Genomic DNA, 55,848 nt, shown 5'->3' on the forward strand with positions numbered 1-55,848 from the left:
CGCCAGCGCCGATAGTGAAATAACTGCCGTGGGGGTGCTGCTCCAGCATGAAGGCGAAATCTTCACTGCCCATAAACGGCTTCACCTCGCCCACCTGCTCTGCGCCAAACAGCGCTGTGGCCACCTCCCGCACCATGGCGTTGGCCGCCGGATCGTTACGTAATACCGGGCTGCCGTTGACGTGGGTCAGCGTAGCCGTGGCGTTAAAGCTCTCCGCCTGAGCCACGGCAATATCATGGATCCGCTGCAGCACGGTCTCGCGTACCTGCTCATTGAGGGTGCGCACCGTGAGCTTCATCAACACATGATCGTTAATGATATTGGGCGCATGTCCGGCCTGGATGCTGCCGACGGTCACGACCGCTGGCTCAAACGGGGTGATATTGCGCGAGACGATGGACTGCAGCGCGAGGGTAATATGGCAGGCCACCAGCGTGGCATCCACCGTATGCTCCGGTACCGCGCCGTGGCCGCCAACGCCCTTCACTTCAATATGCAGCGTATCGGAGGAGGCCATCATCGCCCCGTCGCGCAGACCAATTTTACCCAGCGGCTGACCCGGCATATTGTGCAGGCCAAAGATGGCGTCGCAGGGAAACTGGTCAAACAGACCGTCCTCGACCATCACCCGCCCGCCGTACAGCAACTCTTCCGCGGGCTGGAAAATCAGCTGCAGCGTCCCGTTAAACTGGCGGGTGCGCGCCAGATATTCAGCCGCGTAGAGCAGCGTGGTGGTGTGCCCGTCATGGCCGCAGCCGTGAAAGCGCCCGTCAACCTGGCTTGCCCACGGCTTCCCGCTCCGCTCCTGCATCGGCAGGGCATCCATATCCGCCCGCAGGCCGAGGCGTTTTTCCCCGTGGCCGACGCGCAGCGTACCCACCACCCCGGTGCCCGCCAGGCCGCGATGAACCTCGTATCCCCATTCGCCAAGCAGTCGGGCGACCTCGCTGCTGGTCTGATGCTCTTCAAAGCCGATCTCCGGCTGCTGGTGGAACCGGCGACGTAAGGCAATAAATTGCGCCTCGTTGACCTGCAAGGCTTCAAGCAACGGATGTGTCATTTTTGTTATTCCTGTGTTGTGTTTGCACGACACTTTCGAGTTTATGCGGGTGAAACAGCTTTCAGGCGCGCTTTTTTGTTTTATATTGACGAGAAATGAATGAGTGTTTTTCATACATATCGGTTATGACAAAAAACAACCGGTTGCTTTTTGTCTACAGAGGAGAACCATGTGGAGCAGCATTCAGGCGACTTTAGCGTCACCGTGCGCGATGTGCGTCAGCTAAGCCAGCCGGAGAGCGATCTGCTGACGCTGCTGTGGGTGCTGGAGGGGAGCGTAAATCTGGCGGAGGCGGAAGGCGCGCCGCAGCAGCTTGCCGTCGACGCGCTGGCGATCGTTAACCGCAACCGTCGCTGGAGCCTGCGCAGCGCCGGGGGCAACGCGGTGATGATCCTCACCCTCTCCGCCAGCTGGCTGGCCCGCCTCGACAACGCCTTTTTTGCCGTCGACTACCAGATATCGCCGCGCACCCGCGATGTCGATGACGGCCTGCGCCGCCTGATGCGCCAGCTGCTGGTGAGCGGCCTGGTCAATCATCCCGGCCATTACCGGCTGGAGGCCAACCGTTGGCTGAGTGAGATAGCGCTGCTGCTGGCCACGCGCTTCAGCCAGCCCATTGCCTTCACGCCACGGCGCGATGCTGAAAAATGGAGCCGGAGGATAGCCAGCGTAGTGGCGCGGATCGACGCCAACTATCAGCGCCGTCTCTCTTTACAGGAGGTGGCGGCCGCCGAGTTTGTCTCCGAGGCCTGGCTGTCACGCCTGTTTCACAAGGAGGTTGGCGTCAGTTTTGTTCAGTACCTCACCGCGCTGCGCCTGCGCCACGCTGCCGATCAGCTGTTAACCACCCGCAAACCCGTTCAGCAAATTGCCCGCGAGCAGGGGTTCGCCAGCACGCGGATGATGAGCGATCTGTTTAAGCGCCACCATGGGGTGACGCCGCGCCAGTATCGCGAGCGGTCCCCCCGGGAGCCGGGCCGACCGCGCCCGCCGCAGGGCGATCGCTGGCAGCCGGTGGCCGTGGACCGGCTCTACGCCCGCCTTAATGAGCCGGAACAACGCGACCGGGAGAGTCAGCCGCTGTTGATCAATCCGCCGCAAACCCGGGAGATCAACCTGCACCAGCGACCGGCGCGCGCCGCGGTGCTGCGCCATACCCGGATGGTGGTGACCGTGCGCGAGCTGGACGATCTGCTGCGGGAGGACGTGCGCCGCGAACTGGAGCAGTTGCAACGCGCCCTGCCGGTGTATGCCATTGATATCAACGATGCCTTTCTCAGCAGCCGCCTGTTCGGCACCGGCTGGGACGATCCGCAGATGGCTGGCTACGCTTGCTGGTACAACCTGCAGCAGATCTTCAGCTGGCTGGCGGCGATGGGCTGGCAGGTGATCCTGCATACCGGGGTCACCACCCGCAGCGATCTGCTGCAGCGCTTCCTGCAACTCGCCGCCAACCATTTTCCACCGACGACGCTCAGCAGCTGGCGCTTTGTCTGGCACTGGTCGCCGCAGGCCAGCGAAGCGGCCCGCCAGGCCGCCTGGCGGCAGCAGCGCGAGGTTCTTCACCGTCTGCTGCCGCAGCCGCAGTTGGGGATCTGGCACCGCTTTGCCGCCAGCGCGCCCGGGGACGATCCGCTGTTCCACTCGCCGCTGCTGGCGGAAGCCGATTTTCTCGCCTGCCAGGCGGATGCCAACGAACGGCTGGATCTGGCTCAGGCGGACAGCAGCAGTCTGGCCTCCAGCGAGCACTATCCGGCACATAAGCTGCGACAGATCCACAGCGCCCTGCGTCAACGGCAGCTTAACCTGCCGCTATGGCTGCTCTCGTGGAATACGCTGACCGGCGATACGCGGGACACCAACGGGCGCTTTTTTCGCGGCGCGCTGTTGATGGATAATCTGCTGGGGGTCGCGGACCAGGTCTGGCTGGCGGGCTTCTGGTTAAACTCCGGCCTCCAGGGCGAAGCCCGCGCCAACGGCAAGCTGGATACCTCCAGCCTGGCGCTGCACTATCTGCACGGGCTGCCACGCCCGGTTTACTGGGTGCTGTGGCTCTGGCGACGGCTGCGCGGCGAGATCCTGTTTCACGACAAAAACCTGCTGCTGCTCCATCACCAGGGGCACTACCAGCTGCTGCTGCGCAATACGGTGGTCTACAACCCCTGGCTCTCCAGCGAAGCGGCTTTTATTCAACGCTTCAGCCAGCCGTACAATGTGCGGCTGCAGGGGCTCAAGGGCCGCTGGCGCATCAAACAGCACCTCTTCGATCAGCACCACGGCGCGCTGTTCCCGCTGGTGGACGCCTTTCGCAGCCGCAGCGGCCCCGACGCCGAAGATTATCAGTGGCTGATGCATCAGGCCCGTCCGGCGCTCAGCGTGGAGGAAGCCCGACTCGACGGCCACTGGCTGCGGGTCGACTCGCTGGAGAGCAACGCCCTGGCCCTGTACGAATTTACCCCTCAGTACTCCCCCGATGAGGATCCCGACGCCTGAAGCAAACCGTGAATTTTGCGCTGGCTCTCCGTCGTCGCCGGGTTGAAAACCAGTAGCGACAGATCGGGGCGGCCCTCCACGGCAAAAGAGGTGAACTCCAGATCGAGCGGGCCCATCTGCGGGTGGTGAATGCGCTTATAGCCCTCACCGTGGCCGGCGACGTCGTGGCTTTGCCAGAAACGGGCGAACTCGACGCTCTGCTGGCTGAGCTCCGCGATCAGCTGGTCAGTTTCCGTCGTGGCGCCCATCCGCGTGACGTCGGCGCGAAAGGCATTAACGATAAGCTGCCCCACCGTCTGCCAGTCCTCCAGGGTGCAGCGGGCCTCAGGCCGGGTAAACAGGCGGCGCAGCACGTTGCGCTCCGCCAGCGGCAGCTGGCCGTAGTCGGTCAGCACCCTGGCCGCCGCCGCGTTCCAGGCGATCACGTCCCAGCTGGCGGTACGGATAATCGCCGGAATGGCGAAGGCATCGAGCACCCGCTGCAGCCGCGGCGTCATATCATCTGTGATCGTCAAACGGGTCTGCGGCGGATGGCCGAAGGCGAGTATAAACAGATGTTCGCGCTCCGGGGTGGTCAGCCGCAGACCGCGGGCGATCCGCTCCAGCACCTCGCGGGAAGGCGCCCCGCCGCGCCCCTGTTCAAGCCAGGTATACCAGGTCGGGCTGATGCTGGCGAGCTGGGCGACCTCTTCACGGCGCAGGCCCGGCGTGCGCCGGCGTCCCGCCGGGAAGCCAAACGTTACCGGGTCGAGACGCTGGCGCCTGGCGCGGAGAAAATCACCTAAAGCATGATTGTCAGAAGTGTTCATCATCTGCCTGTAAGTCTGCCTGTTAGAATTTATACCCCGATAATGTCTCTACTTTTATAGTATGACATCGCGGGTAGGATACGCCTGATAACCCGTTCAGGAGGTTCATAATGCGTATATTTCTTACCGGCGCGAGCGGATTTATCGGCTCGCGTATTCTTCCGGCGCTGCAGGCGTCGGGCCATCAGGTTATCGGCCTCGCGCGCAGCGACGCCACGGCGCAGGCCCTGGAAGCGGCAGGCGTCGAGGTGCGCCGCGGCACGCTGGACGCCCCCGATTCGCTGCTGGCGGGCGTCGAGAGCGCCGACGCGGTGATCCATACCGCTTTCGACCACGACTTCAGCCGCTTTGCCGCCAACTGCGAGAAAGACCGCCAGGCGATCCTCACCATGGGCCAGGCGCTGCGGGGCAGCGCGCGGCCGCTGGTCATCACCTCCGGCACGCTGATGGGCGACGACGGGAGCGGCGCCCCGGCCCGCGAGTCGTGCTTTAACGCCGCGCACCCCAGCCCGCGGATCGCCTCAGAACTTGCCGGCCAGCAGCTGCTGGAGGCGGGAGTGGACGTCCGGGTCGTTCGCCTGCCGCAGGTGCATGACACCGTGCGCCAGGGGCTGCTGACCAGCTATATCGAACGCGCGGTCGCCAGCGGCGCGGTGGCCTTGCGCGGCGAGGGGAACCACCGCTGGTCCGCCGCCCATGTCGATGACGTCGCGCGCCTGTACGCCAGCGCCCTGCTGCAGGGCGCTGCGGGCGAGCGCTACCATGCGGTGGCTGAAGAGGGGATCGCGTTACGGGAGATTGCCGCAATTATCGCCCGGGGCTTAAATCTGCCGCTGACCCAGCTGGATGAGGCGCAGGCTGACGCCTGGTTCGGCTGGTTTGCCCCCTTTACCGCCCTTGACCTGCGCGCCAGCTCGGCATGGACTCGCGAGCGATTGCAGTGGCAGCCGGTCGGCCCGGGGCTACTGGAAGACTTGCGGAATATGGATTATCAAAAAGTGACATTGTCACGATAAACAAGAACGTTCCCCCCTGTATGACATCCGACGGGTAGGGTTACCCGCCCGTCGGACCCTCTGCTTTCTCCCCGCTATACTGAATTTATCCCCGGCGTTAGCGTCGCTTCCACCGTCCGGTCAACCGCGGCCAAACAGAGCTGACTGGCGATATCGGCGATAAAAAGTTACCATGTTTCATTATACAGACTCGGTTCCGCGACTATTTTAATCAATTGACTGAATACTATACGCACCCGGTAACCGCATTATCCCTCAGGCTTGTTGAAGGCGGTGGTGAATGTCTATGAATCTTAATAAGATAGAGTTCAACTCTATAATCAAACAGAAAATATGCGCCTGAAATTGTCATCTCTCCTGGCAGCGGTTTCCCTGCTGTGTGGGCAGGCTTTTGCCGCCCCTGCGCTCCCCGACCGCGCCGATATTCGCGACAGCGGTTTCGTCTATTGCGTCAGCGGCCAGGTTAATACCTTTAATCCGCAGAAAGTGAGCAGCGGCCTGATCGTCGATACGCTGGCCGCGCAGATCTACGATCGCCTGCTTGACGTCGACCCTTATACCTATCGGCTGGTCCCCGAGCTGGCGGAGAGCTGGGAAGTCCTCGATAACGGCGCCACCTACCGCTTTCACCTGCGCCGCCACGTCCCGTTTCAACACACGGCATGGTTCTCCCCGACGCGGGATTTCAACGCCGATGACGTGATTTTCACCTTTGGCCGCATTTTTAACCGCGATCACCCCTGGCACAACGTCAACGGCAGCAGCTTCCCCTACTTCGACAGCCTGCAGTTTGCTGACAGCGTGGAGAGCGTCCGCAAGCTCGATAATCAGACCGTGGAGTTTCGCCTCAAGCGGCCGGATGCATCATTCCTCTGGCATCTGGCCACCCACTATGCGTCGATTACCTCCGCCGAATATGCCGCCCGCTTAACGCAGGACGATCGTCAGGAACAGCTCGATCGCCAGCCGGTGGGTACCGGCCCGTTCCAGCTGTCTGAGTACCGCTCCGGGCAGTATGTTCGCCTGCAGCGCCACCCCGGCTACTGGCGCGGAAAACCGTTGATGCCGCAGGTGGTGGTCGACCTCGGCTCCGGTGGAACCGGCCGCCTGTCGAAACTGCTGACCGGCGAATGCGACGTGCTGGCCTGGCCGGCCGCCAGCCAGTTGACGATCCTGCGTGACGACCCGCGCCTGCGCCTGACGCTGCGTCCGGGGATGAACATTGCCTGGCTGGCCTTCAACACCGCCAAGCCGCCGCTGGACAACCCGGAGGTGCGCCACGCGCTGGCGCTGGCCATTAACAACCAGCGCCTGATGCAGTCTATCTACTATGGCACCGCGGAGACGGCGGCGTCGATGCTGCCGCGCGCCTCGTGGGCCTACGATAACGACGCTAAGATTACCGAATATAATCCCCAGGAGGCCCGCACCCGCCTGAAGGCCCTGGGGCTGGAAAATCTGACCCTCAAACTGTGGGTTCCCACCAGCTCGCAGGCGTGGAACCCCAGCCCGTTGAAAACAGCAGAGCTGATCCAGGCGGATATGGCGCAGATTGGCGTCAAGGTGATCATCTTGCCGGTGGAGGGGCGCTTCCAGGAGGCGCGGCTGATGGACATGAACCATGACCTGACGCTCTCCGGCTGGGCGACGGACAGTAACGATCCGGACAGCTTCTTCCGGCCGCTGCTGAGCTGCGCGGCGATCGCCTCGCAAACCAACTTCGCCCACTGGTGTAACCGGGAATTCGATGACGTGCTGCAAAAAGCGCTGCTCTCGCAGCAGCTCTCCTCACGGATGGACGCTTACAAAGAGGCCCAGCGCATCCTCGCTCGTGAACTGCCGGTCCTGCCGCTGGCCTCATCGCTGCGGTTGCAGGCCTATCGCTATGATATGAAAGGCCTGGTGCTTAGCCCCTTCGGTAACGCTTCGTTCGCTGGCGTATCGCGGGAGAAAACCGAAGAGGTGAAAAAACCATGATTATTTTTACCCTGCGCCGTCTGCTGCTGTTGCTGGTCACCCTCTTTTTTCTGACCTTTGTCGGCTTCAGCCTGAGCTACTTCACTCCCCATGCCCCGCTGCAGGGCGCGACCCTGTGGAATGCATGGCTGTTCTGGTTTGAAGGGGTGTTGCACTGGGATTTTGGCGTCTCCAGCATTAACGGCCAGCTGATTTCCGAGCAGCTGCGCGAGGTGTTCCCGGCGACCATGGAGCTGTGCATCCTCGCCTTCGGCTTTGCCCTGCTGATTGGCATTCCGGTGGGGATGATCGCCGGCGTGATGCGCAACAAATGGCCCGATACCCTGATCAGCGCCGTCGCGCTGGTCGGTTTCTCGATCCCGGTCTTCTGGCTGGCGCTGCTCCTGACCCTCTTCTTCTCCCTGACCCTCGGCTGGCTTCCGGTCTCCGGCCGCTTCGACCTGCTGTATGAGGTGAAAAACGTCACCGGTTTCGCGCTGATTGACGCCTGGCTTTCGGACTCGCCGTGGCGCCATGAGATGATCGTCAGCGCCGCCCGGCATATGGTGCTGCCGGTGCTGACCCTGGCGGTAGCCCCCACTACCGAAGTGATCCGCCTGATGCGCATTAGCACCAGCGAGGTGTATGACACCAACTACGTCAAGGCGGCCGCCACCCGCGGCGTCTCGCGACGCAAAATTTTACTGCGCCACGTGCTGCACAACGCCCTGCCGCCGGTGATCCCGCGCCTCGGCCTGCAGTTTTCCACCATGCTCACCCTGGCGATGATCACGGAGATGGTATTCAGCTGGCCAGGGCTGGGCCGGTGGCTTATCAACGCCATTCGTCAGCAGGACTACGCGGCGATCTCTGCCGGAGTGATGGTGATTGGCGCGCTGGTGATTATTGTCAACGTGATTTCCGATATTCTCGGTGCCATGGCTAACCCACTGAAACATAAGGAATGGTATGCCCTACGATAGCAGCTACGAAATAAATATTTTTATCAATTAAAACAATGATTTAAATTTTAAAATTGTGCGATCCTCCTGATTTTAATACACAGTTTTGTACACATTGTTTTTGACATCATCTCTGACAGTCATCAGTTAGATGGCTGTCGGAGTACCCTTCCTACAGTACCCTTCCTACGTTTCCTCCACACCTTCTATACTTTCAGTCTGAAGACTGAAGGTATCCATGTGCGGACGCTTTGCTCAATCACAAACCCGTGAAGAATATCTGGCATACCTAGCGGATGAAGCCGAGCGCGACATCGCATACGACCCTGATCCGATTGGACGTTACAACATGGCGCCCGGTACCAAAGTTCTGTTGCTGAGCGAACGCAATGAAGAACTCCACCTCGATCCGGTGCACTGGGGTTACGCGCCAGGGTGGTGGGATAAACCGCCATTGATTAATGCCCGGGTTGAGACCGCAGCCAGCAGCAGGATGTTTAAGCTTCTCTGGCAGCACGGCCGGGCGATCTGTTTTGCGGATGGCTGGTTTGAGTGGAAGCGTGAAGGTGGCAAGAAACAGCCCTATTTCATCCATAGAAAAGACGGCAACCCCATTTTTTTGGCGGCGATCGGCAGCGTACCTTTTGAACGCGGCGATGAAGCTGAAGGATTTTTGATAGTGACCGCTGCGGCCGATCAGGGCCTCGTCGATATTCACGACCGCCGGCCGTTAGTGTTAGTGCCGGAAGCAGCGCGCGAATAGATGAGGCAGGATGTCCCCGGCTGCAGGCAGTTGAGACTACCGAAGACGGAGTACTGCCCGCTGAGTATTTCTTCTTGAACACGGTCTCGCGTGCCATGAGTGACGTGAAAAAACAAGGGCCAGAACTAATTGAGGCTATTGAGCGGCTATAAATTCATAACGTCCGCAATGTGTCAGGAGCGGACGTTGTTAAGTTCATGCAGTATGGATTAACGAAGAACAGAAGTTATATTTTGTCCTGATTGACACGGGATGACAGCTCCTGATGGCTCTCTTTTCGCTCGCTGTAACGATCAGCAAGATAGCCGGTTTGTCCCTTAAGCAGCAGCGTGATTTTAAACAGCTCCTCGGCTACATCGACGATGCGGTCATACCATGACGAAGGTTTCATTCGTCCGTTTTCGTCAAACTCCTGCCACGCTTTGGCTACGGAGGACTGGTTGGGGATCGTAAACATCCGCATCCAGCGGCCCAGGATACGCATCTGGTTCACTGCATTGAAGGACTGTGAACCGCCGCAGACCTGCATTACCGCAAGTGTTTTGCCCTGCGAAGGACGAACCGCGCCTTCACTTAATGGTATCCAGTCAATTTGCGCCTTCATAACTGCGCTCATAGCCCCGTGCCGTTCCGGAGAACTCCACACCATCCCGTCACACCATCTGACCAGACCACGCAGCTCGGTGACTTTAGGATGCGTGTCCGGCGCATCATCCGGCAGGGGTAGACCGGATGGATTAAACAGTTTTACCTCCGCGCCCATCGCCGTCAGCAGGCGACCAGCTTCTTCCGCAGCAAAGCGACTGTAGGAGCGCTCTCTTACTGAGCCATACAGGATAAGAATCCGTGGTGGCTCTTGCAGGTTCAGGCGTTCAGCGATGTGTTGATCAAAGAATTCAATATTCAGGGCAGGAAATTGTTCCATTTTTCTCCTCCGGAGAGAGCAGATGGTTTCAAATTTAACACATATGATTTATCATATATATACTCTAAAGGGAACGGAGTGAAAAATGCTACAACCTGTTCAGCTTTTCAAAATCCTGTCGGATGAAACTCGGCTCGCCATCGTCATGATTCTCCGGGAGTCAGGAGAACTGTGCGTTTGTGATATCTGCGCAGCCATTTCCGAATCACAGCCCAAAGTCTCGCGACATATGGCTATCCTTCGTGAGGCTGGGCTGGTTCTGGACCGTCGTGAAGGCAAATGGATCCACTATCGTCTGTCACCCCACATACCGGCATGGGCAGCTGAGACAATCACGACGTCCTGGCAGTGTATGCGGGAGGATTTGCGTAAATGGCTGGATAAATCAGCCTGCACCTCCTGCTGAGAAAAGAAAACAAATTCACATAATCATATATAACGGGGTCTGAGATGTTTTTGGCGGGGAGTATATTTTTACTGACGTTGATACTGGTGATCTGGCAACCCGGAGGCCTGAGTATTGGCTGGAGTGCGAGTATCGGGGCTGTGCTGGCGCTGATAACCGGAGTCATCCATATCGCTGATATTCCCGTTGTCTGGAATATCGTCTGGAACGCGACAGCGGCATTTATTGCGGTCATCATCATCAGCCTGCTGCTCGATGAGTCCGGCTTCTTTGAATGGGCCGCACTGCACGTCTCCCGCTGGGGTAACGGACGTGGCCGCCTTTTGTTTAGCTGGATAGTCTTGCTTGGGGCTGCTGTTGCTGCACTGTTTGCCAATGACGGAGCCGCACTGATCCTTACGCCGATTGTAATTGCGATGCTGCTCGCACTGGGATTCAGTCAGGGCACGACACTAGCCTTTGTCATGGCCGCAGGATTTATTGCAGATACGGCCAGCCTGCCGCTCATTGTTTCTAACCTGGTGAATATCGTCTCGGCGGACTTTTTCGGTCTGGGCTTTACGCAGTATGCCTCCGTGATGATCCCCGTAGATGTGGCCGCAATTACGGCCACGCTGGTCATGCTGCATCTCTTCTTCCGCAGGGATATTCCGGTGACGTATGACGTTTCGCTGCTGAAGAGGCCTGCCAGTGCGATAAAGGATCCGGCAACGTTCAGGGCGGGCTGGATTGTCCTGTTTTTGCTACTTGTCGGTTTCTTTGTTCTGGAACCTCTTGGGATCCCGATAAGTGCGATAGCTGCTACTGGCGCAGCAGTACTGTTCATAGTGGCGAAAAGAGGTCACGCCATCAACACAGGAAAAGTCCTGCGCGATGCACCATGGCAGATAGTTATTTTTTCACTGGGCATGTACCTGGTGGTCTATGGCCTGCGCAATGCAGGGCTCACGGAGTCTCTATCTGACGTGCTAAACCTGCTTGCAGAAAAGGGGTTATGGGCAGCAACGTTCGGCACCGGCTTCCTGACCGCGTTCCTGTCGTCGGTAATGAATAACATGCCGACAGTGCTGATTGGTGCGCTGTCGATTGACGGAAGTACGGCGACTGGCGTCGTCAAAGAGGCAATGATTTATGCCAACGTGATTGGCTGCGATTTAGGCCCGAAAATCACTCCGATTGGCAGTCTGGCAACCCTGCTGTGGTTACATGTGCTGGCACAGAAAAACATGACCATCACCTGGGGATATTACTTCCGCACCGGCATAATCATGACCCTGCCCGTGCTTTTCGTCACTCTGGCCGTGCTGGCGTGGCGACTCTCTGTCACCTTGTAGCGAGATATTGATATGAGCAATATTACCATCTATCACAACCCGGCCTGTGGCACCTCACGTAACACGCTGGAGATGATCCGTAACAGCGGTAACGAACCAACCATTATTTATTATCTCGATACGCCCCCGACTCGTGATGAGCTTAGCAAACTAATTTCTGATATGGGTATTTCAGTACGTGCATTGCTGCGTAAGAACGTCGAACCTTATGAGCAACTGGGGCTTGATGAAGACAAATTTTCTGATGAGCAGTTGGTTGATTTTATGCTTCAACATCCGATCCTGATTAATCGACCGGTGGTCGTGACGCCGCTTGGCACACGTCTTTGTCGTCCCTCAGAAATTGTGCTGGACATTCTGCCTGAAGGCCAGAAAAGCGCTTTTACCAAAGAAGATGGCGAAAAGGTCATTGATGATACGGGGAAACGGGTTAAGTAATCTTTACGAGTAATATTAACGGGCGTCTGTTAACTTCATACCGGCGTCCGCTTCTCGCTCTACGCGGACTGTAGCAGCAGAACAACCAATAAATGCTAAGGCTGAGTCACATGACTTTGAGCAGGTCACAGTACCCCATAGTCGGAACCAGAGCCCAAGCTGGAACCTTTATACCTCAAACAGCTTGCTAGTTAAGAAGGTCAAGATTGCAGTAAATTATTTCTTACCTTGATAATTGTCTTCTGCAAGAGTTGCACCTCTTCAAGTGTCAGTCCTAGTGAATAAAACACTTTCATGCACCGATGGCTTGCTTTGTGCAATTCTCTGCCCTCATCCGTAAGAAAGATGTGAACCTTACGCTCATCTTCGACTGAGCGCTGTCTGATCACGATTCCTTTTTTCTCAAGAATTTTTAACATTGGCGTGAGGGTGCTTGACGCTAAGAATAATCTCTCGCCTAACTGATTAACGGTTAGTCCATCTTCTTCCGCCAATGCCAACAATGTAATCCATTGAGAATATGTTAACCCCAGCTCTGACAGATAAGGCTGGTAAGCCTTACCGAAGGCAAGGTTAGCAGTGTAAGTGGCAAAGCAGAGAAAATCCTCAAGCTTCGGAAAATCCCCTTGTTCAAACAGGCTTGCGTTTTCGTTCATAACTGATCCCATATACTTTAAGCCAAGTATATCGCATACGATTTTTTCTGAAAAGCACATTGACAAGGCTCAATCTTTGGATATCATTACAGCGCGATTAAATCGTACACAAACAAATTTAGAAGGGCAATGACTATGAAGATTTTTTATAAAACAAGTGCAACGTCAGTCGGTGGTCGTGATGGCAGAGTAGACTTAGATGACGGTTCGTTTGGCCTCGATTTAGTCAGCTTCACTAATGACAGTGGTAAAACTGGCGCCAATCCGGAGCAATTGTTTGCTATGGGTTATGCAGCCTGTTTTGATAACGCTCTGATTCATATCGCACAGCAACAAAAACTCGAGGGTATTTCGACCAAAACGTCTTGTGCTGTTGGGATTGGACAAAATGCGAATGGCGGTTTTTCCCTGGATATTGATTTAGATGTTGAAGTACGTGGACTGGACAAGACAGCAGCAATTGAACTTGTAAAGAAAGGTCACGAGGTTTGTCCATATTCAAACGCAACCAGAGGAAATATTGATGTTCGTCTTCATGTTAGTATAGTGGATAAATTTGATATTTAACATGCTCATAGATGCCTATGTGAAAATATCATGGGCATCATTTTCATGGCAATAACTATAAATCATAAACAGAATCATTTTTTCCCTCTCTCTCTACAGGAAATTACAATCCCCCCTCACAATCATACTGAACTCAACAACCTACCCCCCCTCATCCCCTAAGAAAGATAAAATATACATTTTAGCAAACTTAAAAATTAGTGCTATAATCATATTGCTCCCATAATAAAAAACTCAAGGAGGATAAAATGAAGCAAAAAAGACATAGCGGCAGAATACACTCTCTTTATGACTCGCTCGTTCACCGAGATTTCCACCTGGAAGATATTCTTATCAGGATAATTAATGAAGGAATTAAAGCATTTGATTTAGAGATAGGGATTATAAGCAGGATAGAAAACAGCAAATATACAATAATTGGCTCTAGCGGTCATAAAGATATTCATCCAGGAATGATATTCAATCTCGAAAATACTTATTGCCAAGCTGTAGTGGCAGAGAAAAAAATCATAAGCGTGAATAATGCAGGACATCACCCATTACTAAAAAAACATCCTGTTTATTTATCCATGTCACTCGAATCATATATTGCAGCCCCAATATTTGTGAGAAATAACATTTGGGGAACTATTAATTTCTCATCAAAAAATGTCAAATTAGAAAATTTTAACAGTGAAGATCATGAATTCATAGGTCTAATGGCTGAAGGAATAGCATCACTTTTAGAAATAGATATTTTAACAAAAGAAAAAGAGAGTATAATTCAATCTTTAGTAGAATCAAATCAGATACTTGAAAAGATATTTAACAATTCCACAATTGGTACGGCTATCGTTTCAGAAGAAGGCCGATGGATAAAAGTCAATCAAGCCCTTACTAATATGCTTGGATATACAAAGGAATATTTACTGTCAACAAACTTCCAAATGATAACATATAAAGACGATCTTGACCTTGATCTCAAGCTTTTAGAATCCTTAAAAAATGGTGAAATACCACATTACGAACTCGAAAAAAGATACATCAAATCCAATCATGAGTGTATTTGGTGTCTTTTGAGCGTGTCAATGATGAAAAATGAAGTTAACAATTCCATATATTATATATCTCAAATCCAAAACATTGACGATCGTAAAAAAATGGAATTAGATGTTATACAAAAACAAAAGGAACTCAAAAGAGCAAATGAAGAGTTAGAAAAAATGGCAACTTTTGATTCATTAACTGGTATTTACAACCGAAGAAAGTTCATGATTTTCTTCAGCGAAGTAAAAATGAAGGCAGAATGTAACCTTGAACCTTTCTCTCTAGCCATTATCGATATTGATTATTTTAAATCATATAATGACGACTTTGGCCATCAGGAGGGTGATAAAGCGTTAAAGTATGTAGCACTCAATTTAACCGATACATTGAATAAAAAAGGAATTGTTGCGCGATTCGGTGGTGAAGAGTTCATTGCTCTTATCCCAGGCACAACTGACAGCGAATGCTTAACGGCATGCGAAAAATTAAGAAAATCCATCGAAGATATTTCAACCCTTCAAAGAAAAATCACTGTCAGCATTGGCGCTGTAACTATATTTCCGAAGTCAGATTGTAACATTTCATTTGACGACATATTCAAAATTACAGACTCGAAACTATACGAAGCCAAGAGATCAGGTAGAAACCGTTTAAAACACGCTCACTTAGAGCATTGAATCTTAACTTTAATATGCCACAACTGTGAACATTTGCGGCATCAATTTTAAGGATAAGAAGGTCGATAATTTTTATATTGGTGATCATCCATAACACATTTATAGTGTCAAATCGCATAGAAATCAGATTAATATCGCATTTAATTTCAATTTGATGCTGGTAAATACTTATAGATCGTCTTCACATCCACACCTATCACATCGGCTACCTGTTGCCTGGTAGCACCGTTCTCCAGCATCCTGCGGCATCTCTCCACAACCTCAGTGGTCATTACCCGGCGGCGGCCGCCGACTCTCCCCTGCTCCCTCGCAGCGGCTAAACCGGCGCGGGTACGCTCGACGATCAGCTCGCGCTCCATTTCCGCCAGGGCGCTCATGACGTGGAAGAAAAAACGTCCCGCAGGCGTCGAGGTGTCGATGCTGTCAGTAAGACTGCGGAAATTCACCCCACGCGCCTGCAGCTCAGACACGAGCGTAATCAAATCACGCACGCTGCGGCCAAGCCTGTCCAGCTTCCACACCACCAGCACATCACCCGGTCGCAGCCGCCGTAAGGCGCGCTTTAAACCTGGCCGCCGGGCATTCTTCCCGCTGGCCATATCCTCGAAAACCAGCTCACATTCTGCGCGGATCAGCGCGTTTTTCTGTAAATCGAGGTTTTGATCCCCTGTTGATACCCTCGCATAGCCAATCAGCATGTTATAACCCGTTGAAATAGCTGATTGTAAAAATCTCCGCGCTTTCGCTCAAACCCTCGTTTGGGCGAAGCCTCGTTTTGGAGCAAAAAAATGGCCGAACTTAACCCGCCACTGGGCACGACGACGCCTGAAATTTTCCTGGATAACGTTAAGCGCGCTGACGAGCTGGTTAACGGTCCGGCCGGAACGGTTAACGACCGCGCAGGTGAACCGCTCGATACCTGGCGCCAGATGATGGCTAAGAATGACGAAGTTCGGCAAAACATCATCCCGCTCAGTAAGCAGTATCAGACGCTGGCAGCGGCGCAGGCGGATATAGCGAATATTCCTGTGGGGTCGACCACGTATTACCGCAGCCCGGACGACAGCGCGCTCGCAATCGAGGTGATGAACGTTGGCGGGACTCTGACCGCAACCGGGCGAAAAATGCCTTCGTATGACCTGGTTGCGGCCATCAGCCAGGCGGTAACGGCGGAGGTCATGGCCCGAACAGGTCTGATATTCAGCAGCGATGACCAGACCATGCTCTCTTTATGCGATGAATGGGGATATGAAGCCGGGCGGATCACTGAGAATAGTTTCGAAACGAGAAAACTCAGACTGATCCAGTCAGAGACAGGGCCGCTACTGACGCTGGTTGATGATTTCGGTTATGCGGTGAATCTGTTTTCCGAAAGAGGCGCACTGGTTGCCGGAAATAATGAGTTGTCAGATTCAGAGTCGCTTATTTCCTTCCCTGATGAATTCGGGAACGAGCTGATTCTGGTTGATAAGCAGGGGCGGCTGTATGCCGGGGATAACATCATATTTGACGCGCCGGACTGGGCACGCTGTACCGTTGACCCCTTCGGGTATGTTATCGAAGGCGTGAAATTAAATGGTGATGTGGTCAGCAAGAATGGAGGCGGCGGTAGCGTCGAACCTGTGCCCTCTGTACTGGAGAGCAGCGCAGCAGCGCACTGGCTGTTTGGCTATGAGTCCACGTCGTATACAAGCCGTGTGGGGTATAAAACGCTGACACCGCAGGCCGCGCCGGAATTCAATAACAATTACATTTCGATCTCTGCCTGGGGCGGTGCACTAATGACCGATATCCCCGATGCCGGGGAATACACTGTCTGCGCGGTGGTCAGGGTACCTGAACAGGCTCCGTTAACCGACTGCGTGGTGATTTACGGCACACAGAACGGGTATTCACTTCGGGATGACGACGACACCTACACCGGCAATCAGCTGTCGATGTTTTCCGACAGGGATGATCGGCGATGGCTGCGTGTGAAAAATTCCGGTTACCGGGGAACGTCCCGGCATTATCCGACACTACAACCGCCTGTCGGCCAGTGGCTGTTCATTTCACATGTAGTGAAACTTGAGGGCAGCGGGCTGCGTTACCAGGCAATCAGCGTGGGTGGCGAAGAATATCAGATGCTGCGCGAGGCCGATGCAGATCGCCTGATTCTTTCCGGCCGCAACATCGCCATTGGCAACGGGTGGTGTGATAACGCCATGTTCAAAACCAAAAATCTCGACATCGCTGAATTCATCTACTTCGACCATTCGCTTTCTGCGCAACAGGTCCAGGCCGTTTATCACAATTCCCGCCAGCGTATGGCTGAGCGCGCACTTAACTTACAGTAAAGGAGTCTCCCTATGGGCACAGCAATTATGGCCGCTGGCACCGATGCATCAGCGTACGCAAATAATTATCTTCCGCCGGTCACTGGCCCGCTAGCCTGGGCCAATCTGGAAAGCGATCTGCTGCCGGCTGGTCGGCGCCTTAAAAACTTCGGTAGCCTCGGAGGTACCTTTGCGCTGTCCGGTATTGCTCAGCTGGTAGCAAAAGGTGTCGCAGCGGCAGCGGGTACGGAAAGCCGTCTGACCCTGGGCACCTTTACGCCGGATGCTTACACCTTCATCGTGCTGATCGACGTGGGCCCGGAAGCAGGGATACTGCGTCACCGCAATATTCGTATCAGCACGAATGCCAGCAAAAAGCTCCAGCGCGTCATGGATGCCGGTACCAGCGTTTCGGATATCACTGCGCCTGCAACGGGCGCGTTCGCCGTATTCCTGTATGGTGACAGCACCGGGCATGCATTTGGTATTGTGACGGCTTCAGGCATTCAGAAATCCACCTCCACGGCTGTGAACAGCGGGACGACTGCCACCTGGATGGGAGGGACCAATCAGGCAGGCCTGGCAGCAGCATGGGCAGGCTATGGCTCGGCTTTCTATGACCGCAAGCTCAGTGACAGTGAAATAGAACGGGTGGCAGAACGCCTTATTAAACGGGCGCGTTATCTGGGAGTAACGGTGAATGGCTGATTTGTCGATTTCGGTTATTTCAGACCAGGCATCTGAGAGCAATCAGGCGGGGTGGTGGCATCCCCTTGACAGCTTTCAGGGCGTGGAATGCTACGGGCTGTGTAAAGAGTACGGCACCGCAGGTTATCATCAGGTCGAAATCGTTCGCCGTGATGCCGATGGTACCCTCACGCGGGGAATGTGTAAGAACGTGGACGGGACAGTCGCTGAATTTAACAATGACGTGGGCCATAATCAGCCATCTGTGGTTGTGGACGGTGCGGGATATATCCACGTGTTTACGTCGATGCACGTTAATCTGCTGCGGTACTTTCGCAGCGCGCGGCCTGGCGACGTGTCGCAAATGGTGGATGCTAGCCTGGGCTTTCCGGATGTGGACTGGGTCTGGACGTACCCGATCACCGGCAGAGGTCCCGATGGTGATGTGTATTGCCTGATGCGGGTCGCCAGCCGGAGCACCACCGGGGAAAATAAACGCGGGGGTATCCTTTACCGCTTTGACATCGGCGCGCTGCGATGGACCCGTTATGCGCATGTGGCTGAAACAGCCAACCGCGCTATTTACCCGGATGATATAGCCATTAACGAGGATGGCGTCCATCTTCTGTTTCAGTGGTCGGCCTACCCGTCGTCTGCCGTCCGCCATGTCGGAGAATATGGCGTCATTGGTACTGATGGACTGATGAGAACAATAAATAACACGCCCCTGCCAATGCCGGTAACGCAGGGACAGCTGGCGTATAAGCCATTGCAGCCGGGTGAAAACCCGGCGATAAGTGACGGGCTGAAAATGGGGATTCAGTCTGCGAAATTTGCGTTTGATGGCGAGGGGTTGTCGCATATCACTTACCGTTTCAGAACCGTGGATGATCCTTCCGGGACCTGGTTCAGTAAGTTCGGGGTCTACATTGCGACATGGGCGGGGTCGGCATGGAGCGAACAGCAGATCGCGTATGTCCCGCCGGAGAGGGGGAACACTTCTGCAGCACTGGCGGCAACCGTTCAGGGGGGCAAGCGGAGGGTGTATTTTTCGGTGGAATACACGTCTTCCGGGAATACTGTCGCTGTCATTGTCCTGGCGGAAAATGCAGGTTCTGGATGGATCTACTCGGTACTCGGCAACAGCGCTCCCACACTTCTGCGCCTGGGGTCTGCGCCGGGCAATGGCGGTGATGTGCTTTACGTCTCAGCACCATTTGAGGCTAAGGTATATCGCTATTTTGTGCCAGAAGATTATTCCCCGGCTCAGCAATTCACGAGTTTTGATGTGCTGCTGTCGACTCTGGTGTAATTAAAAAATCCCCCGGAGGCACGCCGGGGGGAAAGGTGATAAATGACATTATTGCTGTGTGCGTCTTTGCGCACTGCATATCTTGTAAGAAAATTCCTGGTATTTCCAGTTTTTTCTAATTTTTAAGAATAAGATCATGCAGTTATGCCACGCTTTGAGTAATAAGCCTTTAACGCAGCATATACCTGATTGATCTCAGTTGTTGAGAGCATACGGCTATAAATCGCGGCCGCGTACAAATTACCCTGTGAGCTCTCTGCGGCGTTGTAATGCGATCCCAGGAGGATGTTACCTGACTTTCCATAAACGCCATTTGCTGGCAGAGGTGCCTGGGCATTTTTATTATTCGTCAGATCATAAAGGCTGGACGTTTTTGCTGTCTGACTGAATGCCGATGCTATGGCGCGGAGCCTGATATTATCAACACCCGACGATACCCCATACGACAGGTTCTGTCGGGTGATGAAACCATCAGTGGAATAACTCAGCGACAGCGTTGGGTTTCGCGTGGTGGAGCTCTGACGCATAAAGGATTGTGACGTGAAGCTCCCTCCATTTGTAATCGGCGAACCTGTAGTGGACCAAGTCGGGAAATTACCATCCGCGCCGGTTGGTTCTGCCACCGTAATAATGGTCATTTCATCAGTCAGTTTTATCCCGGTATTGATGAAATTCAGCAGGTTGGTCAGCAGGAAGCTTTGCCCGTTGGTGTTAAAGAGCGGACTCCCGTTCTTTGCAGGAGTCGGCTTGTTGGGGATCAGGTTGCGTGTCAGCGAGTCTTCGCTGTTAAAAAAATTGAAGTACTCCACGCCTGCAGTTACCGGAGGTAAATATCCGGTAGCCACCGCAGAAAAATCGACATCTTTCTGAATTGCCAGGCTCATTTATTCATCCTTAGTGAAGGTCATGGAAAAGGCAATAGACCAGTTTTCCATCGGATAGGGTTTGCCGATCAGCTCCGGAATGTTCTCTTCCGGCCACTGGGTGAACTGCGGGTCATATTCGTACACTTCATCCGGTACGTATTTATCAGAATCGGTTACCATGCCCTGCCCATACTGGGGGCGTGTTGCATAGGCCACCCTGACTTTCCCCTGCGGCTCTGTATCGCATGTCAGGCGAATAACCGTGTCGGCTGCAACAGCAACGCTGGTGATATTCAGTTCTGTCCCTATGCCGGACGGATCGGCATCAATCATATGCCAGGCGCGAAATCCGCAGTTAGTGACGGGGGTTCTGGTTCCGTTCCTGAATGGGCTGGTAAATTTTAATGGTGGATGATCGACGTAGTAACTCAAAAGAAAATCTGAACCTGCACAGATAATGCCCGTGGGAGCGAGTGGCTGGAATGGGCGCCGCTGATTCAGTACACGATCTTTTGCTTTGGCAAAATAACAACCCAGCCAGCGACTGCCGTTCGTCATCAGATGGCCACCTTTATCCGGCAACTGATAGTCCGGCCCAATGAGGAAACAGTTTGGTGTTTCCTGACAAAACTCCCATTGCGCCATTCCCACCCAAAGCTCGACAGCGTTCACTGGCTGCGTGGCCGGATTAGGACTGTAGGTGTATCCCGTCTGAGAAATAAACCAGGCCGGATTGTCTTTCTGGCCGGTGATCCCACGAATAGTATTATTGACTTTGTTGTAGAGTTGCCCCAGTTGCGATTTATATGTGGCTTTAGGCGTTCCGTCATCATAGTCGCGTTGCCCCTGAACGAAATCGACTCCGGTAACCGAATAGGTTTTCCCTTCGCTGTCAGCCAGGGCCTTTGCCTTCGTTACGCATTCAACGACACGATTAAAATATTTGGTATCGTCCATCAGGCTGGCAATTGACTGGCCGGACACGCCGACCGTGGAGGCGACAAACAGTCGACCAGGGTCAGCACTCAGACAGTGCGCCTCAAGGAAGTGTCGTCTGAATCCGTTCACCGCGCCAACGATCGGACTCTCCCCTTCATTAACCGCGCTTCGAGCCAGCGCGAGTTGCTCCGCATCGGACAGAATGGCGCTGCCAGAGACTGACTGTACAACTGCCCGCAGAGGTTGCCACGCATTTACGCCCAGGGGAACAAACGCATTGTTCGTCGTGCTCGCCGGACGAACAGACTGCCCCAGCATTAGCGAATCATATTTAGGCGTTTTGCTGACAACCGGCCAGCTCATATACCCCATACCAAGGCTCTGACACTCCATCAAAAAATGGTTATACGCCTCAGTCGGAAATTTCAGCCGTGTCAGTACGCGCCGCGAAACTTCCGCCGCGTAAGCTTTATTTTTCAAATCCAGAATGCTGACTTCGTCAACAGGTGAAGAACCGCCGCCGGAATCTCCCAACAGATAGCGTCCGAAATTATCCAGCACATCGATATAGAATCCCTCGGGGTCCTGAAACCGTAATCCGACATCATCGGTAAACAGGATTTTGATATTTCCCGCCAGAATATTGTCTGTCCCGAGGTAAGCAGCCCTGGATCCAAATCCCCCCTGATCATCCACTCCCCATGAAATCCAGCCAGCAGAGTCTTTCAGTGCCAGCCAGAACCCTGGTACATCTCCGGTAACAATCGAATCCAGCAACTGGCGCGAAAGTGCGTCCACGGCATCCTGAGAAGGCATCCGACGTCCGGTAGCCGTCAGAACCCCATTTATGTTTTTGTACTCATCCGCAAGGGCAGCGCTGTCCGTACCTCTAACCCATGTCACGGAGCCATCTGGTATCTTTCCTGCAGCTACTGCAGCCTGAGCATCAGAGAGGGTATTAAATGGGAGCCCGATAGCGGTAATGCTGTTCTGTGCATCAGTGACAGCAGCAAGCATCATCGTCACGATCTGGCGCCAGGTGTCCAGCGGTTGCCCGGCACGGTCGGGAACGGTGGCCGCTGGCCCGTTAACGAGTTCGTCCAGGCGAGTGGCGTTATCGAGCAGCACCGCGGGCGACGTGCTCCCAAGAGGCGGATCAAAGGCCATGTTTTTTGCTCCAAAACGGTGTTCGCTCAAACGAGGGTTTGAGCGAAAAGAGTTAATTAGGGGTTGTTATGAGGTATTAAGCGACGTCGCCGGGGTATGTGGCGTCGTCGTACTGGTAGAAAATTTCTTTATATTCAGGTGCAGTAATCTGACAGTTGCTGTCACCTGATGGGGCAACCTCCTGGACTATCCCATGCCGCGCACCCTTTTCACTGTCGCAGAACAATAACTTCGGCAGGTCAATATCTGGGTCGTCCATAATCCAGTCGTCGGGATGCAGGTCGTCGTTGTACGGTACCGTCAGCGTGAAATCATCTACCCGTTGCGGCGCGAGCATTCGCGATGATGGGCGACCGTCCTGAAACTGTATCCAGCAGCGAGGATTCGCGTAGCTCCAGTCCAGTGGCTCCGTGACGTGCAGCGTGATTTCCTGGAAGTCGTAAATCATCGCGTCAATCAGGCAACTTTGGGTTTTCCCGGTTGGAATGTCGTCGGACAAAATGATGTGATCACCGAAGTCATGACACCATCCCAGCATTGAAGTCGTAGCCGTATACGTTCGGCGTTGGTGGAGATATTTCATTAACCGACGCATCCCGATACGCCAGGCGCGATCTGCAGTCATGGCAACATCAATGGTATATGCCTCCGTTTTGCGCGGAAAAGGATTTTCCGGCGTACGGCACTGTACGGTTTCCTCCGCCCAGGTCACAGGGTTGATATATTTCACATCCACGCCATCAAAATCATCCTCAGACGGGACCCTGAATGACGTCTGCATTTCCTCGACGGTATCCTGGGGAGTAATGATTCCGGTCCAGCTTTTGACGCCCTCTCTCCCGACAGAAAGCAACCCGTCAGACAGCAGAAAATACCCCATGCCAGCCTCTGCAATTTTGTCGAAAATATCCTTTGCTGACGTGCTGTCACTGCTTGCCTGGTGATCAAAATATTCGCCCCTTGGCGTCCAGTAGGTCGCCTCCAGCGTACTGAGCGCCGCAATGTCGATCTGGTCGTCGCGATATCCCAGACTGCGGGCAAGATGCAGGAACGCACCGCTGATTGTCCTGTCACCACCGCCATCATAATTCCGCGTGGCGACAACACTCACACGCTTGTCTGACTGCGCCGCCAGCTGGCCGCCGGTTTCAACCGTGATCCCTATTGTTGATATCCCAGCGTAGGAGGTCGGACGGGAAAGCAAACGACCTCTGAGCGCCTGCCAGAACATGCTGTCTCTCGCGTTGTTGCTCCCCTGCTCGTTACGGCGGCGGCATCGAACCTCCACCAGCCCGGGAGAGGACAGTTCAAAACGCTCTGTAAAACCGAGGCCATTAATGTTTTTAAGCGCGTAAACCCCTGGCTTACTCGTCCACCCTGCTCCGGAACCATAAACGCGATACTGGATTTCATACTCGACATGGCGGACCCGCTTATTCCCGTTGTTCTGGAACCCGCAAATTCCGTTTGGGAAAGCAAAGTTGACCTCGAAGGCGTCCACAACTTCATTTTGCGGGCAGGCCAGAAAGGGGCCGAGCCAGGTTTCATTATCGTTAATACCAGACGCGGAAAAATCCACGACGGTACGGGTCATAAAGCCTGACCAGGTGCTGTCAACGACACCGTTAACCACACGCTGTACGGTCGCAGAGGGGCCATCAGTAGACGCTATCTGGTATTCGTTGCCACGGTGCGCCAGGGAAATCCGCTGAGAACCTTCCGGCAGTCCTGAAAAGGCGGTGCCAGAATCGTAAGCCAGCGTGACGCTGGCTGTTACCGCAGGGCTTCCGCCGCTGGAGGCTGTACCAGCTGTAAATACCGGGCTGTCGCCAAATACTGACGCAGGCAGGAATGATGATGTTATGGAACCGCCACGCCAGGGGCTGGAGATCTCGACGATACGTATCACGCCGCCATCATCCTGAGCAATGAGCCCCGAACCATTCAACCCGCCGTTAATCGCTGCGAGCAAGCCAGACATTGTGCCGTAGTTGGCGACCAGAGATATGGTATAGGTGATACCCTGCCAGGTCAGAGCAAAGGTCTGGCTGGTTGTCGTAAAGTCATACGTTGACGGCGACGCACTGGCGCGTAATACCGCAGTCGCTCCCCCTGCTCCCGGAACGGCGTCCTGGTGAGGGGTATACGTGGCGATCTGCAGATCATAGTCAGTACCGTTAAACGTTAGGGTGACAGGCATTCCGCTGAATGGCGCAATCTCTGACACGACGTCGCCTGTCAGCACGTTAAAGCCGCCCTCGATAGACACCTGATAATTCACTGGCGCTTTCAGGGTGACAATTGCACCGGCGATCCAGCCAGGAGGAAGTTTGTTCTCATCCTCATCTTCATCATTATCATCATCGACATCAAGGCCAGAAAACGAGACAGAGGCACCGCTGACGGTCATGGCATCAGCAACGATATCACTGGCTTCAGGGGCAGTCTGAGCCATATCGAGGCCGCTGCCGCTCGACGTTCCCCCAACTTCCGTTGAGTTGAACCATATCTCACTGCGACGATCCCCGGCCACATTATCGCCGGGCCCATAGCTGGTATATGAAAAGCCCTCGCCTAAGGTCAGCGCCGGAGTTTCTCCTACCCGAAAATCTCCACCGGTATAGGAGAAACGCCCATATCCAAGGCAGACAAACATTTCGACCGTCATTCTGGTTGGATCAGCGGGGTCGAATCGCGTTACCGGCTGCACCAGGTAATCCGGGTAAATCCGGTTTCGACCGAAAGCCTCCCTTACGGGATCGCCAAGCTTCGCTGTGTTGGCTTTAGCCGGATTCAGATCCAGCGATGAAGCGTTACTGGATGAAAAGCCGCCCAGCTCTGGTTTAGGGGCAAAGAATAATGCATAGGCCGTAGACGCAATGGATACGGCCACCGAAACCCACGCGGCAATTTCAAGACCCGTGCCATAAGGAATGGGATATATCCGCACGTCACTGTCTGGCCGCAACAAACATAACGGCCATTCCTCCGGGGGGACTGCCTGGCCGTTCAGCTCGATCACGACAGGATGAGTTTTATCCTGTGAATAGCTCGGGACATTTCTGCTCATCCACTTATGCAGCGTCAGCACACCATGCTCGTGCGTTTCAAGGGGTTCACCCGGTAGCCGGGACGGGTAAAACTTTATCGTCATTGCCAGAACTCCACGCGGTTAAAGCGACGGATAAATCGCGACAGTGGCAGAAACGTAACCCCCGAGCCTGGATTACATTCCGCGACCTGCAGCTGGTTATCGAGTATCACAACGATCCCGACATGGGAAACTGTTGAGCCCGAATAGCAAGCCACTCCGGCACCTTCACAGGGGTCACAACGTTTCAGCGAAAGCATCAGCTTTCTCGCTTCCCGATCGAGGCCCCCGCCGTCTTTGGTCACACCTGCAAAATCCGGCCATTCTGGTAGCCCCAGGTCGCGACGTATCTCATTTACAATGCCGAAGCAGTCGAGCTGCGGATATACGCGCCCGCCCTTCTGCCATTTAACAGAACGGTATTTATCAGGTGTAAACATATTTGCCTCAGATTAGTAACGTAAGCCCGGGTGCTCGGCGAGGTTGTAACGTTTACGGGGCCAGGCCGTTTTGAGGACATTCATATAGCCTGCCGTGACCTGAACCGCTGTTGGGGTCCAGGAGCCGGATTTGATATCGAGCGTATACGGTGATGATGCCGGAGCAGACAGATCGGATGAAATGTACCGCCGGAATGTCAGCGTGGCTGATTTCATTTCATCCAGGATTTTATCGATCGCCTCAGAAACCCGTCCGTCAATATTGCTGATAGCAAACTTTAAATCCTGTGTCCCGTCGGCGTTCCTGGCTGGTAAGGCGATATCTATCGCGCTGGCTTCAAACGTCGCCGGCTGACCATTTTCCAGCGTCACTGAAACGTCATCCCAGCCACTGATTAGCCAGTAGTTATCATCGCCTGCTGATATCTGCAGCGTATCGTGAATAACCTCCGATCCGCTGCTGGCATATAGTCGCTCAAGAATTGTCATGCTTCGGCCACTCTCTGTTTAGCGCAATATCCAGTAACGACTGGCCCGCAAGCCATTCCGGATAATTCCCCCAGCCAGAAGGCGGTAACGGGCGTTCCCATAATTCCAGCGTTGCGCTGTACTGCCAGTATTTTGGCGCGACCAGCGTCGGCCCTTCGTAAATATCCACGAACCTGGCTTTATAGGGCTTTACCCCGACTGGAGTCTGGAGTTTCAGATAGAACCAGGACTGGCCATCTTTAAGCGCATCCCTGAAAAACGCCTCAAACACCTGCGCCAGAGCATCAGTTTTAAAAATCCATTTAACTGATGCCTGGGTGGGTGTTGAGGTATATCGCCTTCGTTGTTGAGCACGACCGGACTTCATCTCCGTTCTCAGTAAAGGTGATATGGGCTTAAACCCGTACCCGTCCATAAGCGGCATGGGCAGGTATTCATCCGGGTAGAAAATATCTGCCATGAATATTCCCTCCGGGCAGGTCTATCTTGGTTTTTTAGATTGGAGATTTGAATAAATAGCCCGACCGAATTTCTTCTGGGGGTTATTTACTTCGGCGGTTAAGGTGTTAACTATCCGCTGTTCCAGAGCGTCATTCCTTCGCTCAATAGCCTGCATCGTTATGTCATCCGGTTTACCGGTGAACGTACTTCTGGCATCTACGCTGACAGCAATTCGTGGCTGTGCCTGGATCTGGTTAGCAGCGTTCTGTACCGCCGGCGATTCCCGCCCAACAGCTTTGACCCCCAGCGAACCATCAGCGCCACGGGTAAGGGGCATGATGGCTTCCGGCCCGGCCTCGCCGAATACACCTGCCCCTTTCGCAAACGCAAAATATTGGGGAGTGCTGTAAACACCATTGCTGTAGGCAGAAAGTGACGGAGAATCGTAAACGCCTCCGAGAGCGTTGAATGAAAAATTAGCTCCCGCGCTTTGAATAGCGGTACCACTACTTGCCGCACCGCTGGCACCGCCAAAAAGACTACCGAACAACCCACCCGCTCCGCCGCCAAATGACGCCATAATTGCTTTGGTGATTAACGCCTGTGTTGCCATCTGGATCAGCGTCTTAATCACCGTTTCGCCCAGGGAAGAGAAAATATTAGACATCCCATCTTTAAAAGAAGCAGCGCCTGTCAGGACGTTTGTCAGGTTGTTGGAGATAGAGTTTGTGGTGGCATCCAGAATCTCGCTGGTTGCAGTGGCAGCCATTGAACTCAGATCAGAAGCCTGATCGGCATAGTTCATCAGGGAATCGCTGATTCCCGCGCGCCAGTCTGACTGCTGTTCATCGGTTTTTTTGTAATACTCCTCCTGAATATCCAGGCGTTCGGCAAGCGCCGTTTTAAGCGCTTCCGTTTGCTTTTTATACAGGTCTTCGGAAATCTGCCCACGACTGAAATCACGCTGTAAGTCACGCTGCTGCCTGAGAAAATCAGCGCGAATATCCGCCATTTGCTTCATTCGGTCACGGGCTTTATCCCCCTGTCCCGCACCGAGGAAATCGATATTCCCCCTTTCCCGGGCGGCAGCATTACTGTCGGCCAGACCTTCGCGGAATGTTTTTAACTGTTCAGCGATATTTTTCTGATCAATAAGCGCCGCATTGTGCAGCAACGTTTCCTTTTTGGATTTTTCAAGCGAAGATAATTCCCCCTGAGTAACCTGATATTTCATCTTTGCCAGCTCAGTGTTTTGGCTGGAAAGAGCAATTTGCTCCCGTTGCTGTTTAATCAGCCGGGTATAGGTATCTTCGGTTTTCTCCGCCTCGGTTTTCCCATGCCTTCCTTTTGGCTTGGGTTTATTTTCCTGGTTGTTTCTCCATTCATTCAGGCCGTTATTAATCAACTCCTGCCGTCCGGTCTGAAACTGTGGGTCGTTAGTTAACCCCAGGTCATCCGCAGCATAACCCAGTCGTGCGCGCTCCTTGTCCTCACCTTTGAGTTTTGAAAGCGCCAGATCACGACGGCTTTTTTCAAGTGCAGCCGTTTGCTGGGTTGTCAGGTCTACCTGTGGTAAGCGTACTGGTGCGTTTACCAGCCCCTGCCGGGCCATGAGAAGATTATTTCCGAGACCCAGCAAACGGTTAAATTCAGTATGCTCACCGTTCATCATTAATAACGATTGATATGCTGAATTCTGTTCTGCAGCCTGCTGCCGGATTAATGCTATTCGCCTGTTCTCTATCCCTTCCAGTACCGACTGGATCGACTCAGACTTAGCCTGCATCTGAGCTAACCTCTCCTGTTCAACGGCCAGAGCGGAAGTCGCTTCTTCCAGACCACGGGTGACCGTTTCGACCGAAGTCAGGTGGTTTATCATGAAACCGCCACTGGTTGTTGGTCCGGGGTTAGACAGGACATACTGATAGCCCGCGATCTCTTCCTTCAGGCTTTTTACTTTAGATGCCTGGGCATCAACAAGACGGTTTTGCTCCTCCAGCGCCTGACGGGTTTTGGTCTCATTATCAGAAACTTCGGGCAGGGACATTGATTTTGTCTTTTCACGGACAGCATCAATGGTGTTTGCATATTCCTGAGCGGATAATCTGGCCTGCTCCTGATTCTGGTACATCGTGTACCAGGCACCGGCACCAAGCAAAACCAGCCCAGGAATACCGCCAACGAGGCCTAATGCTCCCCCCATGAGCCGGGAACCTACAGCAGTAACCGAGTTCAGTGCAGTCTGAGCGGATACTCTGGCCTGAATATTACGGTTAAGTGACTCCTGCGCCAGTGAGAGCCGTTTTTCTGCGGCGGCCTGCGCGTCTGTACCCCGCGCCGCTGTCAGTGCCTGCTGGGCACGATAAACTGCAGCACGCGCACGAGCTGTCGAAACCTGCGTCCCTCTGACCTGGGCTTCAGCTAAAGCTACTTCACTTTTTGCGGCGTTAATAATCCCAGCCGTTGCAGAGCTGGCACCAAGAGCCATATTTCCCAAATATCGGGCAGCACCAACGGCAACAAGCGCTCCGGCAGCAGTGGCGACCTGATCAATATTGTTGGCTACGCCATCAAGTAATCCGGTCAGGGTATTTGTCGCGCCACTCGCTTCATTAGCTCCACCGACCCATTGCATAAAAGCGTTTTCAACTTTTGTTGCCGACGATGAAACAGTCTGCGGCAATTCACCATATTCATTCCGTAGCTTACCAAGCTGGCTGATGAGGGCTGGCACTACTTTATCAATGGTTAACTGCCCCTGATCCGCCATAGATTTAAGGTCTTTACGCGCAACCCCCATCCCTGCCGCAAGCGCCCGTATAACCCTGTCGCCGCTCTCGTTGACGGCATTGAATTCTTCGCCTCTCAGCACGCCCTGGGCCAGAGCCTGGCTAAACTGAGTGATGACCGAACTGGACTCCTGAGCATTCGCGCCAGAAAGTTTTAAACCAGTAGAAATAGCCTCAGTAATATCCAGCACCTGGCTGGAGCTGTAACCATATTCCCGCATTGAGGCTGCTGAACGGGAAAATAAATTAGCGTTGTCAGAAAAAGATGTACCCGTTTTCTGACTGATATCCATCAGCTGTTTTTGAGAGCTGGTAAAATCATCAGTTGATTGAGATGCCTGTTTTAGGCGGGCGTTTACTGAATTCCATTCATCAGCCAGGGATATTAAATGCCCCGTAGCAAAAGCACCAGCAAATGCCCCGGTTAATCCCAGTGCGGTAGCCTTTGCTGACTCCATCTGGTCAGTTAGCTCAGCAACAGAACGGCGAGTTTCCCGAACTGAAGCCGCAGCCTGCCTGCCGCCATTCTGCATTGTCTTATAATAATCAGCCCCCATACGTGACGCGCGGGCTATCTCGGTCTGGAATGACTGAGAGTTAGCAGAAACTTTAATGATAAGTTCACGCAGGGTTGCCATTTCATTTCCTCAGAAACAAAAAAACCCACATTGTGGGGCTTTTTTACGATTTCAATATTATTAAATTAAACCAGCTTTTTTCCTTGCTTCATCCAGATAATCTTTTTCTGGTTCCTCTTTTTTATGAGCAAGTGCATTCAGAAGATCAATTTGAGCACTTTGCTTTTCCGAGATTTCTTTAAGCATAGCGATCTGATCATTAGCTCTTACGCTTCCTCTGTTCAGGAAATACCAGATAACAAGATCAATAAGGCGAGCAAAAACAAATAATAATATCCAGCCAGTAGTAGTCATTTAAAGCACTCCGTGTGTCAAAAAAAAACAACATAACACCTGTTATGAGTGGCATCCACACGAATTATTACTGGCTATGCTGACGCAGCCAGCAGCGCCGCTTCCAGCCCTGCAAAGGGATCGCCGCCGTCGTTTACCTCAATCTCTTCTGTGCTCCACTGAAGCTGAGCATCTTCAATGGTGACTTTAACGCCTTGCGCTCCGTAAACCGCAGATACCAGCTGAGCATTGAGGATATCGCCGCGAATATCGCCGATTGGGCTGATACGGTCGTATTCAGCCCACATCCTGAATTCGCCGACCGTCATGGTTTGTCGCAGTTCGCCCAGCGTGCGGCCCATCCGGAGCGCCAGCGCCATCAGGAACTGCATGCCAGGCATTTTTACTTTGCTTTAGCATCATCCGCGTCACGAATAAGATCAAGTGCCTGCTTCAACAGCCGGGAATGCACTGGGCCATAGATCGTTTCAACCTGTTCGGTGTCATCGACAGTAAAGACGGGCTGCAGGTCGGTATCCAGCAAAATATCGATGAAAAGCGTGACGTCGGCCCGCATCGTGCGGAAGGCTCGTTCTGAAGGGGTCAGTTCTGGCGCCTCTGGTGCTTCCTGCCCTTCCGGTGCTTTGGGTTGTTCCGGGCTGGCGATCCCCTGCCAGCGAATCCAGGCTTCTGCTGATGGCTCACGAATGATGACTTTGGCGTTATCCCACTCCGGAACGGAGACTTCTTTTTTACGAAAGCCCGCCATCGGTGCCAGTGCCAGTGCTTTAAGACTCGGTTTTGACATTAAGTTTATCGCCGGTCTCCCGGCGCTCCGTTAATTGATGGTGACGGTGCAATCAGAAGAAGTGATCACAGTGCCATCGGCATCAGTAACCACGCAGGAATAAACCCCGGCATCACCGGATACAGCGCTGGCTTTCGTAAACGTTGCGCTGGTCTGGCCGCTGACCGTCGAGGTGCCCTTTTTCCAGGCGTAGGTATAAGGTGCCGTACCGCCCTGGACGACCACGCCCATAGTCAGAGCGCTTCCTGCCGCGACCGTTTGGGACGCCGGAAGGTCAGTAGCAAACGACAGAACTCCTGGGGCGTCAATATTGGTGGGTTTACCTTTCAGACGCAGCGAGAACGTTGCAGCAACAACACCGTTGGTTTGAGAATCCCAGGTGTGCTGACGTACCTCAGCGCGCATCAGGAATCCATTACCAGACGGGAAAATAACCTTAAATCCATAAACCCCGTCGTTATCGTATGCTGCACGAAGTGCATCCTGCGCCGGGTTGCGGTAGAAGTTACCGGAAAGTGACATTTCAGACGGGGCAGGAAGGCCGTTGATATTTTCCGTTTCATCCGAACACAGCGCTGTCACGTCAATATCGTTTTTCTGACCAGCGGTAAAGCTGGCCTGTTTGATAGTGCAACTCAGGTTTAACCAGGTTGCCGTATCCAGCTCTGCCGCGGTGACCGGCACAGAGGTAATCATTACTACCGTTTTTTGGGCACGTTCAAATAGTGCTGACATCGCAGCCTCCATAAATGAAAAAACCGCCAGCGGCGGTAGGATTGGATTGGTTTTTGTCAGGCAATAACCGTTATTTCGAGGGTTGCCCGATGAAGATGGGTTGTCGTGTCGTAGCCAGGAATTTTGGTCACCTCGACAGGGGAAAGAACCTGCAGGCGTGCCAGGGCATCCAGGCGTAACGCCCGGGCTTCATCATTCGTTTCAGCCCATACATCAACCTGAATGCGCAGTGTCGACTCTGCCTGGCCGCAGAAAACATCCCCGGCAACATCAGTCGGTATCGAGAAAATGACATAGGGGGTGGAAACTGCAGGAAGTCCGTCGCTGCCTAGCGGCACTACATACGGATAAACCCGCCCGTCTGCCAGCGGCGACAGCAGGCCATAGAGATCATCTTCTGTCATTTAGCCAGCACCTCATCGATAGCCTGATTCATCCGCTGCATCGCCACCTGCGCAGCCTCTTCCATGCGGGTATCAAAGGCAGGACGAACAAACGGATGTGCTGGCGCCGTAGATGTTCCCAGCTCCACAAAGCGCCAGTAAAACGCATTCCGCTTGTTGCTGGCCTTCATGGTGTTGTCGCTGTTCCCCGTTCGTGGGTTAACGCCACGAATATGCACCCCCGATGAAATTTCACCGCGACGGTGGCTTTTCTGGGTGACAACAACAACGTTTTTCTTCAGTTTGCCGGTTTTCTCCGGAGCGCGATCAATCACCTCCTGGCGGAGCAATTCGGCGCCAGCACGGGTCGAATCCCGGAGAACTTTATTATTTTCGGCCTTGCTGAGCGTTTGCAGATCGCGTGTGATATCCTGCAGCCCGGAAAAATCCAGATTCACATCAATCATTTTTCTGTCCCCTGTTTGCAGAGAATTTCCAGCCGGGTACCTTTGCTATCTGGCACCGGAGGCCCGGTGACATTCAATGTCACCCCTTTGTAGGGGCCATTCAGGACAAGAAGCCGCGATGATGCCGAAATATCTTTGCGATATCGAACCCAGACACGAATGGTAGCATCCGCCCTTTCTGCTCCTGCTGTCAGGCTCTCTCGCCCACTGATTCCCTTAACCTCTGCCCAGATAGTGGCGCCGTCAGACCACTCTTCTGTTGGCTGACCACTCGGTGTTCGTGTAGTAATAAAATTACGGATGGTGATCCGATGCCGCATTGGTCCAATTTTCATCATCCCCTCCGGCTAAACACCCATTTGAATTCGCCAGGGATTCAGCAACCAGCGTGCGGGCCCTGGAATATCAGTACTCAGATCATCCCCGCGGTTTTCATACAACCAGCCCACGATAAGAAGAACCGCGCTCTGAATGGAGGGCGTGATGATAAGCGGACGATCGCCAGCGCTTTCATTCTCAACAGCACTATCCAGAGCAGCCTGGTCGGCGAAAAAGCGTCGGTTGAGAAACTGCATGGCAGCATCCTCCGCAGCGGCAAGATACCCCTCCACCATCGTTTTATCGATTTCATCATCCAGCCTGAGATGTTCCATGGCTGTTTCAGTGTTGATTACCGTCATAACCATTACCCTTTGGTTTCGGGGGCGCGGTTCATTTTGTTATCAGGGACTTCACCAACTATGGTCACCAGCCCGTTACCTTTGAGCTCGGCAGCACGTAAGCGAGAGACATGAAACGGATCATCAGCTGGCGTCCTGAAAATGTCGCCATCCATAAAACGCCGGACAGGCTGAACCTGAATAGTCCCGGACTCTGTGGTTTCTGGCGCCGCATTTATACCGTCGGATACAGACGGTTCAGCCACATTTTTTCTGGCCATCACTATCTCCTCAGAAAGAGAGGGCCGCTAAGCGGCCCTGAATTGTCAGCCGCCAGAAGCGGTTACAGTACCGGTGACAAATGCTTCCGGGCGATAAACCGCTAACGCCAGACGCTCTTCCGCACGAATGGTGACCATGTTTTTAATAAAGTCATCTTCGTTCTCAGTGGAGAGCAGCACTTCGATATCCATGCGGTCGAAGATTTGCGCAGCCATGTTGAAGGCACCAGTCAGGAAGTTGTTCTGCGCCATGGCCTGTGTTTCAACAACAGGGAGACCCCAGATACGAGGAACACCACCATTGACAGGCTGCGCGATGATATAGCGACCTTCGTTATCTTTGGTCAGCTCGATGCCTGCCCAGTCAATCGGGTTCAGGACAAAACCAGACGCCGGATATTCCGCAAGAACGGCCTGCAGAACAGCCAGGCGAAGACGGTCGATCGGCGTTGCATTGGACAGGGTTAAGGCTGGTGCAAATTCTGTTGCCTGCGGCAGAATACCGAGGATATTCGCACCGGTGCCATCGCCGCTCAGCAGTTGCTGCTCTTCTTTGAAACGAAGGCCATACTGAGCGCGGCCATTGATATAGCTGGCCAGACCGGGCGCATCGTCCAGGATCTGACGGGACGCTTTAAAGTAATGCGCTATAGTACGAACCGGCGCACTTTTCAGATCAAACCGAATGTCAGATTTTGGTTTCAGGGCACCTTCCGCCACAGCTGCAGCATTATTGGTAAACCCCGTTTCCTGAACGAATTCAATACCGTTAGATGCGGTAGTGCCGGGGATAAGCAGATTACGGATGGTCAGAGTACGTTCCGGCGGGGCGATAATGCCCTGAACACGATCGGAGACCACCAGGCTGTTGGTTGGGCTCACGCCTGTGCCCGTAGTGGCCGGCACGTTCATAATATCTTTCTGTTCCAGTTTGACGCGGATGCTCTTACGGGCCGAACTGTCCATACCTTTGAACTCTTCACTTTCGACCACCAGCTCACCGAGCGATTTTCGCTGTACAGGTGCATCGTTCGGGCGGCGTGCGCCTTTTTGCTCCAGCTCAGTGAGACGTTCTTTCAGCTCGTTCATCTGATTAAGGCTTTCGTCCGTTCGTTGTTTCAGTTCCAGCGAAACGGTTTCTCCTGCCTCCATTTTTTTCTTCACGTCTTCGCCAAAGTTTTTGACCTGATCAATCACCATGGTGAGCTGAGTAGAGATTTCGCCAATACTTTGTGGCTGATCATCAGCCGATTTTTTCTGGTACATATAAATCCCTTAGAGAATTTTTGGGAGAGAAAACTGGCTCAGTTGCTGGCGCATCGCCGCAATAGCCGCTTTGGTTTCGCCGTCTTCGCCCCCGGACTCACTCCGGTCAAGCAGATAGGACAGTCCGCGGGAGGCGACCGCAGCGGACTGACTTTTCGAGAAACCTGCCTCTCGCAGGAACTTCTCAAATTCAGGTAAGGAAGGAAGATCACCGTGTGACAATTTCGACTTAATGACGTCGATGCGGGCATCGTCGTTGGCTGGTACGGTAACGATGGAGATTTCAACCAGGTCGAGCTTCGTTAATGTGCGGATCCGGGTTTTCTCATCGTAATTCGATTCCCGAACGTAATAGCCAATGGAAAGGCCCGTAATGGCACGGGTTTTCATGCCTCTCCATGCAGTTTTGGCGTAGGCGGCGTCGTCCAGCCACAAAGCGCCTTCACCAAAAAGCCCATGCTTATCTTCTTTCAGGGTTGAGATATCCCAGTTCCCGATGGGTTCACCGGTGCGATGCTGCCAGAGAACAGGGAACGTCCTCCCCTTAGCCCGCGTTTCCTCGATGCTTTCGAGGAATGCGCCCGGCGCCACGACTTCGTTGTAGCTATCCACCACATCGAAGACAGAACCGTATCCAGAAAAAAGGCCGTCATCGTTGACAGCCTTAATATCGAAGTCGAATGCCTTTACTTTCATGGCTGCGTTTTTCCGGTACATTCCGGCGTCTCCTCTGATTTAATGCCAAGCCATTCCCGCAGTGCGTTTTTGGCTGATTCACTGTCGCCGGACTTGCCAAGCTGATCTATCGGCAGCAGGTTGGATTGAACGGTTAGTTGGTCAGCGCCAGGTTTTGGCTGAAGGTTTTCTTTTTGCCGTGCTTCATTGCGGGTCATCAGACCGTTCTGGGTCATCGTTGAGTAAAAAGCTGCACGGGCGGCGCTGTCAGCACGTAAGAGACCTTCGATGGAAAACTCTGCGAAGTACTTATTTCTTTCTCCCGGAGCCAGGAGACTTTTACGAATCGCCTGCTCAATACGGGTCAGCCATGGACGAAGTGAAAACGTTAAAAAGCCAATCAGCATCTGTTCGACGCCACTTCCCCACATCGTCTGCCCCTGGGCGGTATGTCCAATCAACCCCGGCCATACTCTGAACCACCGACAAATCTCTTCGATATTGAAGGCTCTGGACTGCAGCATCTGGGCGTCTTCCGGGTTGAGGTCAACAGGCTGAAACTTCATTCCCGCTTCAAGAACCATCATTTTCCCGGTATTCATGGATCCAGAAAATTGTTCAACCATGCTTTCACGTACTTCATTGCGCTGCTCTTTTTTCAGGATCTGATCCATTGAGAGAACGCCGCTGGGCCGCATACCGTTTTTAAAAACTTTGGCGCTGGCTTCATCTGTTGCCATTGCCAGACCAAGTGTCTGTCGGGCATAACTGACTGGTGACAGGCCCATGACACCATTGGTGCTGAACGCACGGATGTGCATGATGTCCCGTTCATCAATGTTTCGGGATGTACCTGAAGGCCAGTCACGGTAGGTATAAATTGGATCTCCGCTCTTGCTTAAATCAACCTTCATCCTTTCTGGCCTGAGAGGCACCAGCGAGGTAATGCGCTTTCCGGTTCGATCGATTTCTGCATAAGCATTCCCCCACAAAAGCAGGCTGGCCATGATCATTTCCCAGAACTCCACTGCAGTCATATCAGCATTGGGTTGATTATGGAGGAGCTCATAAAGCGGGTGATCATTTGCATTCTGGCGACCGTCAGCCGTTTTTTCGTAAAAACCAACAGGCAACGTCGCGATGGTTTCGGATAACAGCCTTACACATGACCACACTGCCGATAACTGCAGGGCTTTATCAACCGTAACGGATTTCCCTGCTGCGGACTGCCCACCAGCATAAGCAGCCCAGAATTCACCGTCGGTAAGGGAGATGGGTACGCCGAGCCACCGGCGAACGGCGCTTTTTATCCGGCCTGGCTTCTTCTCTTTATTCATGGTGACTCACACAATGATGGGATTACTGAAAAAGTCGTCGATATCGCCAGAATCATCCTCATAGCCTTCGGAGGCACCGATTGCCATAGCGCCCGCTACAATGCCGTCGATACGCCCGGTACTTTTTTTCTTGGCAAAAATTCGGTTTTCTTTCTGATCAGCCTCCGTCACTGCTGAAGCCGCATTCCAGCGAAGACAAGGGTTCGTCCTGATGATAATGACGCTGTCATCAAGCAACTCTTCAAACAATTCGATGGAGTGAGGCATCCACAGCCCGGAATCTTTCGCTTTGTAATACCCTTGCCCATGAGGGATTAAGGGAACAGAAACAGATGCTTCCTCAAGCTCCGGCTCAAGATATTTAATGCGATACTGGTCGAAGGCGATGGCCTTGATATCGAACTTCTCCGTCAGATCGGCAATACGCTGGGCAACAAAGCCGTATTTCACCGCTTTGCCTGGCGTAGTGTGGATGTGACCATCGCGCTCCCAGGCGTCATAAGGCACCCGGTCCGTTTTAGCCCGTTCGAGCAAGGTATCTTTGGGTGTCCAGAACTCCACCAGCAACTTGCGTTGTTTTGGAAAAAACAGCGCCAGGGCAGTCAAATCACGGGATCCGGACAAGTCCAGGCCACCGTAGCATTCCTCACCCTCCAGCTCATCTGGATCAAAGTTTTCCTCACATCCCATCCAGACATCACTGCTCATCCACGGGTTAGCCGCGTCAACCCACTGACAGAAGTTGAGACGCCTGACAATACTCTCTTTCGAAGGCATCCCCCGGGCCTGAGTCACCTGCTCACGAAGATAGCTTTCTTCAAACGTGTGACCCAACGAGGGGTTAGCCTTTTTCCAGCAGGACTCATCCTTGAAAGGATCGTCACCTTCATCCAGTGAACAAATAAAGGCGAAAAAACTGTCATCTTCTATCGAACCGGCAGATACCTTTCTACCGTATTCGTGATAGTCATAGCAGACGCTGGTTTTATCGTGTCCACTGTTGGTAATCATAAAAATGAGTGCCTGCCGGCGACCTTTAGTGCCGGCGCGCATCATTTCAACAACCTGATTGCTTTTATGCTCGTGAACTTCATCAATAAGAGCGCAATGTGGTCGTGGACCCGACTGTCCGTCGTCTGAACTAATTGGGCGAAAGAATGAACCAGCCTGAAGAAAAGCCAGGTTCCACTCTTTTCCGGCGCCGCCAGATTTCTGTATGCGTGCGGAAAGAGCCGGAGACTGATCGACCATCGCCACCGCATCACGAAAGAGGACCATTGCCTGGTCTTTTTTCGTTGCAGCAGCATAAACTTCAGCACGAGGTTCTTTATCTGCAGTAAGACAGTAAAGACCTATCCCGGCAGAAAGGGGGGATTTGCCAGATCCTTTTCCTGATTCCACGTAAACCATTCGGAACCGGCGAAAACCTCTGGCATTTTTCCAGCCAAAAATCGAACCGACGATGAAACACTGCCATGGAAGCAGAACAAAAGGCGCACCTTCAAAATCGCCCCCGTTAAGCTTGAGGACTTTCGCAAAATAATCAATGGAGCGCTGTGCTGCCTCAACATCCCAATGGAGCCCTCGTGCATGGCAAGATTCAAGATCCCTGAGGTGTCTCTGGCAGGCATTTCGAATGTCAGGACCGGCCAGTTCTTTTCCAGAGGTTACATCCTTTGCATACTGCGTTGCCGGATCAACCGAAGAACTTGTCGAGCGTGTCTTCTTCGGGGGGTTCGCCATTCACTTTCACCTTCGTCCTTGCCGCTGGTGTCAGACCGAATTCAACCAGGTAACTTTTAAAACGACGGTCAGCATCAGCCAGCATTGAAACTGCCGGGTTGGCCTTTATCAGAAAACCACCCTCGGTCTGGACGGTATAAGTTCTGCCCTCTACAGCGATGGTGTCGCGCAGTTGCAGGATATCGGCATAAATATCGCAAAGCCTTTCAAGAGCCAAAGTATCTGCAACGGTGAGAACACCCATACCATCGAGAAGCACAGTCAGCCGACCCCATGCCACCTTACCCCAGTCGGTAAGATGAGCTGGGGGGCCTGGAATTTCTTTAGCTGGCGTGGGTTCTTTATCGTTGAGTTTTCGTTTGCCCGGGTTGCCGGTAACCACTTTGAGGTGGGTCGGTTTCGGGCGTCGTCCTGCCATCGGAACCTCCCGGAAAAAAACTTTTCATTTCGCGGTTGTGCACAAAAAGGACTGGCGGCGGTCATTTGGGTTCGAGGTTCTGAACTTTTGACCCGCCCCTCCCCCCTCAGATGAGAATCGACATCATTTGAATGCTAATGATTTCAAATGACAATCACTTTTGAGGTATATTGATAATGGTTATCACTTAAACCAATGAGAAGCCGGGTCCAGTGGCATCCCGTTTTCATCGCATCCGATCACGGTGCCACGCTTCTCCATTCGCTGCTTCGTTGAGTCGTGGTGCTGCTTACACAGTCCTTGCCAGTTCTTCCGGCTCCAGAAAAGTTTTTGCGCCTTCGCGATTGCCTGGCTGTCACCAGAGCGCAAAGCCTCTTTCAGTTTGTGCGGGATGATGTGGTCAACCACCGTTGCCGCTGTCACCCTGCCTTGCTCCTGGCACATGACGCATAAGGGATGCGCACGAATGAAGATAAGACGCTCACGGTCCCATTTGCTGCCGTAGATGCGGGGCTCTTTGTTCATGCTCTGGTCCTATTGCTTGGATGGGCGTACGATCCTCACCTGACCGAACAGCGTCTGTCGCTTAACCTCGCCGAGCTCGACAGTGAAATGACCATGACTATCGCGCACAGCGGCAATCACCTCACCTCTTTCATCGTCAGCAGAAAAAACGTGCTTTACCTCAACACCATTGAGATAAACCGTGATACGTTCGCGACCCGGTTCGATGTACTCGCCAGGATCGTCATCAAGAACTGTGATGTGCATATTGAATCCGTAAGTGATTAGTAATGCATTCGTGATACGCCGGTTGCGGCATGATCGGACAGGAACCGTTGCTGAAGCTCGCCCCAGTCCGCTTTTGCCATGGATTATTCCTATTTAACATGAGGGAGAAAAAGGAATTACTGATTCTCCATAAAATATTCACTTTTATGTTTTGGAATTAAGGCTCTTTAGTTCAGGAGTTATTATGAAAAGAATTATGCTTGCTGTTTTTGTGATCTGTGGTGCGCTGTCACTTTCAGGATGTATCCTTCCCCCTGGTCCCCATGGAGGCGGACATGGTGGAGATCACTTCCATGGTCCAGAGCATCGTTAACCGCCTGAGGGCTTTCATTTTACAAAGATGAAAAAGGCCGCAAAAATATGCGGCCTTTAGTTACTACCAGCTAGCGTACAAAGAATCTCTCAGGAGCCACCCGGGAGAGATTCATCTATACGGCTAACTGACCTCTGCCGTTCTGGTGTTGGCAGGCAGAGACGTTATGAGAGTAGTGAGTATTTCAAAATTCACCGGGATAAACAGACAATAATGTCAGTTACCCCGTGTAACTGGTAATTGGTGATTGATTGAACTGTCAGCTCAGACGATTTGTCTGATGGGCATTATCGCAGGCACTCTATGAATGCCTGCTGTAATGCCTTAGCTGACCTGCTCAGCGGCAGTATCAAACAGCGCCAGCGCTATTGCCTTACGGGTCTTCGAGACAATCTCACTTTCCGTGAAAACACGATCGAAAGAGTCAGCGAATAGCTCAGACTTCAGATAGCTGTCGCCTACCCAGTCAATGGCTAACTTCGCCGCTGCAGTGTCGTAATTCACTTTCTTGATAATATCCAGGCGGATTTGCTCAGATGCGGTGATCTCTGACATGTCTTACCTCTTTGATAAATAATACATACAGAAAGGCCCTGTATTAACAGGGCCTTTTATCGTCAAACTTTAGGGAACCAACGCTACAAGCCAGGTAAAGCAATGACACCCTGACTTTATACTAAAAAGTGACTCATATTAGAGCTTATGGTGATCATCCATAAAACCAGCCTGCGACACCAAGGAACATAGCTGACAGAAAACAACAAATTGCAGTTTTATGCATCAATACACCGTAAAAGGCGCAAGATATCACGACAAGAAGTACAATAAGGACAGGCCACATACTAAACAAAAGAATAGCATATGACTCTGAATTATTATAAATATTATTTTGCACTAGCATCATAATCCTTCTACGGTGTTTGAAAGCATTGCAATGATGCTAATTTTAAATTCCAACAGCGAATTTATAATAAATAGAAACCACCAAACCAACGAAAAATCACTTTTACCAAACAAAAATCATTATCAAGAAGATTCAACTACAACCCAAATATTCAACCCGTGTATATAACGCTGCACCGGAACACAAACAAATACACCTTCATTTAAACTTACTGACTTTATTATACTACCCGCAGGAGGAAAAACATCCCCACTCCCAGGCAACTTGTTAATTTGTTCAGTACCATATCGATAATACTCTGGAAGTTGTGGAAGTTTGCACTCAGTCATAATTAGCAGCTCATTTTATAAGAACTCAATGTAGCATACATGATGAACTAAAAAACCCACATTGCAAACAATATATTTCGTTAAAGTGAAAAACATTGCTTCGCGAGGAGATTTTTTTGTTCACAGCTTCTCTTACCCTCTAAATTCCCTAAGGTTTTACCTAATATCTTAATTTTGAAATGGTAGAAATATTATGAAAGTTACAGACGTACAATCCATGAAGCATACACTCGCTACGCTTGTTATATCCGAAATGTTATCTAAACTAACTTATGACTTTGCTCTGCCATGACAAAGTCCACTGTTCTACCCGTGAGCTCAGGGATGAGCCACTTCCTATAGTGTCAGACCATCCATTTTTTCTCAAAACCAGTAGAAAAACACCTCGAAATCTGACTAAACTCCGACATTGGCTGCCCCTGCAGCGCCCCGTCAATTTGTCGGATTTACTCCACGGGTTTTTTTATCACCTGAAGCTGCTGGGCAAAGGCTCCAAGAATCCAGCCCACCAGCGGTACACATTCCCGGCATCCAGAAGCAGGATACCTGAGAGATGTTATATCCTTCGAACATATGAGGAATGTATCGTAAGTAGTTCTATTCAAAGGTGAGTTCATCAAGCCTTAATGGTTTTCTTATAAAAGCCTTTTGGCATTCGATTATGAGTATCTGCCCCTCGCACAATGAGCAAAACACAGGAGAGGATTTACCGGAATCACCATTTCCACAGGTGAACTCCTAGTGCGCCCAACCGTGTTATCTCTGATAAATTACATAAAAGACCTTGCGTTTACTTACCCGTGGACCTCAAGGATGAAGCCATTTATTTAACTCAATGAGCAGAGGTAATGCTACGGCAGTTGGCTTGCACTGCTTTGTTGTGCGCCAGAATGTCGCGCTTGGTCTGCATATCCAGCACGTCGATATCGTGGTCGGTCAAGTAGATGACCCTCACCCAGTTGCACGCCGTATCAACGACTACCGGGGCGGGTGAAGTGCTCGCGCAGCTCCCGATCAACATTGTTATCAGGCATATGGCTAACAGTCTGCTGTACATCAATGGCCCCTTTCACAACTTCCGCCTTACGTTCTGCCGCGGCGACGGTGGCGGCGGCATTCTCTTCGGTACGCTGCAGATCGGCTTTGGCTTCTGCCTTACTGGTACCGCGAGCATGACCAATACCGAACGCGCCAGCTATAGCGCCCAGGATGACGACCACCAGCCCAGCAATAATTTCGAAGCTCACTGCTGCGGCTCCTTCAGTTCTTCGGCCTTAGCTTTCAATGCTGGCTGGCGTACGTATTGCGAAAGCACCGCCAGCACCACCAGCGCAGGGCTAATCAACGCAACAATGTTTGGAGGCAGAATGTTTTTGATATCCGGCGGCAGCATCGCCCAGGCGTGCAGCGCAGCATCCGGGAACGACTGCGCCCACATGCCAACCAGCGCACCGATAGCCCCCAGCTTTACAGACCACGTTTTCAGCAGCAGGCTGGCATGGCCTACGAACTCCAGCCGGGTATATTTGCGCAGCAGTAAGAGAACGAGCAAAGCCACCAGCACGAGCAAAGCGAAGATGATCATCTTCATAGCACGCGCTCCTTAACCCAGCCGTAGAGAAAATCCTCGTTGGCTTCGCGACCCTCCGCCAGTTCGAGGTATCTGGCGCCCTGGCTGCAGTTCAGCGCGCGTAACAGAACCTGTTCCCCCTCTTTCCCTCGGGCTGAAAGATATCCCTTAAGCGCAGTGATGGTTCGGGGGCCAATGGCGCCATCCGGGATCAGATCGGGATACAACTTCCCACGCATGTTAAGGGCAGTGAGCCAGCGCTGGAAAAACTTACTTGCAACCAATGGCCCCATGTTCACGCCAGTGTCGCAAAGCTCATCTGCCAGTAACGTAGATAAACTTGCCACCTGATCGAACCGGGGGCCGGTCCAGTAATCGCTGAGCAGAATTTGCTTTGCTGTTTCCCTGGGCAGGTTTCTCATATCACCGGTGTAACCATGTGCTCGAGCTGTGGTCTGAGTGATGCCCCAGCGGGTCGGCCCGCCTTTATCCGACGGATGATCGACATAACCACCCTCTTTGCCGAGGATCCCCTCGATAGTCTTGTCTGCTGTCATTGTGCTTTTACTCCGGTGATTCGTTCCCAGAAATACGTGAGCGCTACGGAACCCATAGCACCACTGATACCGGCAGTGGCCAATATCATGTAAATACTCAGGCCACCTTCAATGCTGATGAGCCCACCAATAACCCCGGTAAAAGCCGAAACCACAATCTGCGCAAAAGCATTTATCCAGCTCCATTTTGCTTTGCCCTGCTTTACATCCATCAGGAATCGGACAAGGCCGCCCCAACCAGCAATGATCAGCAGAGCCAGCCAGGTGATTCCGGCCATGCTCTCTTTGTCTTGCATATGCTTTGCCATAGGTTCACCTCCGGGTTAACGGGGTGCTGTGAGTTTGATAAGGATCAGGACCGGCGGGAGGAATACTCATCAATGGTGATTCCGGGTACCTGAAAGAAAAAAACCACCTGTGCGAGGTGGTTGGGAAATTCAATACGAGCTATGTATCAGTGGATAGTGTATGGTTGCGGACCATTCATCAGGAAATGTCATATGCAACAACGCAAAAACTCAAAAAACAATCGCAACTACCTCATCAAATGTACCTGCCCTAACTGCATCAACCAATCAGAACATAGTTACACCCGAGTCCAAAAAGGTTCTGCGCTGATGTGCCCCCACTGCAGTAAGATTTTCACTCAAGACAAACTCCCTCTAGCTTAGGCTTTACGTAATCATAGTATCGGTAAAGCATCCACTGCTGTGCCCGTCTTGATTAGAAAAGTGAGTCCGTTAGCTAAATTCCGCCAAGACTGGTATAGGCCTACAGACTGAACTTTTGACGTGCAGGGCCCCAGAAGACAGCAGGCCTACCGTAATGGAAGGCCATAAGGGGTTATGCTGCATGTGGGGTGCCAGATAACGACAGGTAATTCTTCGGTCAGTCATCATGGCTCGCTCTGAGGATTCACATCTTAGTGTTTACCCCTTCGCCAGCCAGATGAAGGTATAGCTTTTTTTGATTTTTCTTTTAGCTGGTTACGTGCAAAAAGAAGCCCGCTGAGAGAGGCGGGCTGAAGTTGGCATTTCAAGGAGCAACGGTAAGAGCGCGCCTGATTGTCCGAGCTACCGATTTACCAGGATGCATTTGTTTTTACCGTTACGTTCTTTAAACATAGAAGGGTAACTGTAAACAGTAAACCCAACATGAATCTTAAATATGTTTAGTGGCAGTGTGGTGCCGGGTGCCTCCCGGTGAGCATGCCCCAGTCGGCATGGCCCGCGCTGCATTTACAGGTTTCTGTAACTGACTGGTCGCCCCTCCGCATAGGGGGATTCACCACATCAATACGTTATGTTGCAAACGTAGCTAGCGTCAATACACTCTACATACATTGCTATCGAAGAGCGACTAATCACAGGCATAAAAAACCCGCATTTTATGCGGGTTTCTGACTTTGCAGCTTAGATTATCTGAATGCTGAATTCAGAGAAACTTCAGCATCCGGTTCGTGCGTAATTCTGTTTCTCAGATCCCGGCGAATAATCTCAATTGACCAGAACCACACCAGGTGACCAAATATTTCAGAAACGTTTTCATACCATGGAAGCTCAATCAACGGAGGGGTTAGGCCCATAAGCGGAAACGAAATCATATGGACAAACAGTTGTGCGAGTGCACCTGCAAGCAAACCTTGCCACAGCTTAATTTTTGGAAACACCTCGGCAACTACACAATACCCAACCGCGAACACGATGGAGAATATGATATGTGTTACGCCCACCCAGTTAAACACATGTCCGGCGAAGGTATAGACAGCCGCATTTGGATCGGCCAGCCCTAACCAATCACGCAGAAAAATATAAGGAGGGTTAAGGAAGTTTCTGGAGCAATCAATTTGCCCTGCAGCTCGAATTAATGACTCTGGTCCACAGGCACTGGTAAACATGTCGACAGGGCTACGCGGTGGTAGTGGTACTTCAGCACCCCATTTAACAAATGCTGAAACCACCCCAGAAATAAGCCCGATAAACAATGCAACGCCATAATGCCGTCTGCGAGGTTCGGTTCGCACAAAAATATCTTTTAACGCCATAAGACCATCACTTATAAAGAATATTTACAGTTCCTTAATATTCCTTAAGTTTGGCGCATGGCATTTTGATTCAGATCACACTTTATAGCCGATTTCAGGCATTTGTTTTCAAAAACACAAAACCCTGCAGTAGCAGGGTTTATATGAATGGTTTCGTTCAGGCGCTTTATTCCACGATTTAAAATATACACGACAAATTCGGACAAAATCAAGCATTGTGCGCTTAAAATGCAAAATAATGCGCCCATTTACTCAATCAGCTGTTGCTCGTTGAAACTCTTTATCTGCCCTCTCCTCTTCCTTCCAGCACAGGTCCACCAGCGCATCGCAGAAAGGTTTCCAGTTGCGTGTCCATGTTCTGATGTGCAGGTCTGGGATAAGCGTCAGAATCGCTTTATAAGCAGCCGTAGACGGCATCGTTGAAAAGCCATTCCCCGAACAGCGCTCACAGATTTTATAAACCGGTGCTCCCTGCTCTTTTGTCGCTTTGCGGTCCAGAACCCGGCCAGAACCACCACAGCGGCAGCGAGCATTTATTTTCCCCTTACCGTCACAGGCTTCACATTTAGCGCTTATGCTGGCTGTTACTTCAGTCCACTTATCCCAGTCGGAAGGACGGACAGCACGGGATTTTTTAGCCCAATATGGTGCTTTGCCCCACGGATTAGAAACTTTGCGTTCCGTGGTAGTGGTTTTAATCTTTCCGTTGCCATTGCATACCCGGCAGGCACCCGTTGTTTCCGCGGACCGGGAATACTCCGCAAAAGCAAACTGCGCTAAAATCAGGCAGCAGCGCCCCAGCTCTTTACCCGCTGTTTTGCGTACGTTCTTCGGTGCGGTTTCAATCACATACCGCGCTAGCGCCTGGACGGCCAACTGCTCATCTGTCTTGCTGATGCCAGTCTTTCCAAAGAACGCTGCCAGTCCGAATCTTGCCCTGCTGCTTGTCACCCCAATACCAGCCATAACATCCGTACCGTTGAGACGGTCAGGTGATGTGCTTTTCACATCGTCGCTGATGTGCATACCCTGAGGGCTGAAATGTTTTAAGGATGCTTCAAGTTTCATGCTTTCAGTAACCCCTCTTTTTTCCATATAGCCAAAGTTCTGAGCACGCCTTCGGCATGCATCAGGCGCAGTTCGTCGCGGGTGAAATCGGTGGTTTTCTTTCTGCCATCAATGAGGTCGTGGCAAGCACTGCAGGCAATCGCTCCCTGGGTATCGTCCGGCTTGCATCCAGTTCCGCAGGTACCCGCCAGGCGGTAATGCGCCAGTACGCTGGTTTCCGGATTGCCATTGCAATACCCGGGGATCCGTACTGTGCATTCGTGGCCTCGGGCCGCTTTGCGAAGATTCGCCATACTCACCCCCACATCCTGTTGCGCCAGCGAGAGTCTGGCCGCGGCGGATATTTGTCCTCCACCAGCTGCGCGCTGACGGTCCATGTCATAAAGTCAGGGTTTAAGCTTCGTTCGACCTTTACGCCCCGCTGACGATATCTCGCTACCAATTCTTCGGCCTGCTGCGTTGTGCATTCGAGATGGTGAAACCATGAGTGTTTCATCGGCATCACCCCGCGAAGCTTAAAAGCTGGTTTGCGGCGTTCTCGGCGTCCTGCAGACTGTTGAACGAACGAGAGAGGATCCATCGCCAGAGAACATCGAGCGATGCTTTGTACAATTCCTGGAACTCGCATTCGTCCATGCTTGCGAAAGAAATGCTGCGAGGGTGTTTTTTCAGCGTGCCGTCCGGCAGCTGTATGGCGTCATAGTGGCCGGCTTCAACGATGACCCACGCCCGGTAAGCATCGAAAGATTTGCAAATACTGATATAGCCGGATCGCTTCTCGGCTATTCGGTCGAGATATTGCCCGGCGGCATCAAGTAACGCCGATTCACTCCCGCCATATGCAGCAAGGTATTTGGCGTAGCCATTGATAAGCCTGCGCTCATTAGACGAAATCGCCCCGCCGGTAGGCTCCCAATATTCAAAACCGAGATTGAGTAAAGCAAAGTAACGGCGGTGAAACGCCGGATTGCGGACAAGCTTAAAGTCGGCCTCCAGAACGGCGCCGAGCTTGCATTTTGATTGTAGAAATTCGCTGGTCTCCTGCGTGGCAGGGATCAGTAAACCTTGTGACTGCTTTATTAAGTGCAATTGCGCCATGGTTTCTCTCCGTGGCGCAGTAGGTCAACGGTTGTTCAGGCCGTTGATTTCATATTATCAGAAGGCGGGATAACCCGGTAGCCGAGGCGATGAAGAAAACTGGTCATTGCGTTGAGATTAAATACTCCCTCGTCCTCAAGCAGTGGTCGCATAGAAGTAACACCATTTGCCGTGTATACCAGAACCCGGCCTGCTGCCCTGATGCTGCCAACAACTTCACCTGTAGAACGTTTAACCAGATCGTAGTACTCATTACTCTCATTGCGCATCCCTACCTCCCGGAAGCAAACCATATACTGTGTTTTTATACAGTATAAATTAATGTTAAATCACTTACATGTGAAAATTTCACGGTAGCGGAAGATATGATGGCAGATGAAGATCGTCCTACAAGCCCCTATTTTCAAAGGAGATAATCAAAATCGAAACTTTGGTGCATTTGTTTATTTTTACCGGTTGGCGGAGGTAAAAGCTTTGCACGTTGGCCAAAGGCATATTTTGTGTGTTGTACAAGTCCCTATTTGATCAATGCAGTGATGAAATAGCAAAATATGATATTTAGTTAAAATAACCGAAGATTTTGCAGCATTAAAACCCAAATTATTTGGAAATATCCATATGACATATTGCTCCGCCCTTCAGACAAAAGATGAGTAATGGTTAATGACAAGGAACAAGTGTTAATAAACACCGGTGCAGGTTTGGATAATTAGGTGGAACTTCTGATGTTCTGTCTGGCCTCCTCCTGATAGTGTGCACCAGGACGAAAGTGCCCCCTTATCGCAGGTAAGGTGGAAGTGGAACTTAAGAAATCGTCGTGGTAGTTGTTTGTTGTCGCACGCGTCACTTCCTGAAAGCTAAACTGCTGCATGCAGAGCGCACAGGTCACCGGAATTGCTCAGGCTCCGATAGCATGTGCCATACTCTCAAAATCAATCATTTATCTCAGAGCCAATTGGAAAAGTTACAGGAGTTGATACTTCGCAAGAGTAGCTTTAACCTCCTTGCGCAAACCATCTGAATCCAACTCGCTCTCTCTTCTCACGGAATCCGATGTATAACACTCAGCAAGAATAAAAAGTTCAGCCGCACACTCTCCAATATCCTTACTGTCTTTTGTAAGCTGACCAGTTATCCCTTCATTTCGCCACATATTGAAAAAATGGGTTTCGAATTCGTCTGCAGAAATTTGTAAGAACACTAGTTTCCTTGCAAGTTTTATCAAATTCATACTCATTACAGAACTCCTTTTTCAATATTGTTAACGTCATGTGGCCAGTCTTGTATCAAATGCCAGTCCGAATATAATCGTCGTTCTTATCTCATACAACCTAATGGTCAGTTATCGGATTATAATACACCCTTAAGCGTTTTTCTCATAGGTAAGTGTCCTTACGATGGTGTTTTTCGGCTAAATGAGCTTCAGTTGCCCACTCGAGTGTGGGAATAAATCAGGGAAATACTGGTGGGGTTATTGGGGTGGCACAGCGTTATGACAGCCCGCAGCTAATATTCCAGTGGCATATTTTATGTCGAGGCTATCCTGCTTAGTAGTAATTCTGACGAGCAATGCGAATCAACAGCTAAATAATCCCGCCAAAGCGGGATTAGGCTTGAATATCCTCTCGAGATAATGTTGGTATTATTGAATAAATACCACATCTCAATTGACACTAGTGAAAAGTTGAAAAATCGGTATCGAGATTCAACGTCTTCGCAGTTTTTTCTAAATCAGCTTGATTAAAGAAGAATTGTTTAGATGGATTTGAGTTTGCAAAATATCTTACAACGATACCAGAATTGTCAGGAACACTTTTTCCATCCTTGACGTTATACCCGAGATGTTGGAGAAGTGCTAACGAACCTTCAGTCCCTTTACTATTCCCAGAGTCGCCGACTATTGCAAATACAGTCTTGTTAGTCTTAACAGAGTGAACCACACAAAAGTCACCATATTTAACCCCCTTAGCCGCCGCACTAGAGGCTAAGACTGTATAATTTATTTTGGCAGCATTTACATACTTCCGAGGGTCTGAATCATTTTTATTTTTAACATCGACATACCTGGTTACTGAAATGTAAAATCCAGGCGCAGGATCTTTTTCCCCTTGGATAAATGGATTGCCATTTTTATCAATTAGATAACCGACAACAGTTCTCGAATCCTTATGGTTAGCATCCTCTTTGTAGTCAAGAGCCTTTTTGTTGTCTGGCCCATAAGCGTTTGGAGCCCCATCAACATCTACAGTCATAGAAACAACAATTTCCTTATCTGCTTTTCTGCTCAACACATTTTTTTGTTCTGATTTATTTTCTATTGAAGACGTTGTTGACTCTGCGTGTGAAGATTTTGGTGTTACTGCCTGAAAGATTATGCAACTTACAAATAAAACATTTGCGATCAATGTTTTTTTCATTTTATAGCCCCAATAAAAATGTAAAAACAAACTGTATGTAGTGCCAGGCCAAAATCATTAAATTGCAAACTAACTAATCTGCACAGATTTTTTGCCCAACCAACTCAGATCTTAGTGTTAGAAATGCATTAAATCTATGCAAAAGTGTGAAGTCCCTCAAACAGCAAGTAATAAGGTTTACAGCGATTGAGATTAAGTCAAAGTCGATTTATCCTCCCCTACTTTTCTTAGGAATGCGAGTCACCGTAAATCCTCCCCAATAACCAAGAATACTAAACACTGTGACTTTAGTTCGCTCTTGTTATGAGTTTCACGCAATCTAAATGATTGTTTGTAATCACACAGCACTATGAAATCAAATAAAAGCCGAGCTAAAACCCGGCCTTGACTAAGATGCGAACCAACTAAACAATTGGCGGTAGTATATGAAATAGTTCTTGAATTACCTGCACAAGGTTAGTTACTGCCTCGATCAGGGTAGTCGCGAACTGTATATAATGAAGAACATTTACCATATCCACTTACCTTATAAAAGAAGTTACGGGTAGTGGAGGAGAGCCCGTTGCTGCCCTTTAAATCTTCCTCAAGCAACGGCTATCTGCACGCCAAGTAAAGAAAGCACCCCTCCGCGAAGGTATCTGAAACAGCTCCACCCGTTTCAGATAAGGACTATGAATAATCTAGCCCGTCTTGAATGCAAAATCACGCAAGTAATGCGTTGCTCACGACTGATTTCAATGACATATCAATAATATTTTTCATCTCAAATCTTCTAAGACATGAAATATTCCATTGAAAAGAGAGAAATTCCGACCTATCATTTTTGGGCCAAGTAAAGAAAACATCTCTCTCACAGCCAGACTTCCAATCTGCTGTGAGTACCAAAACCCGGCACTAATTGCCGGGTTTTATATTCTTTTCAAGTGCTTATGCGGCCTCCCTCGCCCTACACATCTCGGGCAAGTTAGCTCTCACCAGAGCCTCAGCAAACGGAGGTGGGACGGTATTGCCGCAGCGTGCATCCAGAAATAAAAAAACCCGCTAGAGCGGGTTGTATGTCGATCTCTCAGTTCTGGACTGTTATGGCTTCGTCGGTTGGCCTAACGTTGCTTTTGGTGTATCTGCACCTTTCGCAGCCTCTGCCTCGGGCAGTGGTGACGAATTCACATAGTTCCACATCCGCTGGAACAAGTTCCCCGTAAGGTGATCTCTTTCACTTTTAGGTGCAGCTGCCATGCTTAGTAGCCAGACAGCGAGAATAAGAAGGATTGTCGCCCACACACCAGAAAAACCAGATACAGTGAATTCCTTCAACCATTCCCATTTGGTTTGTTTTTCTGCAACGTTTTGTTTTATTTTTTTATGATATTCCTCGACTGCCTTTTTGCCTTCTTTGGTAAGAGACTTTTTATATTCGGCATTAATGGCAGTTATTTGCTCGGCTGCTTTTTGTTGCGTCTCAGCAGCAATATCGTTAACAAGCGTAAAAATGAGAGAAGCTGCCCGTTCATGGCAGCTCTGCTGCAGCCGAGGTGTCGTAGCTACAGAATCATGATAATCATCTAGTTTGGCTTGAATCTCTGCCTCACTCTTTCCCTGAGCTCGGTAACCAATGGCTACGCCGTCCTTATCAGCCTTATAAATCGCATAGGCGATAAGCTGGCTTAGGTCGTTCGAATCCTTAACTAACTCAGAAAACACCCATTTTTTATTGTGTGTCATATCCCACCAAACATAAAAGCGCCCCCTAATAAGGTGGCGCTTCAAATAACTTAAATTTTAGGCTTTAACTTTCTTGAAGGCCTGGTTAAACATATCTACTGCCTGTTTGGATGAATAACCAGTAGATACTTGCGACAAAACGCTTCCGGCAAGAACTTTTGCTTGGTTCCTCGCCTTTGATGTTGCTTTTCGCCCTGCAACTTCTTTATAAACGCCTTTAAGTGATGCAGCTTGAGCTTTGGCGCTGGGTGCAAGAACAACACCAGTTTTCCGACTATCATGTACGGTAACAATCTGCTTTGTTGCAACCTCAGCAGTCGAATTTTTAGCAATTCGCTCAATGTCATTGCTTGTGAAAACCAGCCTGTAACTTGTGTTTTTACTCATTTGTCACCCACCTTTCTTGTGGCGGAACTATAGCATGCGATCAATACAAATCTAACAAATTTGATAGTATTGTAGACCTCTTGGAGCAGAACTTCACTTAACGACGCGCAAATGGCGCACGTTTTTGCGATAGCTGTCCCATTCAAAATTCACCCACATACCGCCGTCCATCTGGAGACGGTCAAGGATCCGCATGCCCAGTGTTTCCTTCAGCGATTCATAGTTCAGGTTGGTTAGGATGCCGACAGGTCGCATGGAGGACAGCCGGCGATCGATAACCTGATTCAGGATGACTTTTTCACCGCTGCTTCCGCGCTGAATACCCACCTCATCCAGAATAAGCAGGTCCACATGGCATAAATCATCCAGCAATGACGCCTCTGACTGCCCTCCGTCATAACATTCCCGAACACGCAGCATGAGATCCGGAATGGTTACCACCAGCACAGAGCGGCCACCAGCCAGCAGGTGATTTCCGATTGCCGCCGCCAGATGGTTTTTCCCGGTGCCCGGCGCTCCGCTGAATACGAAACTCGCAAACCCAGAACCGAAATGCTGCGCGTAACTTTTCGCCATCGAGAGCGCCCGACGCTGGCCATCCGACTTAACCTGATAGTTAGCGAATGTGCAGCCGCGGTGCAGATCCTGAATTCCAGCACGTCCAAAGATTTTCTCTGCACGTGCTCGCTGGTTTTGTTTATCCAGTTCCTCGCAACACTTTCGCCCCTCCTCGGCTTGCCAGGTACGCCATTCATCAACGCTGTAGAATTTTGGCTGAACATTAGGGGGAATGAGTTTTTTCAGTCGTTCCAGTGCATTCCCGATACCAATCATGTTTTTCATCGCTACCCCCTGAACCCAGATGGGATGGTTTTGTCAGGTTCCGAAATCTGATTGGGATCTCGTGCTCCTGGCGCCTGCTGAATCGCCCACGGTTCGCTGAAATGCATACCGGGACCAAAAAACGTTTTCGCCTGTTTCACGTACTGCGTGTTCAGGATCCCCTCGGCTTTAACGAAAGCCGCGTAACGCTCCACACCTGCGAGGATTTCCGCCGTAGTGGTTCCATCCCTGATTCGGGCATTCCAGGCTTTGAAGGCATCGGATTTGCTGTTACCCCCTGCCCGCTTGGGATAAACCGACCAGACCTGCTCGAACTCATTCGGGTAAATTTTTTGGGGATCAGGTTTATCGCCTTCGTCCTGGTTCTGAACGTCTGGGGGTGTGGCGAAGCCATGCCCCGAACTATCTTCTTCCTGATCCTGTTCCTGCTCCTGATCCTGTTCCTGGTTAAGGAACGGTTCGAGAACCCTTTCGGAACCCTTTAGTTTTGCGATACCAATGTGGGATATTGCCGAGGCTAAAACCCGCGCCAGCTCTGGCTTCACCGTAGATTTGTCCGGGACCTGATCAAACAAACGAAGTGCTGCAATTCCCTGGTTTGGGTTTTCAACTGAATTCCAGGTCAGAAAGTTACGAATTAGCACCCATTTCGATGACGAATCGCGCGTTGCGAAACCGTTAGCCGATAGCTCATCAAACCCTTTCGAAACCCTTTCAGGAGTCCAGGCTAAGTCTTCCGAAACATATCCATCAGGCAGCCGGAAACACCCAATCATGTTCGTGTGTTGCCCGGTGAGCAGGTACAGCGCCAGCAACCTGGCATCATCCGATACCCGGCGCATTCCATCGCTTATCCAAAATGATGTATGCACCTTGCCGTAATCACGCATAGAGACCCCGTCGTTCCTTAAACTGGTGTGTTTTCATCACCAAGCACCCACCGCAAAGCCGCTGCGTATTCGCCGCTGGCGGTTTGAAGTTGCTGGGTGATTTCCTTACGGGATTTGAGACGAGGCTTTGTGTCGCCGAGGACAGCGCGCTGGCGGCGAGCTTTCTCGTGGCCAGTTACACCCTCTGCAGCTGCCTCTAACTGTTTGACCGTTTCCCGTTGCTTTTCCGGTGGCATATCGACCAGCTGACGAGCTTGAGTGACAGTGACTTTTCCAGCCTCAACCGCTGCCTGGACGGCCTGCGTAGCATCCAGTAGAGCCACGGTTGCCTGGACCGTTTTTACGCTGCAGCCAAAAAGCAGGGCAATGTCATTTTCGTCATGACCGTATTCCATTTGCTGAACCATTTTTTTGGCCCGGCCCAGTGGGGTATCTGGTTGCGTTATCTCGTTTTCGCTGACCATGTATTTGGCCATTTGAATGGCTGAACCGCGCTTAGCTATACCGGGTACCGGCCAGGGTTCCAGCCCTGCCCGCTTTCTCCTGGCGTTTGCTTCCTTAGCGTTCTTTACGCGCTGTCGACCTGCCACCACGCAGGTTTTCCCTGTCTCTGGGTCCTTCCACACGATAATCGGTTCGAGTACCCCAAGTTCCATGATGTTGAGGATCACAGCTTCATTAAGCGGTAGGTGTACTCGTTCGTCGTAAAGCGGGTGTGTTGTATCGGTGACCAGATGCAAACTTTCCGGTTCGAAAAAAAGAACATTGCTTTTGCCGCTGGCGCCGTATGCGTCGATAGAATTTTTAGCCATGGGCGCCCCCGTTATTGATATTCAGTTGGTGAGTGTTCATAATTTCCCCTGTGAATTGATCCAGTTAATTCGCAACGAAAGCCGTAGGTGTTGCAGCACCGCGGCTTTCACCTTTTTTGATATTCCCCATTACAGAGCTCCCAGCATTGAAGTGACAATGGCCATCAGTGGCGCTGTTAACTCCGGGTCTATGCGGAACATCTCGACTATTCCCTCGCTCAGTTCTTTCAGCTTCTGATGGCGTGGTGCCCCCATAGCAACGGCAACCTTCGCTTCGCTGGTTTCTTTTTCCAGACGAGCCAGACGGGACATAAAATTGTCTTCGGGCATCAGGCGATAGCGAAACTCCAGCGGAAGAACGGCCATGATCGCCGGTGTAAGAAGGCGAACATACTCGCGATAGCGCTCAGACTCGGCCGGGTTGTCCAGGTAGCGAAAAAGCTTCTGTCGGGCACGGCTGATGTCATCAGGAAACGCGATCTCCTCGCCGCCCTGCTGTCGCCATTCCTCGACGATGTACGCAGATACAACATCCTGCCCAGCAGCTGCAGCCCAAGCGCGAACGGCTGAGCGAATGTTGTCGTGCTCTGTCACTATCGGCTGATTTCGCTTTATCAAAGCGCCGGTCTTGAATCCGGTATTTTGTTGAAAGGGAAGTGTTTGCATGTTCAGCCTTCCTGTTTCGGCAGGCCGTCAGTTGGGTTTGGATAGAGATCGGGGCGCAATTCGTGGGGAGTAACGCCTGTAGCCTGAAAAATAGAGGAAATACGCCCCTGAGGCACAAGCCCTCCACAA

General features: G+C 51.6%; 62 protein-coding genes and 1 pseudogene (2 of these 63 cut by a window edge). 14 read left to right on the top strand and 49 right to left on the bottom strand.

The features are described 5' to 3' along the window. Positions 1-1,060 carry the 5' portion of a M20 aminoacylase family protein gene (locus tag ACOI6Z_RS14150; protein ID WP_064158318.1) on the bottom strand. The gene continues 110 nt to the left of window position 1, outside the view, so 1,060 of the gene's 1,170 nt are visible here — the first part of the coding sequence; its start codon is at positions 1,058-1,060; its stop codon lies off the left edge, out of view. A 171-nt stretch (positions 1,061-1,231) separates the two neighbouring features. Here ACOI6Z_RS14150 and ACOI6Z_RS14155 point away from each other — a divergent pair, with 171 nt between their 5' ends. After that, entirely contained in the window at positions 1,232-3,553 is a 2,322-nt protein-coding gene (locus ACOI6Z_RS14155) for a helix-turn-helix domain-containing protein (protein ID WP_420687419.1), read from the top strand. On the opposite strand, the gene ACOI6Z_RS14160 is transcribed toward ACOI6Z_RS14155, so the two are convergent. Continuing rightward, the gene (locus tag ACOI6Z_RS14160) at positions 3,520-4,362 is read right to left on the bottom strand and encodes a helix-turn-helix transcriptional regulator (RefSeq protein WP_060591009.1); all 843 of its coding nucleotides are present in this window, start codon (positions 4,360-4,362) and stop codon (positions 3,520-3,522) included. The genes ACOI6Z_RS14155 and ACOI6Z_RS14160 overlap by 34 nt on opposite strands. A 107-nt stretch (positions 4,363-4,469) precedes the next feature. Between ACOI6Z_RS14160 and ACOI6Z_RS14165 the strand changes: the two genes are divergently transcribed. The 4 genes and pseudogenes from ACOI6Z_RS14165 to ACOI6Z_RS14180 all read left to right on the top strand — a co-directional run bounded on the left by ACOI6Z_RS14165 (position 4,470) and on the right by ACOI6Z_RS14180 (position 9,211). Beyond that, the gene (locus ACOI6Z_RS14165) at positions 4,470-5,378 is read left to right on the top strand and encodes an SDR family oxidoreductase (protein WP_074423659.1); all 909 of its coding nucleotides are present in this window, start codon (positions 4,470-4,472) and stop codon (positions 5,376-5,378) included. A 333-nt stretch (positions 5,379-5,711) separates the two neighbouring features. Further along, a complete protein-coding gene (gene sapA / locus ACOI6Z_RS14170) occupies positions 5,712-7,355 on the top strand; it encodes an ABC transporter substrate-binding protein SapA (protein ID WP_065813001.1) in 1,644 nt (547 codons plus the stop codon). Beyond that, positions 7,352-8,317, top strand: coding sequence for a putrescine export ABC transporter permease SapB (sapB, locus tag ACOI6Z_RS14175; RefSeq protein WP_017900865.1), 966 nt, complete (start codon positions 7,352-7,354; stop codon positions 8,315-8,317). The genes sapA and sapB overlap by 4 nt, the downstream gene beginning before the upstream one ends. Positions 8,318-8,534: 217 nt before the next feature. Next, a pseudogene (locus ACOI6Z_RS14180) lies at positions 8,535-9,211 on the top strand (SOS response-associated peptidase). 74 nt (positions 9,212-9,285) lie between these two features. Here the strand turns inward: ACOI6Z_RS14180 and arsH are convergent. Beyond that, positions 9,286-9,984: an arsenical resistance protein ArsH gene (gene arsH, locus ACOI6Z_RS14185; protein ID WP_087827305.1), complete on the bottom strand. Its 699-nt coding sequence runs from the start codon at positions 9,982-9,984 to the stop codon at positions 9,286-9,288. 85 nt (positions 9,985-10,069) lie between these two features. Between arsH and ACOI6Z_RS14190 the strand changes: the two genes are divergently transcribed. Genes ACOI6Z_RS14190 through arsC form a run of 3 tightly spaced genes read left to right on the top strand, consistent with a single transcriptional unit; the run spans position 10,070 to position 12,162 of the window. Continuing rightward, a complete protein-coding gene (locus tag ACOI6Z_RS14190; protein WP_072413074.1) occupies positions 10,070-10,390 on the top strand; it encodes a transcriptional regulator in 321 nt (106 codons plus the stop codon). A gap of 44 nt (positions 10,391-10,434) precedes the next feature. Further along, the gene (locus ACOI6Z_RS14195) at positions 10,435-11,724 is read left to right on the top strand and encodes an arsenic transporter (protein WP_259427643.1); all 1,290 of its coding nucleotides are present in this window, start codon (positions 10,435-10,437) and stop codon (positions 11,722-11,724) included. Positions 11,725-11,736: 12 nt separating this feature from the next. Beyond that, positions 11,737-12,162 (top strand): glutaredoxin-dependent arsenate reductase, encoded by a 426-nt coding sequence (gene arsC, locus ACOI6Z_RS14200; protein ID WP_072421969.1) that lies wholly within the window; start codon positions 11,737-11,739, stop codon positions 12,160-12,162. 200 nt (positions 12,163-12,362) lie between these two features. On the opposite strand, the gene ACOI6Z_RS14205 is transcribed toward arsC, so the two are convergent. Beyond that, positions 12,363-12,818: a MarR family winged helix-turn-helix transcriptional regulator gene (locus ACOI6Z_RS14205; protein WP_072413071.1), complete on the bottom strand. Its 456-nt coding sequence runs from the start codon at positions 12,816-12,818 to the stop codon at positions 12,363-12,365. A 135-nt stretch (positions 12,819-12,953) separates the two neighbouring features. Between ACOI6Z_RS14205 and ACOI6Z_RS14210 the strand changes: the two genes are divergently transcribed. Continuing rightward, the gene (locus ACOI6Z_RS14210) at positions 12,954-13,385 is read left to right on the top strand and encodes an organic hydroperoxide resistance protein (protein WP_063942102.1); all 432 of its coding nucleotides are present in this window, start codon (positions 12,954-12,956) and stop codon (positions 13,383-13,385) included. 248 nt (positions 13,386-13,633) lie between these two features. Further along, complete coding sequence (locus ACOI6Z_RS14215) at positions 13,634-15,088, top strand: sensor domain-containing diguanylate cyclase (RefSeq protein WP_072421970.1); 1,455 nt, start codon at positions 13,634-13,636, stop codon at positions 15,086-15,088. A 146-nt stretch (positions 15,089-15,234) separates the two neighbouring features. Here the strand turns inward: ACOI6Z_RS14215 and ACOI6Z_RS14220 are convergent, their stop codons facing one another. Then, complete coding sequence (locus ACOI6Z_RS14220) at positions 15,235-15,786, bottom strand: recombinase family protein (RefSeq protein WP_072421971.1); 552 nt, start codon at positions 15,784-15,786, stop codon at positions 15,235-15,237. Positions 15,787-15,876: 90 nt separating this feature from the next. On the opposite strand from ACOI6Z_RS14220, the gene ACOI6Z_RS14225 reads away from it, so the two are divergent. From ACOI6Z_RS14225 to ACOI6Z_RS14235, 3 genes are read left to right on the top strand one after another with little or no spacing between them, the layout of a single operon-like run. Next, on the top strand, positions 15,877-17,424 hold the full coding sequence (locus tag ACOI6Z_RS14225) for a hypothetical protein (RefSeq protein ID WP_408875597.1): 1,548 nt from the start codon (positions 15,877-15,879) through the stop codon (positions 17,422-17,424). 12 nt (positions 17,425-17,436) lie between these two features. Then, positions 17,437-18,111 (top strand): hypothetical protein, encoded by a 675-nt coding sequence (locus ACOI6Z_RS14230; protein ID WP_177335626.1) that lies wholly within the window; start codon positions 17,437-17,439, stop codon positions 18,109-18,111. Further along, positions 18,104-19,402 carry a BNR repeat-containing protein gene (locus tag ACOI6Z_RS14235; protein ID WP_259523011.1) on the top strand — a complete coding sequence of 433 codons (1,299 nt, stop codon included), beginning with the start codon at positions 18,104-18,106 and terminating at the stop codon, positions 19,400-19,402. Before ACOI6Z_RS14230 ends, ACOI6Z_RS14235 begins: the two co-directional genes overlap by 8 nt. Before the next feature lie 134 nt (positions 19,403-19,536). On the opposite strand, the gene ACOI6Z_RS14240 is transcribed toward ACOI6Z_RS14235, so the two are convergent. The 29 genes from ACOI6Z_RS14240 to ACOI6Z_RS14380 all read right to left on the bottom strand — a co-directional run bounded on the left by ACOI6Z_RS14240 (position 19,537) and on the right by ACOI6Z_RS14380 (position 44,068). Then, a complete protein-coding gene (locus tag ACOI6Z_RS14240; protein WP_177335624.1) occupies positions 19,537-20,286 on the bottom strand; it encodes a hypothetical protein in 750 nt (249 codons plus the stop codon). Continuing rightward, complete coding sequence (locus ACOI6Z_RS14245) at positions 20,287-22,374, bottom strand: hypothetical protein (RefSeq protein WP_420687420.1); 2,088 nt, start codon at positions 22,372-22,374, stop codon at positions 20,287-20,289. A gap of 76 nt (positions 22,375-22,450) precedes the next feature. Beyond that, on the bottom strand, positions 22,451-25,528 hold the full coding sequence (locus ACOI6Z_RS14250) for a host specificity factor TipJ family phage tail protein (protein WP_420687421.1): 3,078 nt from the start codon (positions 25,526-25,528) through the stop codon (positions 22,451-22,453). Further along, on the bottom strand, positions 25,525-25,905 hold the full coding sequence (locus ACOI6Z_RS14255) for a nitrite transporter (protein ID WP_115675243.1): 381 nt from the start codon (positions 25,903-25,905) through the stop codon (positions 25,525-25,527). The genes ACOI6Z_RS14250 and ACOI6Z_RS14255 overlap by 4 nt, the downstream gene beginning before the upstream one ends. Positions 25,906-25,917: 12 nt before the next feature. Next, entirely contained in the window at positions 25,918-26,394 is a 477-nt protein-coding gene (locus ACOI6Z_RS14260; RefSeq protein WP_115675242.1) for a DUF1833 family protein, read from the bottom strand. Further along, on the bottom strand, positions 26,381-26,854 hold the full coding sequence (locus tag ACOI6Z_RS14265; RefSeq protein WP_151385340.1) for a hypothetical protein: 474 nt from the start codon (positions 26,852-26,854) through the stop codon (positions 26,381-26,383). Before ACOI6Z_RS14265 ends, ACOI6Z_RS14260 begins: the two co-directional genes overlap by 14 nt. A 21-nt stretch (positions 26,855-26,875) precedes the next feature. Further along, positions 26,876-30,262 carry a phage tail tape measure protein gene (locus ACOI6Z_RS14270; protein ID WP_151369965.1) on the bottom strand — a complete coding sequence of 1,129 codons (3,387 nt, stop codon included), beginning with the start codon at positions 30,260-30,262 and terminating at the stop codon, positions 26,876-26,878. Between the two features lie 60 nt (positions 30,263-30,322). Next, on the bottom strand, positions 30,323-30,556 hold the full coding sequence (locus tag ACOI6Z_RS14275) for a YebO family protein (RefSeq protein ID WP_420687422.1): 234 nt from the start codon (positions 30,554-30,556) through the stop codon (positions 30,323-30,325). A 74-nt stretch (positions 30,557-30,630) separates the two neighbouring features. Continuing rightward, positions 30,631-30,927, bottom strand: a complete 297-nt coding sequence (locus tag ACOI6Z_RS14280; protein ID WP_032409576.1) for a phage tail assembly protein T — start codon at positions 30,925-30,927, stop codon at positions 30,631-30,633. 11 nt (positions 30,928-30,938) lie between these two features. Further along, positions 30,939-31,343: a phage tail assembly chaperone gene (locus ACOI6Z_RS14285; protein ID WP_064147544.1), complete on the bottom strand. Its 405-nt coding sequence runs from the start codon at positions 31,341-31,343 to the stop codon at positions 30,939-30,941. A 30-nt stretch (positions 31,344-31,373) separates the two neighbouring features. Continuing rightward, a complete protein-coding gene (locus ACOI6Z_RS14290) occupies positions 31,374-32,078 on the bottom strand; it encodes an immunoglobulin domain-containing protein (protein WP_071557531.1) in 705 nt (234 codons plus the stop codon). Between the two features lie 56 nt (positions 32,079-32,134). After that, positions 32,135-32,482: a DUF3168 domain-containing protein gene (locus tag ACOI6Z_RS14295; protein ID WP_065800435.1), complete on the bottom strand. Its 348-nt coding sequence runs from the start codon at positions 32,480-32,482 to the stop codon at positions 32,135-32,137. Then, positions 32,479-32,928, bottom strand: coding sequence for an HK97-gp10 family putative phage morphogenesis protein (locus ACOI6Z_RS14300; protein WP_049152716.1), 450 nt, complete (start codon positions 32,926-32,928; stop codon positions 32,479-32,481). Before ACOI6Z_RS14300 ends, ACOI6Z_RS14295 begins: the two co-directional genes overlap by 4 nt. Beyond that, on the bottom strand, positions 32,925-33,263 hold the full coding sequence (locus tag ACOI6Z_RS14305; RefSeq protein ID WP_046623861.1) for a phage head closure protein: 339 nt from the start codon (positions 33,261-33,263) through the stop codon (positions 32,925-32,927). The genes ACOI6Z_RS14300 and ACOI6Z_RS14305 overlap by 4 nt, the downstream gene beginning before the upstream one ends. Before the next feature lie 12 nt (positions 33,264-33,275). Next, positions 33,276-33,608, bottom strand: coding sequence for a head-tail connector protein (locus tag ACOI6Z_RS14310; RefSeq protein WP_047667483.1), 333 nt, complete (start codon positions 33,606-33,608; stop codon positions 33,276-33,278). Between the two features lie 5 nt (positions 33,609-33,613). Next, a complete protein-coding gene (locus ACOI6Z_RS14315) occupies positions 33,614-33,868 on the bottom strand; it encodes a hypothetical protein (protein ID WP_420687423.1) in 255 nt (84 codons plus the stop codon). A gap of 45 nt (positions 33,869-33,913) precedes the next feature. Further along, on the bottom strand, positions 33,914-35,134 hold the full coding sequence (locus tag ACOI6Z_RS14320; protein WP_151385342.1) for a phage major capsid protein: 1,221 nt from the start codon (positions 35,132-35,134) through the stop codon (positions 33,914-33,916). A 9-nt stretch (positions 35,135-35,143) separates the two neighbouring features. Then, positions 35,144-35,851 carry an HK97 family phage prohead protease gene (locus tag ACOI6Z_RS14325; protein ID WP_025713387.1) on the bottom strand — a complete coding sequence of 236 codons (708 nt, stop codon included), beginning with the start codon at positions 35,849-35,851 and terminating at the stop codon, positions 35,144-35,146. Next, positions 35,827-37,146, bottom strand: a complete 1,320-nt coding sequence (locus tag ACOI6Z_RS14330) for a phage portal protein (protein WP_032423087.1) — start codon at positions 37,144-37,146, stop codon at positions 35,827-35,829. The genes ACOI6Z_RS14325 and ACOI6Z_RS14330 overlap by 25 nt, the downstream gene beginning before the upstream one ends. Positions 37,147-37,152: 6 nt before the next feature. Further along, positions 37,153-38,889, bottom strand: a complete 1,737-nt coding sequence (locus ACOI6Z_RS14335; RefSeq protein WP_101993539.1) for a terminase large subunit — start codon at positions 38,887-38,889, stop codon at positions 37,153-37,155. Next, positions 38,843-39,307 carry a phage terminase small subunit P27 family gene (locus tag ACOI6Z_RS14340; protein WP_101993540.1) on the bottom strand — a complete coding sequence of 155 codons (465 nt, stop codon included), beginning with the start codon at positions 39,305-39,307 and terminating at the stop codon, positions 38,843-38,845. Before ACOI6Z_RS14340 ends, ACOI6Z_RS14335 begins: the two co-directional genes overlap by 47 nt. Positions 39,308-39,490: 183 nt before the next feature. Then, the gene (locus tag ACOI6Z_RS14345; RefSeq protein WP_040241924.1) at positions 39,491-39,832 is read right to left on the bottom strand and encodes an HNH endonuclease; all 342 of its coding nucleotides are present in this window, start codon (positions 39,830-39,832) and stop codon (positions 39,491-39,493) included. A 9-nt stretch (positions 39,833-39,841) separates the two neighbouring features. After that, positions 39,842-40,078, bottom strand: coding sequence for a hypothetical protein (locus ACOI6Z_RS14350; protein WP_420687424.1), 237 nt, complete (start codon positions 40,076-40,078; stop codon positions 39,842-39,844). A gap of 658 nt (positions 40,079-40,736) precedes the next feature. Next, positions 40,737-40,967, bottom strand: a complete 231-nt coding sequence (locus ACOI6Z_RS14355; RefSeq protein ID WP_420687425.1) for a DUF2560 family protein — start codon at positions 40,965-40,967, stop codon at positions 40,737-40,739. 1,510 nt (positions 40,968-42,477) lie between these two features. Further along, positions 42,478-42,666 (bottom strand): hypothetical protein, encoded by a 189-nt coding sequence (locus tag ACOI6Z_RS14360; RefSeq protein ID WP_071787613.1) that lies wholly within the window; start codon positions 42,664-42,666, stop codon positions 42,478-42,480. After that, positions 42,617-42,892 carry a hypothetical protein gene (locus ACOI6Z_RS14365; RefSeq protein ID WP_004206697.1) on the bottom strand — a complete coding sequence of 92 codons (276 nt, stop codon included), beginning with the start codon at positions 42,890-42,892 and terminating at the stop codon, positions 42,617-42,619. Before ACOI6Z_RS14365 ends, ACOI6Z_RS14360 begins: the two co-directional genes overlap by 50 nt. Next, positions 42,889-43,236 (bottom strand): hypothetical protein, encoded by a 348-nt coding sequence (locus tag ACOI6Z_RS14370; RefSeq protein WP_040146383.1) that lies wholly within the window; start codon positions 43,234-43,236, stop codon positions 42,889-42,891. The genes ACOI6Z_RS14365 and ACOI6Z_RS14370 overlap by 4 nt, the downstream gene beginning before the upstream one ends. Beyond that, positions 43,233-43,772, bottom strand: coding sequence for a glycoside hydrolase family 108 protein (locus ACOI6Z_RS14375; RefSeq protein ID WP_040146384.1), 540 nt, complete (start codon positions 43,770-43,772; stop codon positions 43,233-43,235). Before ACOI6Z_RS14375 ends, ACOI6Z_RS14370 begins: the two co-directional genes overlap by 4 nt. Next, entirely contained in the window at positions 43,769-44,068 is a 300-nt protein-coding gene (locus tag ACOI6Z_RS14380) for a phage holin family protein (RefSeq protein ID WP_024176410.1), read from the bottom strand. Before ACOI6Z_RS14380 ends, ACOI6Z_RS14375 begins: the two co-directional genes overlap by 4 nt. Positions 44,069-44,272: 204 nt before the next feature. On the opposite strand from ACOI6Z_RS14380, the gene ACOI6Z_RS14385 reads away from it, so the two are divergent. Further along, on the top strand, positions 44,273-44,443 hold the full coding sequence (locus ACOI6Z_RS14385; protein WP_004184492.1) for a YnfU family zinc-binding protein: 171 nt from the start codon (positions 44,273-44,275) through the stop codon (positions 44,441-44,443). Between the two features lie 746 nt (positions 44,444-45,189). On the opposite strand, the gene ACOI6Z_RS14390 is transcribed toward ACOI6Z_RS14385, so the two are convergent. From ACOI6Z_RS14390 to ACOI6Z_RS14460, 15 genes are all read right to left on the bottom strand, one after another. Continuing rightward, positions 45,190-45,816 carry a YagU family protein gene (locus ACOI6Z_RS14390; protein ID WP_012967891.1) on the bottom strand — a complete coding sequence of 209 codons (627 nt, stop codon included), beginning with the start codon at positions 45,814-45,816 and terminating at the stop codon, positions 45,190-45,192. A 252-nt stretch (positions 45,817-46,068) separates the two neighbouring features. After that, positions 46,069-46,884, bottom strand: a complete 816-nt coding sequence (locus ACOI6Z_RS14395) for an antitermination protein (RefSeq protein WP_420687426.1) — start codon at positions 46,882-46,884, stop codon at positions 46,069-46,071. Then, positions 46,881-47,177: a DUF1364 domain-containing protein gene (locus ACOI6Z_RS14400; protein WP_374026560.1), complete on the bottom strand. Its 297-nt coding sequence runs from the start codon at positions 47,175-47,177 to the stop codon at positions 46,881-46,883. Before ACOI6Z_RS14400 ends, ACOI6Z_RS14395 begins: the two co-directional genes overlap by 4 nt. Before the next feature lie 2 nt (positions 47,178-47,179). Continuing rightward, complete coding sequence (locus ACOI6Z_RS14405) at positions 47,180-47,386, bottom strand: hypothetical protein (RefSeq protein WP_141445481.1); 207 nt, start codon at positions 47,384-47,386, stop codon at positions 47,180-47,182. Then, entirely contained in the window at positions 47,386-47,982 is a 597-nt protein-coding gene (locus tag ACOI6Z_RS14410) for a DUF1367 family protein (protein WP_420687427.1), read from the bottom strand. The genes ACOI6Z_RS14405 and ACOI6Z_RS14410 overlap by 1 nt, the downstream gene beginning before the upstream one ends. Positions 47,983-48,017: 35 nt before the next feature. After that, positions 48,018-48,251, bottom strand: coding sequence for a hypothetical protein (locus ACOI6Z_RS14415; protein WP_023304767.1), 234 nt, complete (start codon positions 48,249-48,251; stop codon positions 48,018-48,020). A gap of 695 nt (positions 48,252-48,946) precedes the next feature. Beyond that, the gene (locus tag ACOI6Z_RS14420; RefSeq protein ID WP_194429377.1) at positions 48,947-49,219 is read right to left on the bottom strand and encodes a colicin immunity domain-containing protein; all 273 of its coding nucleotides are present in this window, start codon (positions 49,217-49,219) and stop codon (positions 48,947-48,949) included. A 436-nt stretch (positions 49,220-49,655) separates the two neighbouring features. Further along, complete coding sequence (locus ACOI6Z_RS14425; protein WP_420687428.1) at positions 49,656-50,399, bottom strand: hypothetical protein; 744 nt, start codon at positions 50,397-50,399, stop codon at positions 49,656-49,658. A 1,080-nt stretch (positions 50,400-51,479) separates the two neighbouring features. Next, entirely contained in the window at positions 51,480-52,121 is a 642-nt protein-coding gene (locus ACOI6Z_RS14430) for a hypothetical protein (protein WP_155960931.1), read from the bottom strand. Positions 52,122-52,178: 57 nt separating this feature from the next. Continuing rightward, positions 52,179-52,508 carry a hypothetical protein gene (locus ACOI6Z_RS14435; protein ID WP_194429379.1) on the bottom strand — a complete coding sequence of 110 codons (330 nt, stop codon included), beginning with the start codon at positions 52,506-52,508 and terminating at the stop codon, positions 52,179-52,181. 93 nt (positions 52,509-52,601) lie between these two features. After that, on the bottom strand, positions 52,602-53,351 hold the full coding sequence (locus ACOI6Z_RS14440) for an ATP-binding protein (protein ID WP_420687429.1): 750 nt from the start codon (positions 53,349-53,351) through the stop codon (positions 52,602-52,604). 2 nt (positions 53,352-53,353) lie between these two features. Next, positions 53,354-54,241 carry a hypothetical protein gene (locus ACOI6Z_RS14445; protein ID WP_181946214.1) on the bottom strand — a complete coding sequence of 296 codons (888 nt, stop codon included), beginning with the start codon at positions 54,239-54,241 and terminating at the stop codon, positions 53,354-53,356. 17 nt (positions 54,242-54,258) lie between these two features. Then, positions 54,259-55,053, bottom strand: a complete 795-nt coding sequence (locus ACOI6Z_RS14450; protein ID WP_102009360.1) for a ParB/RepB/Spo0J family partition protein — start codon at positions 55,051-55,053, stop codon at positions 54,259-54,261. Between the two features lie 129 nt (positions 55,054-55,182). Then, the gene (locus ACOI6Z_RS14455; RefSeq protein WP_129550471.1) at positions 55,183-55,719 is read right to left on the bottom strand and encodes a toxin YdaT domain-containing protein; all 537 of its coding nucleotides are present in this window, start codon (positions 55,717-55,719) and stop codon (positions 55,183-55,185) included. 2 nt (positions 55,720-55,721) lie between these two features. Beyond that, positions 55,722-55,848, bottom strand: partial view of a transcriptional regulator gene (locus tag ACOI6Z_RS14460; RefSeq protein ID WP_071582752.1) — the 3' portion only. The gene runs 101 nt beyond the window's last position; only the last 127 of its 228 coding nucleotides appear in the window; its start codon lies off the right edge, out of view; its stop codon occupies positions 55,722-55,724.

It is taken from the genome of Klebsiella sp. C239, assembly GCF_048822715.1.
In the GTDB taxonomy this organism is placed as follows: Bacteria; Pseudomonadota; Gammaproteobacteria; order Enterobacterales; family Enterobacteriaceae; genus Klebsiella; species Klebsiella quasipneumoniae.

Bases quoted from the DNA above. Each gene is read 5' to 3' on its own strand.
- ACOI6Z_RS14345 (WP_040241924.1), bottom strand. From the start codon at position 39,832: ATGAACAAAGAGCCCCGCATCTACGGCAGCAAATGGGACCGTGAGCGT.
- ACOI6Z_RS14195 (WP_259427643.1), top strand. From the start codon at position 10,435: ATGTTTTTGGCGGGGAGTATATTTTTACTGACGTTGATACTGGTGATC.
- ACOI6Z_RS14280 (WP_032409576.1), bottom strand. From the start codon at position 30,927: ATGCAGTTCCTGATGGCGCTGGCGCTCCGGATGGGCCGCACGCTGGGC.
- arsC (WP_072421969.1), top strand. From the start codon at position 11,737: ATGAGCAATATTACCATCTATCACAACCCGGCCTGTGGCACCTCACGT.
- ACOI6Z_RS14225 (WP_408875597.1), top strand. From the start codon at position 15,877: ATGGCCGAACTTAACCCGCCACTGGGCACGACGACGCCTGAAATTTTC.
- ACOI6Z_RS14350 (WP_420687424.1), bottom strand. From the start codon at position 40,078: ATGCACATCACAGTTCTTGATGACGATCCTGGCGAGTACATCGAACCG.
- sapA (WP_065813001.1), top strand. From the start codon at position 5,712: ATGCGCCTGAAATTGTCATCTCTCCTGGCAGCGGTTTCCCTGCTGTGT.
- ACOI6Z_RS14385 (WP_004184492.1), top strand. From the start codon at position 44,273: ATGCAACAACGCAAAAACTCAAAAAACAATCGCAACTACCTCATCAAA.
- ACOI6Z_RS14445 (WP_181946214.1), bottom strand. From the start codon at position 54,241: ATGCGTGATTACGGCAAGGTGCATACATCATTTTGGATAAGCGATGGA.
- ACOI6Z_RS14375 (WP_040146384.1), bottom strand. From the start codon at position 43,772: ATGACAGCAGACAAGACTATCGAGGGGATCCTCGGCAAAGAGGGTGGT.
- ACOI6Z_RS14245 (WP_420687420.1), bottom strand. From the start codon at position 22,374: ATGGCCTTTGATCCGCCTCTTGGGAGCACGTCGCCCGCGGTGCTGCTC.
- ACOI6Z_RS14265 (WP_151385340.1), bottom strand. From the start codon at position 26,854: ATGGCAGATATTTTCTACCCGGATGAATACCTGCCCATGCCGCTTATG.
- ACOI6Z_RS14290 (WP_071557531.1), bottom strand. From the start codon at position 32,078: ATGTCAGCACTATTTGAACGTGCCCAAAAAACGGTAGTAATGATTACC.
- ACOI6Z_RS14190 (WP_072413074.1), top strand. From the start codon at position 10,070: ATGCTACAACCTGTTCAGCTTTTCAAAATCCTGTCGGATGAAACTCGG.
- ACOI6Z_RS14215 (WP_072421970.1), top strand. From the start codon at position 13,634: ATGAAGCAAAAAAGACATAGCGGCAGAATACACTCTCTTTATGACTCG.
- ACOI6Z_RS14235 (WP_259523011.1), top strand. From the start codon at position 18,104: ATGGCTGATTTGTCGATTTCGGTTATTTCAGACCAGGCATCTGAGAGC.
- ACOI6Z_RS14295 (WP_065800435.1), bottom strand. From the start codon at position 32,482: ATGACAGAAGATGATCTCTATGGCCTGCTGTCGCCGCTGGCAGACGGG.
- ACOI6Z_RS14435 (WP_194429379.1), bottom strand. From the start codon at position 52,508: ATGAGTAAAAACACAAGTTACAGGCTGGTTTTCACAAGCAATGACATT.
- ACOI6Z_RS14415 (WP_023304767.1), bottom strand. From the start codon at position 48,251: ATGCGCAATGAGAGTAATGAGTACTACGATCTGGTTAAACGTTCTACA.
- ACOI6Z_RS14240 (WP_177335624.1), bottom strand. From the start codon at position 20,286: ATGAGCCTGGCAATTCAGAAAGATGTCGATTTTTCTGCGGTGGCTACC.
- ACOI6Z_RS14390 (WP_012967891.1), bottom strand. From the start codon at position 45,816: ATGGCGTTAAAAGATATTTTTGTGCGAACCGAACCTCGCAGACGGCAT.
- ACOI6Z_RS14325 (WP_025713387.1), bottom strand. From the start codon at position 35,851: ATGTACCGGAAAAACGCAGCCATGAAAGTAAAGGCATTCGACTTCGAT.
- ACOI6Z_RS14260 (WP_115675242.1), bottom strand. From the start codon at position 26,394: ATGACAATTCTTGAGCGACTATATGCCAGCAGCGGATCGGAGGTTATT.
- ACOI6Z_RS14395 (WP_420687426.1), bottom strand. From the start codon at position 46,884: ATGAAACTTGAAGCATCCTTAAAACATTTCAGCCCTCAGGGTATGCAC.
- ACOI6Z_RS14230 (WP_177335626.1), top strand. From the start codon at position 17,437: ATGGGCACAGCAATTATGGCCGCTGGCACCGATGCATCAGCGTACGCA.
- ACOI6Z_RS14380 (WP_024176410.1), bottom strand. From the start codon at position 44,068: ATGCAAGACAAAGAGAGCATGGCCGGAATCACCTGGCTGGCTCTGCTG.
- ACOI6Z_RS14425 (WP_420687428.1), bottom strand. From the start codon at position 50,399: ATGAAAAAAACATTGATCGCAAATGTTTTATTTGTAAGTTGCATAATC.
- ACOI6Z_RS14160 (WP_060591009.1), bottom strand. From the start codon at position 4,362: ATGAACACTTCTGACAATCATGCTTTAGGTGATTTTCTCCGCGCCAGG.
- ACOI6Z_RS14205 (WP_072413071.1), bottom strand. From the start codon at position 12,818: ATGAACGAAAACGCAAGCCTGTTTGAACAAGGGGATTTTCCGAAGCTT.
- sapB (WP_017900865.1), top strand. From the start codon at position 7,352: ATGATTATTTTTACCCTGCGCCGTCTGCTGCTGTTGCTGGTCACCCTC.
- ACOI6Z_RS14360 (WP_071787613.1), bottom strand. From the start codon at position 42,666: ATGTTGATCGGGAGCTGCGCGAGCACTTCACCCGCCCCGGTAGTCGTT.
- ACOI6Z_RS14330 (WP_032423087.1), bottom strand. From the start codon at position 37,146: ATGAATAAAGAGAAGAAGCCAGGCCGGATAAAAAGCGCCGTTCGCCGG.
- ACOI6Z_RS14410 (WP_420687427.1), bottom strand. From the start codon at position 47,982: ATGGCGCAATTGCACTTAATAAAGCAGTCACAAGGTTTACTGATCCCT.
- ACOI6Z_RS14450 (WP_102009360.1), bottom strand. From the start codon at position 55,053: ATGGCTAAAAATTCTATCGACGCATACGGCGCCAGCGGCAAAAGCAAT.
- ACOI6Z_RS14220 (WP_072421971.1), bottom strand. From the start codon at position 15,786: ATGCTGATTGGCTATGCGAGGGTATCAACAGGGGATCAAAACCTCGAT.
- ACOI6Z_RS14210 (WP_063942102.1), top strand. From the start codon at position 12,954: ATGAAGATTTTTTATAAAACAAGTGCAACGTCAGTCGGTGGTCGTGAT.
- ACOI6Z_RS14275 (WP_420687422.1), bottom strand. From the start codon at position 30,556: ATGACTACTACTGGCTGGATATTATTATTTGTTTTTGCTCGCCTTATT.
- ACOI6Z_RS14305 (WP_046623861.1), bottom strand. From the start codon at position 33,263: ATGAAAATTGGACCAATGCGGCATCGGATCACCATCCGTAATTTTATT.
- ACOI6Z_RS14250 (WP_420687421.1), bottom strand. From the start codon at position 25,528: ATGACGATAAAGTTTTACCCGTCCCGGCTACCGGGTGAACCCCTTGAA.
- ACOI6Z_RS14300 (WP_049152716.1), bottom strand. From the start codon at position 32,928: ATGATTGATGTGAATCTGGATTTTTCCGGGCTGCAGGATATCACACGC.
- ACOI6Z_RS14370 (WP_040146383.1), bottom strand. From the start codon at position 43,236: ATGAAGATGATCATCTTCGCTTTGCTCGTGCTGGTGGCTTTGCTCGTT.
- ACOI6Z_RS14255 (WP_115675243.1), bottom strand. From the start codon at position 25,905: ATGTTTACACCTGATAAATACCGTTCTGTTAAATGGCAGAAGGGCGGG.
- arsH (WP_087827305.1), bottom strand. From the start codon at position 9,984: ATGGAACAATTTCCTGCCCTGAATATTGAATTCTTTGATCAACACATC.
- ACOI6Z_RS14340 (WP_101993540.1), bottom strand. From the start codon at position 39,307: ATGGCAGGACGACGCCCGAAACCGACCCACCTCAAAGTGGTTACCGGC.
- ACOI6Z_RS14285 (WP_064147544.1), bottom strand. From the start codon at position 31,343: ATGTCAAAACCGAGTCTTAAAGCACTGGCACTGGCACCGATGGCGGGC.
- ACOI6Z_RS14270 (WP_151369965.1), bottom strand. From the start codon at position 30,262: ATGGCAACCCTGCGTGAACTTATCATTAAAGTTTCTGCTAACTCTCAG.
- ACOI6Z_RS14420 (WP_194429377.1), bottom strand. From the start codon at position 49,219: ATGAGTATGAATTTGATAAAACTTGCAAGGAAACTAGTGTTCTTACAA.
- ACOI6Z_RS14430 (WP_155960931.1), bottom strand. From the start codon at position 52,121: ATGACACACAATAAAAAATGGGTGTTTTCTGAGTTAGTTAAGGATTCG.
- ACOI6Z_RS14405 (WP_141445481.1), bottom strand. From the start codon at position 47,386: ATGCCGATGAAACACTCATGGTTTCACCATCTCGAATGCACAACGCAG.
- ACOI6Z_RS14355 (WP_420687425.1), bottom strand. From the start codon at position 40,967: ATGTCAGAGATCACCGCATCTGAGCAAATCCGCCTGGATATTATCAAG.
- ACOI6Z_RS14400 (WP_374026560.1), bottom strand. From the start codon at position 47,177: ATGGCGAATCTTCGCAAAGCGGCCCGAGGCCACGAATGCACAGTACGG.
- ACOI6Z_RS14315 (WP_420687423.1), bottom strand. From the start codon at position 33,868: ATGGCCAGAAAAAATGTGGCTGAACCGTCTGTATCCGACGGTATAAAT.
- ACOI6Z_RS14455 (WP_129550471.1), bottom strand. From the start codon at position 55,719: ATGCAAACACTTCCCTTTCAACAAAATACCGGATTCAAGACCGGCGCT.
- ACOI6Z_RS14320 (WP_151385342.1), bottom strand. From the start codon at position 35,134: ATGTACCAGAAAAAATCGGCTGATGATCAGCCACAAAGTATTGGCGAA.
- ACOI6Z_RS14335 (WP_101993539.1), bottom strand. From the start codon at position 38,889: ATGGCGAACCCCCCGAAGAAGACACGCTCGACAAGTTCTTCGGTTGAT.
- ACOI6Z_RS14310 (WP_047667483.1), bottom strand. From the start codon at position 33,608: ATGACGGTAATCAACACTGAAACAGCCATGGAACATCTCAGGCTGGAT.
- ACOI6Z_RS14440 (WP_420687429.1), bottom strand. From the start codon at position 53,351: ATGAAAAACATGATTGGTATCGGGAATGCACTGGAACGACTGAAAAAA.